At 69.0% G+C, this 49,625-nt stretch carries 49 protein-coding genes and 1 tRNA gene; 31 read left to right on the forward strand and 19 right to left on the reverse strand.

The features are described 5' to 3' along the window. Positions 1-242: 242 nt before the first annotated feature. Together ABGB01_RS42485 and ABGB01_RS42490 are read right to left on the reverse strand one after the other, a co-directional pair. Positions 243-800, reverse strand: coding sequence for a hypothetical protein (locus ABGB01_RS42485; protein ID WP_347779699.1), 558 nt, complete (start codon positions 798-800; stop codon positions 243-245). Positions 801-1,041: 241 nt separating this feature from the next. After that, entirely contained in the window at positions 1,042-3,273 is a 2,232-nt protein-coding gene (locus ABGB01_RS42490; RefSeq protein ID WP_347779700.1) for an excinuclease ABC subunit UvrA, read from the reverse strand. A gap of 62 nt (positions 3,274-3,335) precedes the next feature. Between ABGB01_RS42490 and ABGB01_RS42495 the strand changes: the two genes are divergently transcribed. From ABGB01_RS42495 to ABGB01_RS42530, 8 genes are all read left to right on the forward strand, one after another. Beyond that, positions 3,336-4,367, forward strand: a complete 1,032-nt coding sequence (locus tag ABGB01_RS42495) for a WYL domain-containing protein (RefSeq protein WP_347779701.1) — start codon at positions 3,336-3,338, stop codon at positions 4,365-4,367. Between the two features lie 119 nt (positions 4,368-4,486). Further along, a complete protein-coding gene (locus tag ABGB01_RS42500; RefSeq protein ID WP_347779702.1) occupies positions 4,487-5,893 on the forward strand; it encodes a glycoside hydrolase family 28 protein in 1,407 nt (468 codons plus the stop codon). A gap of 45 nt (positions 5,894-5,938) precedes the next feature. Further along, positions 5,939-7,396 carry a hypothetical protein gene (locus ABGB01_RS42505; protein WP_347779703.1) on the forward strand — a complete coding sequence of 486 codons (1,458 nt, stop codon included), beginning with the start codon at positions 5,939-5,941 and terminating at the stop codon, positions 7,394-7,396. Positions 7,397-7,476: 80 nt separating this feature from the next. Beyond that, on the forward strand, positions 7,477-7,815 hold the full coding sequence (locus ABGB01_RS42510; RefSeq protein ID WP_347779704.1) for a VOC family protein: 339 nt from the start codon (positions 7,477-7,479) through the stop codon (positions 7,813-7,815). A gap of 22 nt (positions 7,816-7,837) precedes the next feature. Continuing rightward, on the forward strand, positions 7,838-8,059 hold the full coding sequence (locus tag ABGB01_RS42515) for a hypothetical protein (RefSeq protein WP_347779705.1): 222 nt from the start codon (positions 7,838-7,840) through the stop codon (positions 8,057-8,059). Positions 8,060-8,255: 196 nt separating this feature from the next. After that, positions 8,256-8,783, forward strand: coding sequence for a GNAT family N-acetyltransferase (locus ABGB01_RS42520; protein WP_347779706.1), 528 nt, complete (start codon positions 8,256-8,258; stop codon positions 8,781-8,783). Positions 8,784-9,177: 394 nt separating this feature from the next. Then, positions 9,178-9,981, forward strand: coding sequence for an amidase domain-containing protein (locus ABGB01_RS42525; RefSeq protein ID WP_347779755.1), 804 nt, complete (start codon positions 9,178-9,180; stop codon positions 9,979-9,981). Between the two features lie 10 nt (positions 9,982-9,991). Then, positions 9,992-10,438, forward strand: coding sequence for a hypothetical protein (locus tag ABGB01_RS42530; RefSeq protein ID WP_347779708.1), 447 nt, complete (start codon positions 9,992-9,994; stop codon positions 10,436-10,438). A 410-nt stretch (positions 10,439-10,848) separates the two neighbouring features. Here ABGB01_RS42530 and ABGB01_RS42535 read toward each other — a convergent pair whose 3' ends face one another. Both ABGB01_RS42535 and ABGB01_RS42540 read right to left on the reverse strand, forming a co-directional pair. After that, entirely contained in the window at positions 10,849-11,325 is a 477-nt protein-coding gene (locus ABGB01_RS42535; RefSeq protein WP_347779710.1) for an NUDIX hydrolase, read from the reverse strand. 30 nt (positions 11,326-11,355) lie between these two features. Then, complete coding sequence (locus tag ABGB01_RS42540; RefSeq protein ID WP_347779712.1) at positions 11,356-12,570, reverse strand: helix-turn-helix transcriptional regulator; 1,215 nt, start codon at positions 12,568-12,570, stop codon at positions 11,356-11,358. Between the two features lie 125 nt (positions 12,571-12,695). On the opposite strand from ABGB01_RS42540, the gene ABGB01_RS42545 reads away from it, so the two are divergent. Together ABGB01_RS42545 and ABGB01_RS42550 are read left to right on the forward strand one after the other, a co-directional pair. Then, a complete protein-coding gene (locus ABGB01_RS42545; RefSeq protein WP_347779713.1) occupies positions 12,696-13,043 on the forward strand; it encodes a hypothetical protein in 348 nt (115 codons plus the stop codon). A gap of 83 nt (positions 13,044-13,126) precedes the next feature. Next, positions 13,127-13,549, forward strand: a complete 423-nt coding sequence (locus ABGB01_RS42550; RefSeq protein WP_347779714.1) for a hypothetical protein — start codon at positions 13,127-13,129, stop codon at positions 13,547-13,549. A 133-nt stretch (positions 13,550-13,682) separates the two neighbouring features. Here ABGB01_RS42550 and ABGB01_RS42555 read toward each other — a convergent pair whose 3' ends face one another. Further along, positions 13,683-14,576 carry a hypothetical protein gene (locus ABGB01_RS42555; protein WP_347779715.1) on the reverse strand — a complete coding sequence of 298 codons (894 nt, stop codon included), beginning with the start codon at positions 14,574-14,576 and terminating at the stop codon, positions 13,683-13,685. A 593-nt stretch (positions 14,577-15,169) separates the two neighbouring features. After that, complete coding sequence (locus ABGB01_RS42560) at positions 15,170-16,039, reverse strand: GntR family transcriptional regulator (protein WP_347779716.1); 870 nt, start codon at positions 16,037-16,039, stop codon at positions 15,170-15,172. A 112-nt stretch (positions 16,040-16,151) separates the two neighbouring features. Here ABGB01_RS42560 and ABGB01_RS42565 point away from each other — a divergent pair, with 112 nt between their 5' ends. The 3 genes from ABGB01_RS42565 to ABGB01_RS42575 are packed head-to-tail and all read left to right on the forward strand — an operon-like array spanning position 16,152 to position 19,011. Beyond that, positions 16,152-17,633, forward strand: a complete 1,482-nt coding sequence (locus ABGB01_RS42565) for a replication initiator (protein WP_347779717.1) — start codon at positions 16,152-16,154, stop codon at positions 17,631-17,633. Beyond that, positions 17,630-17,830, forward strand: a complete 201-nt coding sequence (locus tag ABGB01_RS42570; RefSeq protein ID WP_345387630.1) for a helix-turn-helix domain-containing protein — start codon at positions 17,630-17,632, stop codon at positions 17,828-17,830. Before ABGB01_RS42565 ends, ABGB01_RS42570 begins: the two co-directional genes overlap by 4 nt. Next, complete coding sequence (locus ABGB01_RS42575) at positions 17,827-19,011, forward strand: site-specific integrase (protein ID WP_347779720.1); 1,185 nt, start codon at positions 17,827-17,829, stop codon at positions 19,009-19,011. Before ABGB01_RS42570 ends, ABGB01_RS42575 begins: the two co-directional genes overlap by 4 nt. Before the next feature lie 59 nt (positions 19,012-19,070). Here the strand turns inward: ABGB01_RS42575 and ABGB01_RS42580 are convergent. From ABGB01_RS42580 to ABGB01_RS42610, 7 genes are all read right to left on the reverse strand, one after another. Next, a tRNA-Val gene (locus ABGB01_RS42580) sits at positions 19,071-19,142 on the reverse strand. 17 nt (positions 19,143-19,159) lie between these two features. Next, positions 19,160-20,110 (reverse strand): ROK family protein, encoded by a 951-nt coding sequence (locus tag ABGB01_RS42585; RefSeq protein WP_347617924.1) that lies wholly within the window; start codon positions 20,108-20,110, stop codon positions 19,160-19,162. Positions 20,111-20,361: 251 nt separating this feature from the next. Next, on the reverse strand, positions 20,362-20,673 hold the full coding sequence (locus tag ABGB01_RS42590) for a hypothetical protein (RefSeq protein ID WP_347779721.1): 312 nt from the start codon (positions 20,671-20,673) through the stop codon (positions 20,362-20,364). A gap of 14 nt (positions 20,674-20,687) precedes the next feature. Next, entirely contained in the window at positions 20,688-21,152 is a 465-nt protein-coding gene (locus ABGB01_RS42595; protein ID WP_347779723.1) for a peroxiredoxin, read from the reverse strand. Positions 21,153-21,179: 27 nt separating this feature from the next. Beyond that, the gene (locus ABGB01_RS42600) at positions 21,180-21,608 is read right to left on the reverse strand and encodes a DUF3052 domain-containing protein (protein WP_132506048.1); all 429 of its coding nucleotides are present in this window, start codon (positions 21,606-21,608) and stop codon (positions 21,180-21,182) included. Positions 21,609-21,725: 117 nt separating this feature from the next. Beyond that, the gene (locus ABGB01_RS42605; RefSeq protein WP_347779725.1) at positions 21,726-22,133 is read right to left on the reverse strand and encodes a secondary thiamine-phosphate synthase enzyme YjbQ; all 408 of its coding nucleotides are present in this window, start codon (positions 22,131-22,133) and stop codon (positions 21,726-21,728) included. Positions 22,134-22,142: 9 nt separating this feature from the next. After that, on the reverse strand, positions 22,143-22,325 hold the full coding sequence (locus ABGB01_RS42610) for a DUF1918 domain-containing protein (RefSeq protein WP_347779726.1): 183 nt from the start codon (positions 22,323-22,325) through the stop codon (positions 22,143-22,145). A gap of 628 nt (positions 22,326-22,953) precedes the next feature. Here ABGB01_RS42610 and aceE point away from each other — a divergent pair. The 3 genes from aceE to ABGB01_RS42625 all read left to right on the forward strand — a co-directional run bounded on the left by aceE (position 22,954) and on the right by ABGB01_RS42625 (position 28,114). Further along, on the forward strand, positions 22,954-25,701 hold the full coding sequence (gene aceE, locus ABGB01_RS42615; RefSeq protein ID WP_347779727.1) for a pyruvate dehydrogenase (acetyl-transferring), homodimeric type: 2,748 nt from the start codon (positions 22,954-22,956) through the stop codon (positions 25,699-25,701). Positions 25,702-25,818: 117 nt separating this feature from the next. Then, positions 25,819-27,315 carry an alpha/beta hydrolase gene (locus tag ABGB01_RS42620; RefSeq protein WP_347779728.1) on the forward strand — a complete coding sequence of 499 codons (1,497 nt, stop codon included), beginning with the start codon at positions 25,819-25,821 and terminating at the stop codon, positions 27,313-27,315. A gap of 10 nt (positions 27,316-27,325) precedes the next feature. Beyond that, positions 27,326-28,114, forward strand: a complete 789-nt coding sequence (locus tag ABGB01_RS42625; protein WP_347779729.1) for a maleylpyruvate isomerase family mycothiol-dependent enzyme — start codon at positions 27,326-27,328, stop codon at positions 28,112-28,114. Between the two features lie 136 nt (positions 28,115-28,250). On the opposite strand, the gene ABGB01_RS42630 is transcribed toward ABGB01_RS42625, so the two are convergent. From ABGB01_RS42630 to ABGB01_RS42640, 3 genes are all read right to left on the reverse strand, one after another. After that, positions 28,251-28,607 (reverse strand): VOC family protein, encoded by a 357-nt coding sequence (locus ABGB01_RS42630; protein ID WP_347779731.1) that lies wholly within the window; start codon positions 28,605-28,607, stop codon positions 28,251-28,253. 92 nt (positions 28,608-28,699) lie between these two features. Further along, a complete protein-coding gene (locus tag ABGB01_RS42635; protein ID WP_347779732.1) occupies positions 28,700-29,428 on the reverse strand; it encodes a YafY family protein in 729 nt (242 codons plus the stop codon). Between the two features lie 115 nt (positions 29,429-29,543). Continuing rightward, on the reverse strand, positions 29,544-30,566 hold the full coding sequence (locus ABGB01_RS42640; protein ID WP_347779734.1) for a PHP domain-containing protein: 1,023 nt from the start codon (positions 30,564-30,566) through the stop codon (positions 29,544-29,546). Between the two features lie 100 nt (positions 30,567-30,666). Here ABGB01_RS42640 and ABGB01_RS42645 point away from each other — a divergent pair, with 100 nt between their 5' ends. The 9 genes from ABGB01_RS42645 to ABGB01_RS42685 all read left to right on the forward strand — a co-directional run bounded on the left by ABGB01_RS42645 (position 30,667) and on the right by ABGB01_RS42685 (position 38,947). After that, positions 30,667-31,071, forward strand: a complete 405-nt coding sequence (locus tag ABGB01_RS42645; RefSeq protein WP_347779735.1) for a hypothetical protein — start codon at positions 30,667-30,669, stop codon at positions 31,069-31,071. A gap of 3 nt (positions 31,072-31,074) precedes the next feature. After that, positions 31,075-32,220 carry a glutathionylspermidine synthase family protein gene (locus ABGB01_RS42650; protein WP_347779737.1) on the forward strand — a complete coding sequence of 382 codons (1,146 nt, stop codon included), beginning with the start codon at positions 31,075-31,077 and terminating at the stop codon, positions 32,218-32,220. A gap of 73 nt (positions 32,221-32,293) precedes the next feature. Next, positions 32,294-32,725 carry a DUF350 domain-containing protein gene (locus tag ABGB01_RS42655; RefSeq protein ID WP_347646957.1) on the forward strand — a complete coding sequence of 144 codons (432 nt, stop codon included), beginning with the start codon at positions 32,294-32,296 and terminating at the stop codon, positions 32,723-32,725. Between the two features lie 104 nt (positions 32,726-32,829). Beyond that, the gene (locus ABGB01_RS42660) at positions 32,830-33,954 is read left to right on the forward strand and encodes a helix-turn-helix domain-containing protein (protein WP_347779757.1); all 1,125 of its coding nucleotides are present in this window, start codon (positions 32,830-32,832) and stop codon (positions 33,952-33,954) included. 103 nt (positions 33,955-34,057) lie between these two features. Then, positions 34,058-34,954, forward strand: a complete 897-nt coding sequence (locus ABGB01_RS42665) for an ACP S-malonyltransferase (RefSeq protein WP_347617909.1) — start codon at positions 34,058-34,060, stop codon at positions 34,952-34,954. Continuing rightward, complete coding sequence (locus tag ABGB01_RS42670) at positions 34,951-35,907, forward strand: beta-ketoacyl-ACP synthase III (RefSeq protein ID WP_347779740.1); 957 nt, start codon at positions 34,951-34,953, stop codon at positions 35,905-35,907. Before ABGB01_RS42665 ends, ABGB01_RS42670 begins: the two co-directional genes overlap by 4 nt. Positions 35,908-35,999: 92 nt before the next feature. After that, the gene (locus tag ABGB01_RS42675) at positions 36,000-36,239 is read left to right on the forward strand and encodes an acyl carrier protein (protein ID WP_043614464.1); all 240 of its coding nucleotides are present in this window, start codon (positions 36,000-36,002) and stop codon (positions 36,237-36,239) included. Between the two features lie 49 nt (positions 36,240-36,288). Next, positions 36,289-37,521: a beta-ketoacyl-ACP synthase II gene (gene fabF / locus ABGB01_RS42680; protein ID WP_347779742.1), complete on the forward strand. Its 1,233-nt coding sequence runs from the start codon at positions 36,289-36,291 to the stop codon at positions 37,519-37,521. Position 37,522: 1 nt separating this feature from the next. Beyond that, complete coding sequence (locus ABGB01_RS42685) at positions 37,523-38,947, forward strand: carboxyl transferase domain-containing protein (protein WP_347779743.1); 1,425 nt, start codon at positions 37,523-37,525, stop codon at positions 38,945-38,947. 183 nt (positions 38,948-39,130) lie between these two features. On the opposite strand, the gene ABGB01_RS42690 is transcribed toward ABGB01_RS42685, so the two are convergent. Further along, positions 39,131-39,625, reverse strand: a complete 495-nt coding sequence (locus ABGB01_RS42690) for a DUF3145 domain-containing protein (protein ID WP_347646961.1) — start codon at positions 39,623-39,625, stop codon at positions 39,131-39,133. 174 nt (positions 39,626-39,799) lie between these two features. On the opposite strand from ABGB01_RS42690, the gene ABGB01_RS42695 reads away from it, so the two are divergent. The 6 genes from ABGB01_RS42695 to ABGB01_RS42720 all read left to right on the forward strand — a co-directional run bounded on the left by ABGB01_RS42695 (position 39,800) and on the right by ABGB01_RS42720 (position 47,500). Beyond that, positions 39,800-40,813 carry a S8/S53 family peptidase gene (locus tag ABGB01_RS42695; RefSeq protein ID WP_347779745.1) on the forward strand — a complete coding sequence of 338 codons (1,014 nt, stop codon included), beginning with the start codon at positions 39,800-39,802 and terminating at the stop codon, positions 40,811-40,813. Positions 40,814-40,885: 72 nt separating this feature from the next. Beyond that, complete coding sequence (locus ABGB01_RS42700) at positions 40,886-41,440, forward strand: sigma-70 family RNA polymerase sigma factor (protein WP_347779747.1); 555 nt, start codon at positions 40,886-40,888, stop codon at positions 41,438-41,440. Then, positions 41,437-41,883 carry a hypothetical protein gene (locus ABGB01_RS42705; protein ID WP_347779748.1) on the forward strand — a complete coding sequence of 149 codons (447 nt, stop codon included), beginning with the start codon at positions 41,437-41,439 and terminating at the stop codon, positions 41,881-41,883. The genes ABGB01_RS42700 and ABGB01_RS42705 overlap by 4 nt, the downstream gene beginning before the upstream one ends. Before the next feature lie 61 nt (positions 41,884-41,944). Further along, positions 41,945-44,446, forward strand: a complete 2,502-nt coding sequence (locus tag ABGB01_RS42710) for a CHAT domain-containing tetratricopeptide repeat protein (RefSeq protein ID WP_347779750.1) — start codon at positions 41,945-41,947, stop codon at positions 44,444-44,446. Positions 44,447-45,275: 829 nt separating this feature from the next. Further along, the gene (locus ABGB01_RS42715; RefSeq protein WP_347617900.1) at positions 45,276-45,497 is read left to right on the forward strand and encodes a hypothetical protein; all 222 of its coding nucleotides are present in this window, start codon (positions 45,276-45,278) and stop codon (positions 45,495-45,497) included. Between the two features lie 167 nt (positions 45,498-45,664). Continuing rightward, the gene (locus ABGB01_RS42720; RefSeq protein WP_347779752.1) at positions 45,665-47,500 is read left to right on the forward strand and encodes a hypothetical protein; all 1,836 of its coding nucleotides are present in this window, start codon (positions 45,665-45,667) and stop codon (positions 47,498-47,500) included. Positions 47,501-47,583: 83 nt separating this feature from the next. On the opposite strand, the gene ABGB01_RS42725 is transcribed toward ABGB01_RS42720, so the two are convergent. Both ABGB01_RS42725 and ABGB01_RS42730 read right to left on the reverse strand, forming a co-directional pair. Continuing rightward, positions 47,584-48,399, reverse strand: a complete 816-nt coding sequence (locus tag ABGB01_RS42725; protein WP_347779753.1) for a sulfurtransferase — start codon at positions 48,397-48,399, stop codon at positions 47,584-47,586. Next, a complete protein-coding gene (locus ABGB01_RS42730) occupies positions 48,396-49,502 on the reverse strand; it encodes a nucleotide pyrophosphatase/phosphodiesterase family protein (RefSeq protein WP_347779754.1) in 1,107 nt (368 codons plus the stop codon). Before ABGB01_RS42730 ends, ABGB01_RS42725 begins: the two co-directional genes overlap by 4 nt. Between the last annotated feature and the right edge of the window lie 123 nt (positions 49,503-49,625).

Genomic DNA, 49,625 nt, shown 5'->3' on the forward strand with positions numbered 1-49,625 from the left:
TCAAACTCGAAGCCCGCTGCGCATACGGCTTCCGCAACCCGGCCAACCAACGCCTCCGGTCACGCTGCGCAACCACACGAGAGAGCCGAAACCGTGCCATTCCCGCTTAACTTCCGAGAGCCCCCATGACGTTGCGGACGATTCACACTTCCTGTTAACGAGCGCGACCGGTTGGACGTTTGCCCTTCATGCCCGGTAAGAGCGCTTTCCGGATCCACAGTAACCACCGACGGCCGGGTGCCCTAACTTTTGCTCCAGGGGTCCGGATTTTCCGGCGGTTCATCGTCCCGGGCTTCGTCGGGCTTGTCCGGCCTCCGCTCCGGCTGGGATCCGGAACGAGTGTCCGCATCGAATGCCGATCCGGCGTCCCGGGCACGGTCGGCTAATTCATGGAAGATCTGACTGCTTTCTTGTCCGAGCGCCTGCTGGGCAGCGGTCAGCCGCTTCGCCAGCTCCTCCTGGGCGATCGCCATCTGCTTCGCCACCTCTTGGTGCACGCTCGCCATGCGCTCGCCGGCATCGTCGAGATCAGCGGCGAACCGCCCGAACACGAAACCAGGGCTTCTCTCCCTGGCCTGCCGCTCTTCCTCTTCCCGCTGCTCCACTCTGCGCAGCAGCGATGACAGGCGGACCTGCCAGTCCGCGGCACCATCGTGATAGCCGTCGAGCACGCCGGTCACGCTCTCGTCCCAGTCACCTTCACCGAAGTGACCTTGCAGCTCTTTCGCCGCCTGCGCGCGAGCTTCCAGCTCTTGGATTTCCGAATCAATCCTGTTTTTGAGCTCCTCGTAATTGGGCATGGACTTCCTTCCCCCTGTGTCCAGGAATCAATGACCGTAGGCCGACCTCCCCACTATCGACGCAGACCCGCACTTTCGAAAGGCTTGCTCCCGATATTTTCCGGGAGTCAGCTTGGCTGGTTCATCAGGAGCCACACACCGCCCCAGGATCAACTTGCGCCGAAATAACGGGCGGCGCACATCCCGCCTTCCTGCGGCGAACCCCTAATTTGTGGATGCACTTTCCGGAGATAGGGAATGTTCAGCCGAGGGCGCGGCCGGTGGGGGTGGTCCGGTCGGCGTGGTCGGCGACGTGGCCTTCGAAGAGGATGGTCCCGCCGTGCCTGCCGGGTCCCGGGCCGAGATCGATGAGCCAGTCGGCCTGGCGGATGACGTCGAGGTTGTGCTCGATGACGACGACGGTGTGGCCGTGGTCGACGAGGTCGCCGAGGACTCGCAGGAGCGTGTCGATGTCGTCCATGTGCAATCCGGTGGTGGGCTCGTCGAGCACGTAGACGGTGGGCTGCCCGGCTTCGCGGAGCTCCTTCGCGATCTTGACGCGCTGGCACTCCCCTCCTGACAGCGTGCTCAGCGACTGTCCCAGGCGCAGGTATCCCAGTCCGACGACGGAGAGCTGCCGCAGGGCGCGGGCGATGCCCTGGTCGGGCAGCCGGGCGACGGCCTGGCCGACGGTGAGGTCGTCGACGTCGGCGATCGACAGTCCGTTCACGGTGTGGGCGAGGACCTCCGGAGTGAAGCGCCGGCCGTGACAGGTTGGGCAGCCGACCTCCTGGCCGTCCATGAAGGCGAGGTCGGTGTAGATGACGCCGAGCCCGCCGCAGTCGGGGCAGGCGCCCTCGGAGTTGGCGCTGAACAGGGCGGCGGGGACGCCGTTGTGCCTGGCGAACAGCTTGCGGATGGCGGGTGCGACGCCGGTGTAGGTGATCGGGGTGGAGCGGCGGTTGGTGCTGACCGGCTTCTGGTCGATCACGACCGCGTCGTGCTGGGCCACCAGTTCCCCGGCGAGGCTGGACTTGCCCGATCCCGCGACGCCGGTGAGCACGGTGAGCACCCCCGTGGGGAACCGCACGGTGAGGTTGCGCAGGTTGTTGCGGGTGGCGTCCGCGACAGTGAAGGACCCCGTGGCGGGCCGGGGGGTGCGCTTGATCGGCCGCTGCCTGGCCAGGGCGCGGCCGGTCGGCGAGCCGCCCTCCCGGAGCTCGGCGTAGGCGCCCTGGAACACGAGCCGCCCGCCCCCGTCGCCGGCGCCGGGTCCGAGCTCGATGACCTGGTCAGCGTGGGCCATGACGGCGGGGTCGTGCTCGACGACGAGGACGGTGTTGCCGCTGTCGCGGAGCCGTTCCAGGATCCTGATCACCGACTCCACGTCGGTGGGGTGCAGTCCCACGCTCGGTTCGTCGACGACGTAGGTCATCTCGGTGAGGCTGGACCCGAGGTGCCTGACCATCTTGATGCGCTGCGACTCCCCGCCGGAGAGGGTCGTGGTCGCCCGGGAGAGCGTGAGGTAGCCGAGCCCGATTCTGATCATCCCCTCCAGCCGGGCGGTCAGTGCCTCCACGACGGGCGCGACGCGGGCGGAATCGATCGTACGGACGAGTCCGGCCAGTTTCGTGATCTCCATGCGGGCCATCTCACCGATCGTGTGATCGAGCACCGTGGCCGTCCGCGCGGCCTTGCCGAGCCGGTCGCCGCCGCACTCCGGGCAGGTCTCGGCGCGGGTGAAGCGCCGGATGGTCTCCTGCTTGCGCTCCGACAGGTTGTCGGAGGTGTGCAGGTAGATCCGTTCGAACCGCTCGACGACGCCCTCGTAGCCTTTCGGGGGTTTACGCCCCAGTCGGGCCGCCGCCTGACCGCCGTACAGCAGCGCCTCGCGTTCGGACGGGGACCATCGGCGGAGCGGGGTGTCGGGGTCGAAGGAGCCGATGTCGGCGTACTGGGCGTGCCAGTAGCCGCCGTTGCCGAAGCCGGGCAGCAGGATCGCGCCCTCGGCGAGCGATCTGTCCAGGTCCAGGAAACGTTCGACGGCGGTGACCACCACCTCCCCGAGGCCGGAGCAGGCGGGGCACATGCCGGCGGGCTCGTTGAAGGAGAAGTGGCTCGACTCGCCCACGTAGGGGTGGCTGAGGCGGGAGAACAGCAGCCGCAGGTAGGTCCAGGCGTCGGTGATCGTGCCGACGGTCGAGCGCGCGTTGCCGCCGATCCGGCGCTGGTCGACGACGATCACCGGAGTCAGCCCTTCGATGTGCTCGACGTCGGGGCGGGTCCACTTCGGCAACCGGTTACGCGCGAACGGCGGGAACGTCTCGTTGATCTGGTAGCCGGCCTCGGCGGCGATCGTGTCGAACACCAGCGACGACTTGCCGGAACCTGACACCCCCGCGAAGACGACCAGCCGGTTACGCGGAACGTCGACGTCCACGTCGGCCAGGTTGTTGGTCCGGGCCCGGCGGATGATGATGCTGCGCTCACTCATGACGGAGAGGCTACGAGCAGATGTGGCCATATTCTGACCGCAACCGGTGGGAGAATCAGGGCATGGCGGACGTCACCCAACGCATGCTGGCCCTGCTGTCGACGTTGCAGACCGGCCGTTCGTTCACCGGCGAAGATCTGGCCAGGCGGCTGGGCGTCAGCCCGCGGACCCTGCGCCGGGACATCGACCGGCTCCGCGGATACGGCTATCCCGTCGACACCCAGCCCGGCCCCGGCGGCTACTACCGGCTCGCCTCCGGCCGTACGATGCCGCCGCTCGTCCTGGACGACGACGAGGCGGTGGCCACCCTGCTGGCACTGGCCTCCCTCGCCGCCGTCGAGCCGTCCACCGAGCCACCCACCGAGCCGTCCACCGAGCCATCCACCGGGCCGTCCGTCGGGGGAGGGATCGACGCCGCCGCGACCCGCGCGTACGGCAAGCTCGACCAGTTTCTCCCCACCCGGTTGCGCCCTCATGTCGCCTCCATCCGCTCCAGCCTGGAAGCGAGCCCTCAACGCGCGCCGAGCGTCGCCGCCCGGCAGCTGGGCCTCGTCGGCGATGCCATCGCGCACCGCGAGACGATGTCGTTCACCTACACCGACGCCCGCGGCGAACGCACGGAACGGCGCGTCGAGCCCTACCGGCAGGTTCACCACCTGCTGCGCTGGTATCTGCTGGCCTGGGACCTCGACCGTGCCGACTGGCGCGTGTTCCGCCTCGACCGGGTCACCGGCCCGTCCAGGACCGGCCGCCGCTACACGCCGCGCCCGCTGCCTGCCGAGTCAGCGTCGCAATATCTGCGTCGAGGGCTCAACAGGAGCAAGGAACGCGTCAGCGTCCTGGTCGAGGCGCCGGCGGCGGACGTCGTCGACGCCCTCAGGTTCCAGGACGCCGAGATCCACCCCGTGGACGACACGCGCACCCGGGTCAGCCTCGCGCTGGACTCCTGGCAGTGGCTGGTCCTCAATCTCGCGTTCCTGGAGGCCGGCTTCGAGATCGACGCGGCGCCGCACCTCCTGGAGGCCTGCCGCACCTTCGGCGAACGGCTCCTCGCCGCGGCGCCTGCCGGCCGTGGCCAGTCGCCGGCAGAGTGAAGCGTGGGTATGCAAGCGGTTGCCGCCCTGATCCTGGCCTGATGTGGCTCACACCCCTAGATCACTGCAACGGGTTGGCCTAGCATCCGGGGTGTCCCGAGCAGGCAGGGAGCCGCCCCATGTTGAGCCGCCGCAACGCCATGCGCGCCATGGCGATGTCCGCCCTCGCCGTCCCGATCCTCGACGCGCGTGCCGTACATGCCACGCCCGATCCGTGGGCGCGGGCGAACCACATCGTGGCCAGGGTGCGCGGGCCGAGATTCCCGCGACGCCGGTTCGACATCAGGGACTTCGGCGCGACCGGCGACGGGGTGACGGACTGCACGAAGGCCATCCGCTCCGCGATCAGGGCCTGCCACGCGGCGGGCGGCGGGCACGTGGACGTGCCGGAAGGACGGTTCCTGACCGGCGCGATCCACCTGCTGAGCAACGTCGACCTGCACGTCACCGCGGGCGCCAGGCTGCTGTTCAGCACCGACCCGAAGGCGTACCTCCCGCTGGTGCTGACCAGGTTCGAGGGCGTCGAGCTCTACAACTACTCCCCGCTGATCTACGCCCACGGCCAGCGGAACATCGCGGTGACCGGGTCAGGCGTGCTCGACGGGCAGGCCGACCACGATCACTGGTGGCCGTGGAAGGGGTCGGGCGACGACGGCTGGGAGCCGGGCGAGCCCCACCAGGCCGAGGCCAGGGCCGCGCTGTTCGCCCAGGCCGAGCAGGGCGTGCCGGTCATGCGGCGGAGATACGGCGAGGGCGGCTACCTGCGTCCGTCCTTCGTCCAGCCCTACCGGTGCGACAACGTACTCGTCGAGGGCGTCACCATCGTCAACTCACCGATGTGGGAGATCCACCCCACGCTGTCGCAGAACGTCCTCGTGCAGAACGTCACGGTCGAGTCGCACGGCCCGAACAACGACGGCTGCAACCCCGAGTCGAGCCGGATGGTGGTGATCCGCGGCTGCACGTTCGACACCGGCGACGACTGCATCGCGATCAAGTCGGGCCGCAACGCCGACGGCCGCCGCGTCAACGTGCCCAGCGAGCTCATCGTCGTCGAGAACTGCACCTTCCGCGACGGGCATGGCGGCATGACGATCGGCAGCGAGATGTCCGGCGGCGTACGCGAGGTCTTCATCAGGGACTGCGCGATGTCCAGCCCCAACCTCGACATCGCCCTGCGCTTCAAGACGAACTCCGTACGCGGCGGGTTCATCGAGGGCTTCCACGCCAGGGACCTCGAGATCGGTCAGGTGGGCGGCTCGGTCATCGACGTCAACTTCAACTACGAGGAGGGGCCCGGCCACGGTTTCAACCCCCGGGTGGGCGGGATCGACGTGCGGGACGTGACCGTACGGACCGCCAACCGGGCACTCAACCTGCGCGGTTACGCCGACGCCCCGATCCGCGGAGTCACGCTGACCGACGTGGACTTCGGCGCCACCGCGACGCCGATCGTCGTCGAGCACGTCGAGGACCTGGTGCTCAAGAACGTCACCGCCAACGGCGAGCCCCTGACCGTGCCCTGACCGCGGGACGGGACGGCTCCGGCCGGCTCCCACTACCCTTCCGCCATGATCTTCGAGACAACGCCCCTGGCGATCACCGGGATGGTGACCGTACTTGGGATGTTCGCGTCCCTGTCGGTGACGATCGCGCTGTTGTCCGCGCCGCGGTCCCGCCATGCGCGCATACACCGGGCCTGTGTCCTCGGGGGCCTGCTCGTGTCGTTCGCCGGTGTCTGGCTGATGGCGTTCGGCGCGTGGTCGGCGCGGGCAGATTCGCGCTACGGCTTCTACGCATGGGCCGAATTCACCGTGGCGGCTCTCATGGGCGCGGGTCTGGTTCTCATCGGGCTGGGCCCGTTCGCCTCGCGGCTGCTGGACATGCTCGGCCGGTACGCGGACCGGCTGCCGCTGCCCGCTCACCTGGCGGTCCGCGACCTGGCCGGTCGTCCTACGGCGACGGCTCCCGCGATCACGCTGACCGCGATGGCGACGGCGTCCGGAATCGCGTTGACGATCATCGCGGCGGGCGCGACGGCCCAGCTCAGGGCCGACTACCTCCCGCGGGCCCGGCCCGGCGCGCTCCTGGTGAGCCCTCTCCCGCCGGCGGACATGGACGCCGTACGCGCGGCGATCCAGCGGGAGTTACCCGGCGTGCCGTTGGCCGAGAGTCAGGTCCCCCGTCACTCCCCGCATGTCGGCGTGCATGTCGACGGCCTCGACCGGCCGGAAGGGACCGTCTACCCGAACGAGGTCATCGGTGACGAGGCGCTGCTGCGGTATCTCACAGGTGACCGGTCGACGCCGTACGACGAGGGCACGGCGGTGGTCGTCACCACCGCCGACGTGAAGGTCGACTCGGTCAAGATCATCACTGGAGAGGGCGGTCCACTGACGATCCACACCCTTCCGGCGATCGTCGCCCGGACCGTCGATCCGCGCATGGAGACGATCTTCGTCCCGGCGAAGGCGATCCGGGACCTCGGCCATCAGCCGGAACCCGGCGAACTGATCGTCGATCCCTCCGTCCACCGCGTCTCGGCGAGCGAGCAGGAGCGGCTCGACGCCCGGCTGGGTGACGTCGCGCACACCTATGTGGAGCGGGGATTCCAGCCCTGGACCGGCTGGCCGGCCGTCGTCGCCGTGGTCCTTCTCATCGCCCTCGGCAGCGCTCTGGCCACCGGCGGAGGCAGGGCCACGAGCCCGCGGGCAGGCCGTGTGCCGGCGCGGGCCGGTGACGGCTCGGCCGCGGCGCTCCGGTGGTTCGGCGCCTGTCGCGCGGGTCTGAGCGCGGCGTGCGGCACGGTGCTGGGCGCGGTCGCCGGGTGCCCCATCGGGATGTTGCTGATCTGGCCGTTGACGGCGTCGACCTCGTGGGATTCACCGCCACGAGTGCCCTTCCCCACCCCGTGGCCGGTGATCGCGGCGGTGGTCGCCGGCCTGCCGATCGTCGCCGCCGCTCTCGGCGCCCTCCTCGTACGCGAGCAACCCGCAGCGCCTGGCGATCCCTCCTCCAGAATTCGTTGACGACTCCGAGGACGTTTCCCCGATGAGTTCCGGTCACGGGAGTAGTCCGACGTCCGAGACAATCGAAAGGGGTGGTCCACGTGGACCTGTACAGCGTCATGCCGGTGAGCGACCGCACGAAGTCACTGGAATGGTTCGGGGTGTTCTTCGGCCGCCCTGCGGACGAGGTCATCGGCGAGGAGTACCTGTGGCAGGTCGGCGAGAACGCGTGGGTCGTCGTCGACGACCGGGGCGCCGGGGCCGAGCGGGTGGGAAGGGCCATGATCACGCTCGGGATGACCGGCCTCGACGACGTCCTGGCCCGCCTCGCCGCCCACGGCATCAGCCACGAACCGGTGGAAACCTACGGTAACGGCGTGCGTCACGTCGTCGTGCTGGACCCGGACGGGAACAGCCTGTCGCTCGCCGAGGCGCCCTGATCACGGTGGCAACCGCTATCTGGTGCTCGGCCTGGGCACCGGTCGGGCCGCCGACCCTGCCCCGCGGCCCGACCGGGACGACCTGATCGCGTACGGGCCGCTGCTGTCCGACGACGGCACGACCTGGCTGGGTACGGCGGCGCTGATGCGGGCAGCAGACCCGGACGCGGCACGCGCCGTCCTGACCCAGGACCGGTACGCGGACATCGAGGTCCACGACTGGGAGTTCGGCGGGCGGCGCTAACGAACACGTGAGCGTCGCCAGGCCGGGGCCCGGAATGCGGACGTGTGGCCTGACCAGCGACTGTGGCTCTGACTGAGTGCGGACTTCGGGCAAGGCTTGACCCAGCCGGAGCACGATCTCGCGCCCGTATGGCGGCGACGTCGTCGAGACCGATAACGGTTTGGCCCCGCCCACCCTCGCAGGCATCATGGTCGCCATGCCGGAGTTCATCGACCCGATCGGCACGTTGCTGACGTCGTTCCTGGCCGCGGTGGCCGAGTTCCGCGCCGACCCCGACTATCCGGTTCCCTGGTTCGTGGACGATGTCGACCCGCGGGCCCTCGTGGATCCGGCTGCCTTCGAGGCGTACACCGCGCGCGTGGTCGGCGAGCGAAACTCATCTGGCGTACGCCCCGGATTCGTGCCGATGACCACCCTGTGGTGGGTCGACCGCGAGCAGTTCCTCGGAAGATTGGCCATCCGTCACCGGCTCACCCCGGCACTGGAAAAGTTCGGCGGCCACATCGGCTATGACGTCCGCCCCAGCGCACGCCGCCAGGGTCACGCGACGGCTATGCTCGCGGCGGCGCTGCCGATCGCCCGGTCTCTGGGCATCTCTCGGGCTTTGGTCATGTGCGACAAGACCAATACCGCCTCGCAACGGGTCATCGAAGCCAACGGCGGACGGCTGATCGACGTCACCGAGCAGAAGCGTCGCTACTGGGTCCCGACCACGAGGCCTTGATCCGCGCCACCGCCCTGAACTGCGCCGGAAGAACGCCCCTTTGGCCCGTGGCCTTTGGTCCGCTTCGCTAACTCTGCTGGGCTTGCCTGGGATGAGGTGGGCGGGAAGATCGGCCCCACGCCGGCCACCGGCTACCTCAGGCTTGTCACGATCATCCGAAGCGGAGTCCCACGGAGCCATTGCCCCTCAGCTCAGGCTGAGGTCAGGGTCTTGGAATCAATCGGCGGCGTGGCGGTGGCCGGCTCCTTCGTCGGTTACGGCGCCGCGTGATTCCAATGAGCTTTCGGTAGGTCATCAGCTCCTCACCACCGCAGAGTCCGCGACCAGCCCTATAAAGCGCGCGAATTAGTACGGCCACGTCTTAACGCGGTAACAATAGGATCCTACCTTGACAGTGGCGTTCTACAGCACCGAAAGCCAGGCGTCGAGGCGATGCGACCCAGATACAGCACTGGACAACAAAGCTTCCACGCAAAGGTTCGCGAAGCGAAACGGTCGTTGGGAACTGACGGACGACGTCCCACAGTTGCCAGCCGGCGCTCTGCCACCGGACACGTACCCGCAACCCGTCAATCAGGCGCCTCGTCCCTCGGTGATGCCCAGCGATGCAAGCAGCACCAAGCGGCCCAAGACCGTCTCGCGGCCCGACGAACTCGCACCGGGACACCGTTCGCCAAATGCGGCGCGTTTATTCTATGACTATACGGCTATGGTCGACTACGCATACCGCCACGTCTACAACTACAACCCCAACTACCGTACTTACGGCGGAGAAGGCGGCGACTGCACTAACTTCCTGTCACAAATCGTCAAAGCCGGCGACTGGCAGGAGACCAGCGCATGGCCAGGAGAAGATCGCACAAGCCCCAAGGAATGGTTCTACGGAGATCTGGCGGCGACCACCACGTACACGTGGGCAGCCGCACATAACTGGTTCCAGTTCGCTAGGGTGTGGTCCGGACGCGTCACCGGATTGACGAACGTCTGGCAGATGGGCATAGCGGACGATCTTCAGATCGACAGTGACAGCAATGGCAATGTCAGCCACTCGATGATCGTTACCGACATCGGCATAGGCGGCGATGGCGTAGACGAGTTGTATATGACTTATCACAGCTCAGACACCAAGGACAAGCCGCTGAGCAGCATTATCGCTGCTTATGGAGACGGCACAACGTACTACGCCCATAGGACGTAGAGTCCAAGATATGGACGCGCATGACATAGGCATCCGGTTGAGGATCGCTTCGGTCGTCATCGGGTGCTCGGCCTTGATCGGCTGTACCCCTCAATCCGAGAATGGCGCTTCCAGCCCTCGAGTCGCGGTTGATCAATACATCCACGCGCTGAACCGCTCCGACGATCGGGCCATCGCGCGGCTTGCACCTCCAGGCAACGACTCATCCACTGATATACAGCAACGCCTCAATGCCTACGGCGACCGAAACATCCGGATCACGTCAATCGACGTTCGGAGTGAGGTCACACCGAAGGCGGCCAAGGCTCACGTAGTGGGAGTAGGTGCGAATGGCGCCTACAGCGAGACGTTGTACCTGTCCCGGGAAGGTGAACGCTGGTTCATCGTGTTGGGAAGAAATCCCACTCTGCCTTCAAGCCAGACAACAGCATCGACTGAACGTCCCGCCAACCCCTAGAGTGTCTGCCGTTCGTGAGACCTGCCCGGCTCAGAATGCGTACGGAGGAGCCGAGGGCGCTGCTCCGATCGCACCTCGTGGCCGATGACGAGGTCCTCGCCGCGTGGCTTTTACTTCAACACGGTGGTCACAAAGACGGCCTACCGACACCGGAACGGCCGTGATCACCTTGAGGAACTGCGGCGATAGACGAATTCGTCCCCCGTCAGCCCCGCAGGGGCCGATTCCACGATTGATCAATCAGGTGTTCATGCTGGTGGGCGGTACTGGGTTCGAACCAGTGACCCCTCGCTTGTAAGGCTCGCCGCGAGAGGGTGGGACCTCGGGTGATTCGGGGTCCCACCTCGGCGAACGTTCCGCCCGGGTCCTCGACCGTCCACGCTCGTCCTGGGCTGTTGTCACTCAGATAGTCACTCAGTGGGGGCGGCCTGGCCGTGCTCCAGATAGACGGTCCTGTCAAGCTCGCGTGCAGCGGCGGCGGCCTTGACACGACGGGCAAGCCGCTCGATCAACAGCCCGTCCAGTTCCTCTACGGGATGAAACTCGTAGCCGCTCAGCTCGTTGTCCACGAACCTGATCTGCTTGCGCAACTCGCCGTCCAAGGTGCCGCCGTCGAACACGAACAGGACCTTGTCGCCCTCCTTAGGAAGAGGCGCCCAATCGACCACGAGGAGGCGACCGATGGCCGGCCGAATACCCAGTTCCTCTTGCACCTCTCGAACGCACGCCTCGTACGGTGTCTCTCCCGGCTCGACGTACCCGCCCGGGATGTCCATGGAGGGCTTGTACGTAGGACGGACGAGAAGCACACGACCGCTGTCATCGAAGAACAGCGCACCGGCAGCGGCACGGGCCTGGGCGAACGGTGGAGCCTCCTGATCGTTCACAGCCCCGACCTTACGCCACAGGGACTGCCTTCACACGATGTGCAGTCGCCGGGCGAGAGCTGCGAGTTGGTAACTGGGTTTGCCCTTCTGCCTTCTGATCCACGACATCGTGAGCTGGCGGCTGAGGTAGTGATGGCGCACCTGCTCGGGAGCGATGGTCTCGGCCTCCAACAGCGCGGCCATCGCGTCGTCGGTACGGTTCCACAGGCTCAAGGCATGCGCCACGGCCAGGCCATGACGAGCGCGACGTTCGATCGGAAGCCCGCTGGTATCCAGCTTCGGCCCGAGTTCCACAGCCACCTGGATGTCTCCCAGCTCGATTGCCGTGGCCACCTGATGGATACGGACGTTCGTCGGCCCGAACGCGGTCCAGACATGGTTGGCGTCACCCCCGAGCCGCACCGCCGCTTCCTGTGCCTCGGCAAGGAACGCGCGTGTCGTGCTGCGGTCGTCGTCTCGCGCCGCCGCCATCGATCCGGCGAGGTACAGCGTCCCGTACACCGAAAGCAGCTCAGCCGTGGCGTGCGGAAGGTCGGGAGACAGCAGGTCGGCGGCGTCAATCGTGAGCTGCTTGGCTGCCTCGTAGCGGCCGTTGGACAGAAGGGCGTGGGTCACGGAGCGAAGCAATGAGGCCGTCACAAGCTGATCACCGGATTGCCGTGCGAAGGAGAGTCCCCGCTCAGCGGCAATCCATGCGAGATCAGCCTCACCCACCTTGGCCAGGATGCTGGCAGCGGCGTGGTAGACCTGCCCGAGCACTCCCAATGCGGCCATGTGGGCGTCACCGTTCGCTGCGCGCGCAGCATGATGCGCCTCTCCCAGAAGTCCGGGCAGAGTCCGGATCACGTAGCTGTACCGGGCTCCCTGGTACGCCCGCCACACCTCGGCAAGGGCACGTCGCAGGTCGGCCTGCCCGGAGGGTTCCGCGTTCTCCACGAGCCCGGCCATCGGCGAGAGCTGCCGATAGTCCGTGATCGCGGCGCGCAGTGCTGGGATGGTCTGATCGCCGCTTCCGTCCGTCCACTCGAACAGGTGCGGCTCGGCCAGTAGATCACCGAGGGACACGTCCAATACGCTCGCCAGGGACTTGATGACGGACAGACGATCCAAGGTGATGCGGTCGTTCTCCACCTTGCTCAGCCAATCGGTGGTCCGTCCCACCAGCCCGGCCAAGACGTCCTGAGACATCCCACGCCGTCGCCGGTACCAGGCCACGCGCTGGCCGATGGACAGATTGCTGGTCATTCCTCGCATGCACCTCATCCTCGTCGGATGCCTACGACGGACCCCTGAATTTCCTTCCGGCCTCACAGCTCGGCCGACACATACCGTCACGCTACGTCACTGCCGTACGTGATGGGAGGTCACTCATGCAACCGCCGAACCGACACCCCACGCCAGAGAAGCACGCCGCCGATGCCCTGGCCGACGCCCTCGCCGCTCACGGCGTATCCGCAGACGTCCATGACGGCTATGGCCTGAGCCTGGTGTCCGTGTGGGTCGGGCTCGTCGTCTGGTGCGACGGCGATTGGTACTGGTGGCGGGCAGGCTGGGACGACCGCCGCAAACGAGTGCTGTACGCCCGCCATCCGGCCATCGAACCGTCGAGAGCCGCGCGCCGGGTCGCCTTCCGCTACGCGGACCTTCAGCGACGACACCCACTCTCGGAGACGATCCGCAATCTGCGCCCGGAGACCACGGAAGCGAGCCCTCAGTGAAGGAAGCTCGCGAGAGGCTGGGATGTCGAGTCGAGATCGTGGCCATGCTCCACAGTCCCGCTCGCACTCGGGCCGTAGGCGACTTGCTGCTGGGGCAGCGCGGAACGGTGAAGGAGATTCTGCGCAGTGGCACGCTTGCGCTGGTGGAACTGGAAGCCGACTGGGCCGATCTGCCGGGCGGGGTGCGACGCTGGCCGGTCCAATGGGACGACTTGCTCATCTGCTCGACAGCCAGCGCAAACGCCACCTACGCCGACTATCGCCTCGGCCTGTCGGGCTCAGGCCGTGAGGCGATACAGCATGCGGTTCCAGCGGGCACCGAGCACAGTCTGTGCGGGCGGGAGGTATACCCGCTGCCCATCTGCGGCTGGTCCATCTCCTTTACCCCCACATCCAAGCGAACTTGTGTCGACTGCGCTCGGCTCGTACTGAAACAGGTCGGCTCCTGCAGCCCAGACCCGGACACCTGCACGCAGCGTGAGAGCCACACGGATCTGCTAACCTGAACAGGTAGAGAGATGGGTAGAGCCCTACCGGTTCACAGCCGGAGTCTCTCACAGAAAGGTGGCGACCCGGGTTCGAGTCCCGGCTCCAGCAATTTGCTGGATGTAGCTCAATAGGAAGAGCCCCCTTTTTTCCTTACCTTTCTCTTCTGCGGGATGGCACTGAGCCCATTGGTCGCGTCCATACTCCCATCGCGCTAGCTGCCTGTTCCAGTTCGCTCTCACTGAGGCTCAACCCTCCATACACCTTACGAGCGTAGCCCCAAAGCGCCCTCAACCATTGGTCGCTGTTACGCGTTCTGGTGATACTTGCAGGATCCTCTAAGAAATGCTCCACAGCCAGCTCTGCCCATACATTCGAGGGCAGGCCGATCTGCAGGGCAGAATTTATCTCTCGGCCCAACCTTTTCGTTATTGCGAACGATGCAAATATATCGCTCGCAGTGAAGGCGATGGTTTTAGGCAATATGATGTCCTGTGGGTGGCGTCCGGCAAGAAGCTCCCAGTCGACCGTCACATCTCCCGGCATACCGTTAACCGCATCGATCAATTGCCTCGAGACCGCTCCGCCCTCGTGGATCATGGCATTACGCATGTGTCGGAGCAGATGGAATTGCGAAAGTTGCGTTACCGGTAGAGGTGAGCCGAGCGAGCGAAATAGGGTTTCATGCATGTTCCACGCCTTGATATGCCTACCTTGGCTCAGTAAGGGAACACCTGCCCGCCTGACCAGATCCAGCGCAACAGAGACGAAATTTTCGTGTACAGCCAACGCATAAGGAACGGTTACGGCGCCAAGATGAGCGTCCGCGTTTAGAAGCAACTCTCTTGCTGTTTCGCTCTTCAAGCTGAATCTCGCTATATGGTCCACGGCAGGAAAAATTTCAGGTAAAAGCTTTTGGGACCCATTCGTCAGCTGAAGTGTGTGTGCTGCAAGTCGAGACCCCGCCAAGAGCGCCATGATGGCATTGTTAGCCTCAACTCTCATGCGAGTATATGTTTCGTAGGCCTTGAAATAGACTTCTGCCACTAAATGCCTCCTCGATGGATCGCTAGTATGCCAGTTATCGCATAGAACGCAGTATCCGCGACTAGTCACCTCGTACGCCGTCAACTCACCGCGTAGCGGCAGCGGGCCGGGGACGGAGCGTCAGGCCCGGCTTCGCGTGTACGTTCGCCGGTCGCCGTTCCTCGGCCATGTGTTGCCCTGCGGTCAGAGCCGGGCTTGATGCGGAGGAGCCGGGCTGCTGGGCTTGCCTGAGTCGATGGTGTGCGAGGTGATCCCCACCTCGGGGCCGGAGTGCTCCCGCCGGAGGCATGACGGTTGAAGAGCCGCGAGTCTCTACGAGTGGAGCGGCCGGCGCCCATGCGAAGCACCCGGAGGGCCGCGAAGCGGTGGGGGCCGGCGGCGGAACGGCGGCGACGGCGCGGAGGTCGGCGACGGAAGGTGTACGGCGGCGCGGCGGCCGTGCGGTGCTACGGCCCGAGCCGCTGCCGCCCGGGACCGGCCCCCAGGCCGCACGCCCGGGCGGCGGGCGGGCGCGGGGCCGTGCGCACGGCGCGGAGCGCCGTCGCCTTGAACCAGTAAGGAAACTATGAGCCAGATCGACGCTTGCGGACCGCCTAGATCACGAGGTCTATGCCGTTGTCGCCGAGTTCCTGCGGCGTGAAGTCAACGTCCGGGTCGGCGGCGAGCTCGCGGTGATAGCCGATCTCGTAGCGATTGGCGGGGGCCTTGACTTCGGTGACCTCGATGGGATGGCCATTGGGGTGGGCCATGGTCCGGCGGATGATGAGTACGGCTTCGGCGTAGTCCATGCCGAGCGCGGCGCGTTCGTCTTCGTAGGCGATGCGGGCAGTGGTGAGGGTCATCCAGCGGACGGGACCGTGTTCGCGGATGAGTGACTGGTAGAAGGAGCCGGAGCGCTTGCGGTACTGGGCGTTGCGCTTGGGGTCGTCCCAGTCGGGGAGCATATCGCCGTTGGTATAGGAGTTGATCTCCAGGCGGGCGGATGCGCCGTGGATGGCGGCAGTGTGGCCGCGGTGCCACATGCTGCGACGGTGGATGACCGGGTGGCCGGGGCGGACGCTGAGCATGACCGCGACGTCTCGGCTGGCGGAGGTCTTCTCGCCGGTGAAGAGCGGGGCCTCGTGGTCGCGTCCGGCGAGGTCCCAGCCGAAGGCTTGGACGTCGGGGTGATTGCCGGGTGCGGCGAGGTCGGGCCGGTCTCGGTCCGTGATGAGGATGGCGCGGCGTTCGGGCATGGGGCGGACGAAGGAGCCACGTCCGCGCATGACGTAGGCCAGCCCTTCGGAGACAAGCGTTTCGATGGCCTTGCGAACGGTGGGGCGGGAGACGTCGTACTTCCTGACGAGTTCCGGTTCGCTGGGCAGCGCGCCACCGGGCGGATAGCGGCCGTCCAGGATGGCGGCTCGTAGGTCGGTGGCGATGACGCGCCAGCGGGCGTCTTTGTCGTCGGTGCTGATCTCCATGATCGGCCTTCCTCGGTAAAGCTTTCAGGACCACTTGTACTACAGGTTGACCGCCATGCGCCATGTCTGTCAACCTGTAGTACAGGTAGTCCAGCAAGGGAGGTGGTGCCCTATGAGCAAGGAGGAAAAGCGCGACGATCGGCTATCCGGTGCCGAGTGGATGGTCGATCTGGTCCGCCTGGTCAACGCGCCGGGTTATAGGCGGTGGCGAGCCATGGTCACGGCAGTCGGCGGGTGCGCCAATCCGGTGCACCTGGCCGGACAGTCGATGATCGTGGAAGCGGGCACGGGCGAGATCCTGCACGCTTACACAACGGATGGTGAGCCTTCGGGACATCTCCTGGTGGCCTGCGGCAATCGGCGGGCTTCGGTGTGCCCGGCCTGCTCTCAGACCTACCAGGCCGACACGTTCCACCTGATCCGGGCAGGACTGTCGGGCGGCAAGGGCGTACCCGAGACGGTCAGCACGCACCCTCGGGCCTTCGTCACCCTGACCGCACCTTCCTTCGGTCCCGTCCACTCGCAACGCGACGGACGTCCTTGCCGTCCCCGCAACCGCGACAGGCTGTGCGAGCACGGGCGGCCGGTCGGCTGCCACGTCCGGCACGAACCCCAGGACGAACGGCTCGGCCAGCCGATCTGCCCCGACTGTTACGACTACACGGGGGCAGTGCTGTGGCAGGCACACGTGGGCGCGCTGTGGCACCGCTTTACCCTGGCCATTCGCCAGGAGCTGGCCAACCAGACCGGGATGACCCGTCGTGGCTTCGCCGAGCACGCCAAGGTGTCCTTCGCCAAGGTCGCCGAGTACCAGCGGCGCGGCCTGATCCACTACCACGCCGTCATCCGCCTCGACGGACCCACCGGGCCGACCGAGCCGCCACCCGACTGGGCAGACCACCGCCTGCTCACTCAGGCCATCCCGCCCGCCGTCCGCCAGGTCAGCATCACCACACCGCCGAGTGATCTCGGCAGGTGGATCCTCACCTGGGGTGACCAGCTCGACATCCGTCCCATCCTGCTCAATCCCGACGCCGACGGGCTCAGCGAACGAGCCGTCGCCTCTTATATCGCCAAGTACGCCACCAAGGGCGCTGAAGCCTCCGGCACCATCGACCACCGCCTGTCCTGCCGGTCCTGTGCCGGACGCGGGCGGCTAAGCCTGATGACCGCCTGCGGGCAGTGCCACGGCAGCGGTCTCAAACCCGGCTTGGTCCTCGATGCTCTCCCTGTCACCGACCACGCACGACGCATGATCCGTACCTGCTGGGACCTCGGCGCGCGCCCAGAGTTCAGGGCACTACGGCTCCGCCCCTGGGCACACATGCTGGGCTTTCGCGGCCACTTCTCCAGCAAGAGCCGCGCCTACTCGCTCAAGCTCACCGACCTGCGCAACGCCCGCGCAGCACACCGCGCCGCCGAGGCCCGCGAGCGCCACGGCCTGCCAGCCCTCGACGACGCCACCACACTCGTCCTCGGCCACTGGCGCTTCGCCGGAATCGGCTACACCCCAGGCGAAGCGATCATGGCCGAACACATCCGCCAGCGTGTCCAGACCGCCCGCCAGATCGCGGCAGAGCAGGCGGATGGATGACCCCACCCCTACCCGCCCATGATCGGCGGCTCTACCGCGTCTGCGAGGCCATGCACCTGCTCAGCCTCAGCCGCAGCGTGATCTACGAACTCATCCGCTCGGGACGGCTCCGCTCCGTCACCCAGGGGCGTACGCGCCTCATCCCCGCCTCAGCCATTGAGGACTACATCGCGCTACTAGAACAGGAGGCTTCATGACCGAACGACGCAGCCGGGGCGACGGTGGCCTGCACTGGGACGAGAAGCGGCAACGCTGGATCGCCTCGGTGACGGTCGGCTACACTCCGGCCGGCAAGCGCATCGTCAAGAAGGCCAGCGGCAAGACCAAGACCGAAGCCAAGGCCAAGCTCAAAGAGATCATCCGCGACTACGAGGACGGTCTGGCCATCGCGCCGACCAACTACACCGTGACTGACGCGGTGCGCTACTGGCTGGAACACGGCCTCGGCGCGAGGTCGGGGGCCACGGTGAAGATGTACAACACCTACGCCGACAAACATGTCATCCCTGCCCTGGGTGCTCGCAAGCTGCGCGATCTCTCAGTGGAGGATGTCGACAAGTGGCTCGCTGGCAAGACCGGCGAGTTGGGCACCCGGTCGTTGAAGTTGATCCACGGCATCCTCAACCGGTCGGTCAAGAGCGCCATGCGCCGTGACAAGGTGAAGAGGAACGTCGTGGATCTCTGCGACATCCCGGAGGGGCGCGCCGGTCGTCCGTCCAAGGCTCTGACGCTGGCCCAAGCTCTCGCCGTCCTCACGCAGGCGGAGAAGAGCGGCGAGCGCATGCGGGCCTACATCGTCTTGTCCCTGCTGATCGGCGCTCGCACGGAGGAGCTGCGGGCGCTGCTCTGGTCGCACGTCGTGGCGTACGACGAGAGTCATGCCGCCTGGCTGCCGGTGGCTCAGGCGGGCTGGGAGCACAGTGACTTCGCGGTCTACGTCTGGCGGTCCGTCCGGCAGAAGGGCGACACCAAGACCGTGAAGTCCCGCCGGTCACTCAAGCTGCCCCAGCGCTGCGTGGACGCGTTGCGCCTCCTCAAGGAAGCCCAGGACGTCGCACGGGGGAAGGCGGGAGAGCGATGGCAGGACACAGACCTTGTGTTCTGCACACGGACAGGAACGCCGGTCACGGCCCACAACGTACGACGCGACTTCCGGAAGGTCGTCGAGGCGGCAGGGCTCACCGGGCGGGAGTGGTCACCTCGTGAGCTACGGCACAGCTTCGTGTCCGTGCTGTCAGACTCCGGCGTCCCCATCGAGGACATCTCGCGCCTGGTCGGCCACTCCAACACGGTGGTCACCGAGACGGTCTACCGGCACCAGATCCGGCCCGTGATCATGCAGGGAGCTGCGGCGATGGACAAGATCTTTGGGAGTTAGTCACTCACTTAGTCACTCAGACGCCGTTTTCAAGATCAGAGACCCCATGTTTTCGCAGGTGGGCGGTACTGGGTTCGAACCAGTGACCCCTCGCTTGTAAGGCGAGTGCTCTACCGCTGAGCTAACCGCCCCTGATCGGCACTACACCTTACGACACCATCGGCGCCGATCGCACATCCACCGTCCACCCCGGGCCCAGCTCGGGACGGCCTGCCGCGCGCCAGCCGAGCAGGGCCGCCCCCAGCATCCCGGCGTCCACCCCGAGCGCCGCCGGCACCAGGGGTGGGGCGTCGCGGAAGGCCAGGCGCTTGACGAGGCGGGTGCGTACCGGGTCGAAGAGGGCGGGGCCCGCTTCCGCCAGGCCGCCGCCGAGGACGATCAGTGAGGGGTCGAGCAGCAGCGTGTACGTGGCCAGCGCCAGTGACAGGGCCTCCACGGCCTCGTCCCAGACCTCGATGGCGATCGGATCGTCGGAGGAGACGACCTGCTCGGCCTTGACGCCTTCCACGCCCGCCCGTTCGCTGTAGCGGCGCCCCACCGAGGCGGCCGAGGCGTACGTCTCCAGGCAGCCGAACTGGCCGCACGCGCACTCTTCGCCGTCCGGGAAGACCGGGGTGTGGCCGATCTCGCCGGCCCAGCCCGCGGAGCCGCCGTACGGTTCGCCGTGGATGATCGAGGCGCCGGCGATGCCCGTGCCGATGGGCAGGAAGAGGAAGTCGGCAACGCCCTGGCCCGCGCCGAGGATGCTCTCCGCGAGGCCGCCCGTGCGTACGTCGTGCCCGAGCATGACCGGGATGTCCAGAGCGGTGAAGTCCGTGGCGGGAACGTCGCGCCAGCCCAGGTTGGTGGCGTAGACGGCGGAGTTGTCGGACACCAGGCCGGGCACGGCCAGACCGACGCCTGCCGGGTCGCCGTCGCCCGAGCCGGCGAGGTGGCCGATGAAGCCGGAGATGGCGGCCACGACCGCCTCCGGGCCCTCCGCCCGCGGGGTCGGGCGCCGCTCGCTCAGCAGCACCGCGCCGGACTCGCTGACCAGGCCGCCCTTCATGGACGTGCCACCGACGTCGAGCGCTACGACGAACGAACTCTTTGCGGACACGGAAGGAGACGATAGCGCAGCTCATCACATGTCCGGAAAGGCGCTGTTGAAGCACTGCACGTAGCGGGCGCACGCTCGCGGTCGCTGCCGCCGGCCGGCGCTCCAGGCAGCGGCCCGTACGGAACCCTCCGACCGCGTACGCCAGACTCCCGCGACGCGCACCGGAAGGGCCCAGGCGCACGCCTGAGGACTTGTGCACCAGGAGGCGGGCAAAACCCGGCATCGAGCCGTCCGGCCGCCCCAGAGGCAGCTCAGGCGCGCCCGAGGACCCTGTTGAGCGCCGCCTCCACCTCCGCGGAGAGCCCCGGCGGCGGCGCCACCGAGACCGTCAGCGCATCGGAGCGGGCCATCCGCACGGCCCCGCACGACCGGCATTCCACCTCGCCCAGCCGGCAGATCAGCACCGTGGACCCGCAGGTGGAGCACGCGTCCAGGTCGTGGTCGTGCAGCCGTTGACAGTCCGGGCAGATCAGCACCTGGGACTCGTTGCGCACCCCGCGCTGCCACGGGCTGGCGCCGCGCACCGGGTCGGTCTGCCGGGCCCCGCAGCGGTAGCAGGGCATCGTTGCCTCCGAAGTCAAGAGATGTCGGCGAGTGCCTTCATGTAGTCGGCGACGTCACGTGCGGTGGAGGTCGGATTGACCACCTTCCACCGGATCACGCCCTCGCCGTCGATGATGAAGGTCCCCCGTAGCGCGAGCCCCTTCGCCTCATCGAAGACACCGTACGCCCGCGCGACCTGTCCGTGTGGCCAGAAATCGGAGAGGAGCGGGAACGTGTAACCCTCACGATCCGCCCATGCGCGGTGGGTGAACATGGAGTCGACCGAAACGGTCAGCAGGTGTGCCCCGTCGAGCGGGGCGTCGCGCAGCGCGGACAGCTCGCCGTGGCAGATCCCGCTGAAGGCGAGCGGGTAGAAGACCAGCACGACATTGGCGCCCCGGAACTGGGACAGGCGCACCGGCGTGCCGTGCTGGTCCTGCAGCTCGAAATCAGGAGCCTGGGCGCCGACCTCGGCAGGATGTGCGTTCACGGGAACCATCCTGCCGCACGGCGGGCGCTCGAGCTCCTACCGTCGGCCTTTGGGCGTCACGAGCCTCGTGCCTGACCAGTCGGGGGCTGCGGAGATGCTGCTGGTCTGCGAGAGACCCGCGGTCGTGGCGTCCTCCCCGATGTCGCTCGGCTCCACGTGGCCCTCACGCCCGGCCTTGGGAGTCAGCAGCCAGATCTGGCCGCCCTCGGCGAGTGATCGCATGGCGTTGGTCAGTGCGTCGAAGAGGTCTCCGTCGCCGTCGCGCCACCACAGCAGCGCCACGTCGACGACGTCGTCACTCTCCTCGTCCAGCAGTTCGTTGCCGGTCAGGTCTTCGATGGAGTCGCGAAGCTCGTCATCGACGTCCTCGTCCCAACCGATCTCCTGCACCACCTGACCCGGCTTGAGGCCGAGTCGTTCGGCCAGGCCGCGCTCGCCCTGCGCCTGACCCGCGGTCGCGCTCACGTTTATCCCTCCTGCTTGAGTGGCCCCGCTTATGCGGTTTATCGCTTCGGCACAGTCCACACGCTGTGACCCTCAGTCGTCAACGGTCGCCACGGGTACGGCCGTGGTCGGCCAGAATCAATCCGACAGAAACGACAGCCGAACCTGGCGTTGCGGGTTGTCGACGTTCAGGTCGACCAGCGCCACGGACTGCCATGTGCCCAGCGCCATTGTCCCGCCCAGCACGGGGATCGTGGCATAGGGCGGGATCAGCGCGGGCATGACGTGTGACCTTCCGTGCCCGGCCGAACCGTGGGCGTGACGCCACCGGCCGTCGGGCGGCAGCAGGTCGCGCAGCGCGGCGAGCAGGTCGTCGTCGCTGCCTGACCCCAGCTCGAGCAGGGCGACTCCGGCCGTGGCATGCGGCACGAAAATGTGCAGCAGCCCGTCGTCGCCCTGCGCGCGTACAAAGTCGGCGCATTCGGCCGTGATGTCGTGCACCGTCTCCCGTGAACCGGTGGTCACGGAGATGATTTGAGATTTCACAAGAAAATCTTACTTACGGACAACGACCGCATCAGGACCGGGAAACACCAGCCCCGTGTGCCCGTCGTCGAACCGCGCCATGTAGGGAGGCCCGCCGTCAGGGCCTTGGACCTCCACGATTACTCCGATCCGGTCCCTTTCGCCAACGATATTTCCGTGCACCAGGAGCCGGTCGCCTGCCGTCGCCTTCATACCTCCAGCCTGATACTCCGAAAGCCTCAAGAAAAGACCGGATCTGGAGACAAGGGATTTTTTGCGCCCGGAGCGACGACAAGCCGAAATATGACCAAAATGTTACGCGGCTCGGACCGTAGGCGCCCGGTCCGCCGACCCCACGGCGCCCTCCTCTCGACGATTCACCTGTGAGCGAACAGCGGCCCTCCTGAGGGCGCGACCCGAAGATCACCGGCGCGGGATACGTCTAGCGGGATACGTCTATACGCGCGCGCACCTCAATAGAGGAGGCCCGGCGCCCGCCCCCGTCCGGGGCGGCGCCAGAGAAGGGGGCTAGACTCGCGCGGCACGGCGCCAGGTGCGGCACCCCCGCCCCTCCAGGGCAGGTTCTCGTACGGCGAGCCTTCGGGACCGATCCAGGCCCTATGGGCGAAATTTCGTTCCTTTTCCGGTCTTGTTAAATTGCTCCCGGGATGTAACCTGTGGCGAGATTCGTCCTACCATCGGTGGTCTAGGCCATCGGCACCCCTCCTGCCAGCAGGGACACCCTGGTTACCGGCGAGTAGAGATGCGTTTTCTACGACTAGCGACCAGGATGGAAGGCGACCCAGACCAGTCATCAGTCCACCTCGGAAGGCGAGACCCAGTGGCTTCCGGACGCCAGCGATTCTCGATCATCAGCGACGGCCTACCCAGCCAGCTGCCTGATGTCGATCCCAGTGAGACCAACGAGTGGCTCGAGTCTCTCGACAACGTCGTCAAGACCGAAGGCCGCACCAGAGCCCGCTACCTGATGCTCCGCATGCTCGAACGGGCCCGTGAGCACCAGGTCGGCGTGCCGGGCCTGCGCAGCACCGACTACATCAACACGATCCCGCCGGAGCGCGAGCCCTGGTTCCCGGGTGACGAGCACGTCGAACGCCGCATCCGCGCCTACATCCGCTGGAACGCGGCCATCATGGTGTCGAGGGCCAACGCCCGCACCAACGTGGGCGGCCACATCGCCACCTACGCCTCGGCCGCGTCGCTCTACGAAGTGGGCTTCAACCACTTCTTCCGCGGCAAGGACCACGGCGAGTCGGGCGACCAGGTCTTCTTCCAGGGGCACGCCGCGCCGGGCATCTACGCCCGCGCCTTCCTCGAAGGCCGGCTCAACGAGAGCCAGCTCGACGCGTTCCGCCAGGAGCTGTCGCACGGCTTCCACGGTCTGCCCTCCTATCCCCACCCGCGGCTGATGCCCGACTTCTGGGAGTTCCCGACGGTCTCCATGGGCCTGGGCCCGATCGGCGCGATCTACCAGGCGCGATTCAACCGCTACCTGCTCAACCGGCAGATCAAGGACACCAGCCGCAGCCACGTGTGGGCGTTCCTGGGCGACGGCGAGATGGACGAGCCCGAGTCGCTCGGCGCCATCGGCGTGGCGGCGCGCGAGGAGCTCGACAACCTCACGTTCGTGATCAACTGCAACCTGCAGCGGCTCGACGGCCCGGTGCGCGGCAACGGCAAGATCATCCAGGAGCTGGAGTCCTACTTCCGTGGCGCCGGCTGGAACGTCATCAAGGTCGTGTGGGGCCGCGACTGGGACCCGCTGCTGGCGGCCGACGTCGACGGCGTGCTGGTCAACCAGATGAACACGACGCCCGACGGCCAGTTCCAGACCTACTCCGTCGAGTCGGGCGCCTACATCCGCGAGCACTTCTTCGGCTCCGACCCGCGCCTGCGCAAGATGGCCGAGCACCTGACCGACGACGACATCCGCAAGCTGTCGCGCGGCGGCCACGACTACCACAAGGTCTACGCCGCGTTCAAGGCGGCCCGCGAGCACGTCGGCCAGCCGACCGTGATCCTCGCCCAGACCATCAAGGGCTGGACGCTGGGCAAGGACTTCGAGGCCCGCAACGCCACCCACCAGATGAAGAAGCTCACCAAGGCCGAGCTCAAGGAGTTCCGTGACCGGCTCTACCTGCCGATCCCCGACTCCGCACTCGAGGGCGAGCTGCCCCCCTACTTCCACCCGGGCGAGAACGACCCCGAGATCCAGTACATGATGGAGCGCCGCGCCGCGCTCGGCGGCGTGCTGCCCAAACGGGTCGTCCGCGCCAAGCCGGTCAAGCTGCCCGGCGACGAGGTCTACTCCACCTTCCAGAAGGGCTCGGGCAAGCAGCAGGTCGCCACCACGATGGCGTTCGTACGGCTGCTGAAGGACCTCATGCGCGACAAGGAGATCGGCCACAGGTTCGTGCCGATCATCCCGGACGAGGCCCGCACGTTCGGCCTCGACGCCATGTTCCCGACGGCGAAGATCTACTCGCCGCACGGCCAGACCTACGAGGCCGTCGACAGGGAGCTGCTGCTGTCCTACAAGGAGGCGGTGCAGGGGCAGATCCTGCACGAGGGCATCAGCGAGTCGGGCTCGATGGCCTCGACCATCGCCGCCGGCACGTCGTACGCCACGCACGGCGAGCACATGATCCCGATCTACATCTTCTACTCGATGTTCGGGTTCCAGCGCACCGGCGACCAGATGTGGGCCCTGGGCGACCAGATGGGCCGCGGCTTCCTGCTCGGCGCCACCGCGGGCCGCACCACGCTCAACGGCGAGGGCCTGCAGCACGAGGACGGCCACACGCCGCTCATCGGCTCGACCAACCCGGCCGCGGTCATCTACGACCCGTCCTGGGCGTTCGAGGTGGCCCACATCGTCAAGGACGGCCTCAGGAGGATGTACGGCGACCAGCCGGAGGACATCTTCTACTACCTGACCGTCTACAACGAGCCCTACCTGCAGCCGGCGCAGCCCCCGCACATCGACGTGCAGGGCCTGCTCAAGGGCCTCTACAAGTTCGCCGAGGGGCCGCAGACGCAGGGGCCGAAGGCCAACATCCTGTCCTCGGGCGTCGCCGGCCCGTGGGCGATGGAGGCGCAGCGGCTGCTGGCCGAGGACTGGGGCGTGTCGGCCGACGTGTGGTCGGCGACGTCGTGGACCGAGCTGCGCCGCGAGGCCCTGGCCTGCGAGGAGCACAACCTGCTGCACCCCGACGCCGAGCGGCGCGTCCCCTACGTGACGCAGGTGCTGTCGCAGGCCCGCGGGCCGTTCGTGGGCGTCAGCGACTACATGAAGGCCGTCCAGGACCAGATCGCGCAGTGGGTGCCGGGTGACTGGTCCTCGCTGGGCACCGACGGGTTCGGCCTGTCCGACACCCGCTCGGCGCTGCGCCGCCACTTCCACGTGGACGCGGCGTCGATCACGCTGGCCGTGCTGTCCAGCCTGGTCAAGCAGGGTGAGCTCGGCGGCGAGGTGCTGCGCGAGGCCATCGCCCGCTACCACCTGAAGAACGGCGTCACCGAGGCGGGCGGCGCCGAGAGCAACGACACGCAGTCGATGGGCGTCTGACCCGTCCCGATGGCGGCGCGAACAGGGTGGATACGCGCCGCCTCACCCGGGTTTGGTGCACGGTCACGTATTGTGGGCACTACTTCCCCCTGAGAGACGAGGGGAAGTTCCATCGATATGCGACGTGTCCTAGCCGCCGCCCTGCTCGTGACCGCAGCCGGCTGCTCCACCGCACCCGCCGAGCCCGCCACGGACGCCCCCGGCGAGACGGCCACGATCGACTGGGGGCCGTGCACCGACATCGAGCGTCCCGACGGTGAGCCTCCCGCCCGCCAGGACAGCTCAGTGCGGTGCGGCACGCTCGCGGTGCCGCTCGACTACGACGAACCCGACGGCGAGCAGCTCGACCTGGCGCTCATCAAGCTGCCCGCCACCGGCAAGGACAAGCGGCTCGGATCCGTGGTGTTCAACTTCGGCGGCCCGGGCGCGTCCGGCGTCGACACGCTCGACCAGGCGGCCAAGGCGCTCACCACGCTGCGGACCCGCTACGACCTGATCAGCTTCGACCCGCGCGGCGTCGATCGCAGCTCGGGCGTGCGCTGCGGCGACGCCTCCGAGCTGGAGGCGTACACCTCGCTGAACACGCTGCCGCCCGGCGAGGAGACGCGCCGGCGCGCCACGGCGGCCAACAAGAGGTTCGCCGAGCTCTGCGAGCGCGACTCCGGCAAGATCCTGCCCCACGTCGGCACCGTGAACGCCAGCCGTGACATGGACCGCATCCGCGCCGCCGTGGGCGACTCCAAGCTCAACTACGTCGGCATGTCGTACGGCACGCAGCTCGGCGCCGTCTACGCCACCGAGTTCCCCCACAACGTGGGCCGGATGGTGCTCGACGCGCCGCTCGACCCGACGGTCTCGTTCGAGCAGCGCACGCTGGCCCAGACGCGCGGCTTCCAGCAGGCGTACCAGAGCTTCCTGCGCTCGTGCGTCAAGACCACGTGCGCGCTCGGCAAGGACGAGGCCACCGCCAACCGCAACGTCGAGAACCTGTTGATGCAGCTGACCACCAAGCCGCTCAACGTTCACGGGCGCACGCTGACGCAGGGGCTGGCCTCCACCGCCGTGGCCGCCGCCCTCTACTCCGAGCTGACCTGGCCGTTCCTGGAGCAGTCGCTCAGCGAAGGGCTCAAAGGCAACGGCGAGGCGCTGCTCTACCTCGCCGACAACTACACCGGACGCAGGGATGACGGCACCTACTCCACGCAGATGACCAGCTTCCCTGCCATCACCTGCGCCGACACCGCGGAGCGCCCCAGCAAGGCCGACCTGCGGCGCACCGAGGCGGCCGCGCTGAAGATCTCGCCGCTGTTCGGCAGCGAGGGCTCGGGCGGGTTGTGCCGGGTCTGGCCGGTCAAGGGCAGCAACCAGGCGCGGCACGTGGACGCCACCGGGTCCGCGCCGATCGTGGTGGTGGGCGGCAAGGGCGACCCGGCCACGCCGTACCAGTGGGCGCCCAAGCTGACGTCCCAGCTCAAGACGGCCACGCTGGTGACGTACGAGGGCGAGGGGCACGGGGCGTACCTGTCGGGCAGCAAGTGCGTGCGCGGGCTGGTGGACGCGTACCTGCTCGACGGCAAGGTGCCCGAGAAGGGCGCCAGCTGCCCGGCGGCCTAGGCTGGGCCAGGTGACGCAGAACAACGCTCAGAACGCGGGCCAGAAGACGGAGAACGAGTCGCGCGACGCGCGCATCGCGGGGATAGAGACCGAGGCCGCGCGCCTGGCCGCCCTGGCCGGCGACCTGTCGGTGGCGGTGCCGACGTGCCCGGGATGGACGCTCGCGGAGCTGGTCACGCATGTCGGCCAGACCCATCGCTGGGCGGTCCACGTGCTGCGCAACCAGGTGCGGGAGAAGATCTGGTCGCGGCAGGTGCCGAGCGGGCTGGCCGAGGGGCGCAGCGGCGACCCCGGCTGGCTGATGGCGGGGGCCGCCGAGCTGCTCGACACGCTGCGCACCACCGATCCGGAGCTGGAGGTGTGGACCTGGGGCCCGGACGGGCGGGCCGCGTGGTGGACACGCCGGATGCTCTTCGAGCTGGTGGTCCACCGGGTCGACGCCGAGCTCGCGCTCGGCCTCGACCCGGTCGTCCCGGCGGAGACCGCCATCGACGGCGTCGAGGAATTCCTGCACAACCTGCCGCACGCCGCCTGGGTCACCCGGTCGCTGGCCGGGCTCGGTGTGGAGGGGGCCACGATCCACCTCCACGCGAGCGACGGCGAGGGCGAGTGGACCATCACGCAGGGCCCCGCCGGGAAGATCACCTGGGTGCGCGGCCACGCCAAGGGCGACACCGCCGTCCAGGGACCGGTGTCGGATCTGCTGCTCATGCTCTATGGCAGGCGCTCACCGGGCGACCTGACCGTGCACGGCGACCGCGACCTCCTCGGCCGCTGGCTGGCCGCCGTCGACTTCTGACGATCGCCCTGGACGCGCCGCCGCTCGGCGATCGGCGGCGTGTCCAGGGCGTTTCGGTGAACCGCTCCTGGTGGAGCGGCCCGGGCGGGGGCCGGTGGTCGCGGGGAAGGCGCTCCCCCGGCCCCCGCCCGGATGATCACCTGCGGTGGAAGACCCCGAAGACGCTGCCGGACACGTCGCTCACGTAGGCGAAGTCGGTGCCGGCACCGTCGTCGATCACCTTCATCAGCACCTTGCCGCCGAGCGACTCACTCTTGGCGCAGGTCTCCTCGACGTCGGCGACCTGCACGTGGAAGAGCGCGTGGTTGGGGAACTCGCCCTTGGTGTTGAACAGCCCGCCCATCGGCTGGTCACCGCCCGGCCGGCTGATCGTGCGGTAGTCGATCGGGCCGCCCTCTCCGGTGAAGGCCCAGCCGAACAAGCCGCCGTAGAACCTCTCGGCGCCCTCGGGGTCGTCACTCGCGACCTCGAACCACGTCACCGTGTTGTCCATCATCGTCTCCTCAGTTGTCTAACAGGACAACGATCTAACGGCAGAGCGACAACCCTATGTCGGTGTTTCCTCTTGATTTTTCGAGCATGAGTTCAGTCGAGGGTGGTGCCGTGGACGACCATCTCAGGCACGTCGGTGGCGAACCCCTCGAGCGGGCGCTCGGGGCAGCGCTCGCCGGTGACGGTGGCGGAGGCGATGCGGTCGAGGCGGAACACGCGTACGTCGTCGCGGAGCCGGCACCACGCCACGAGATACCAGAAACCGCCACGCCCGCCCAGAAACACCCCCGGCTCGACGTCGCGCGAGGTCAGCGCGCCCTTGGCGTCGGCGTAGTCGAGCCTGAGCACGCGGCGGCGCAGCAGCGCCTCCTCAATGGCCCGGGAGATGCCCTCGGCGCCCAGGGGCTGGATGCCGGCGGCGGGCTGGTCGGGCGGCTGGACGAGCTGCACCCGCCGGGCCAGCTCTCTGGCGAGCTCGCCCTCGGGCCCCGGCATCGCGGCCACCACCTTGCGTAACGCGCTGCGGGCCTGACGGCCGAAGGGCTGGTCGCCGGCCTGGCTGAGCGCCACCGCGATCGCCACCGCCTCGGCCGGGCTGAAGTTGAGCGGGGGAAGGGACATCTTCCTGTCGATGGCGTAACCGCCCTTGCGGCCCGGCTGGGCGTAGATCGGGACGCCGGACTCCTGCAGCGCGGTGATGTCGCGCTCGATCGTGCGCACGCTCACCTCGAACCGCCCGGCGAGCTCGCGGGCGGAGCGGCAGCGCGGCGCGATGGCGCGCAGGTCTTCGACGAGCGCGTAGAGCCGGTCGGTACGGTTCACAGCCGCGACGCTACGCCGCGCCACCGACAACCGCGGGCCCCCGCGGCGCCCGGTAACCCCTGCCTCACCGCAAGACTACAAAGATCTGACGACCGGAGGGAGGGTGCTCGGAGCGTCAGGCCCGGGTCCAGTCGAGGAGCCTGTCCAGGGGCCAGGCGTTGACGAGGCGCTCCGCCTCGATGCCGCACATGGCCGCCCGCTCGCAGCCGTACCGCTGCCAGTCGAGCTGTCCCGGGGCGTGCGCGTCGGAGTCGATCGCGAAGACGCACCCCATCTCGTACGCCAGCCGCATCAGCCGCTTGGGCGGGTCGAGCCGGTCGGGCCGCGAGTTGATCTCGACCGCCACCCCGAACCGCCGGCACGCCTCGAACACCAGCTCCGCCTCGAACTCCGACTCCGCCCTGCGCTCCCCGCGCCGCCCGCCGGCCCGCACCACCCGGCCGGTGCAGTGCCCCAGCACGTCCACGAGAGGGTCGGCGATGGCGGTGACCATCCTGCGGGTCATGTCCGCGCCGTCCATGCGGAGCTTGGAGTGCACGCCGGCCACCACCACGTCGAGCCGTTGGAGCAGCTCCCGTTCCTGGTCGAGTGAGCCGTCCGGGTTGATGTCCACCTCGATGCCGGTCAGGATCCTGAACGGGGCCAGGCGCTCGTTCAGCTCGGCCACCACGCCCAGCTGGCGCTCCAGGCGCTCGGCCGAGAGTCCCTTGGCCACCGTCAGGCGGGGCGAGTGGTCGGTCAGCGCCAGATATTCGTGGCCGAGCCCGGCGGCGGTCTCGGCCATCTCCTCGATCGGCGACCCGCCGTCCGACCAGTCCGAGTGGCTGTGCAGGTCGCCTTTCAGCGCGGTGCGCAGCGCGGCGGTCTCGGCGTCGAGCTCGACGCCCTCCGTGGCGTGCAACCTTCGCAGGTAGGTCGGAACCTGGCCGTCGAGACTTTCGTTGACCACGAGAGCGGTGACCTTGCCGATGCCCGGCAGGTCGCCGAGCCCATCGGTGCGGGCCAGCCGCACGAGCTCGTCCTCGGGGAGGTCGGCGACGACCGCGGCGGCGCGGCGGAAGGCCCGTACACGGTAGGTGGGCTCGCCTGCGCGCTCCAGCAGGAAGGCGATCTCGCGCAGGGCCATGACCGGATCCATACATCCTCCATAGCCGAAATAAATCGAGATGCACTAATTACTCATTGAACACGGACGGACGCCGCCGCTAGAGTAATCGGCCCATGAAAGCAGGAGCTTGATGGCACCACCACCGCCGCCCACCCACCACTCGCCTCCGCAGCCTCCGCGCAAGGCGTCGAAAGCCGTCCCTCTCACGATCCTCGGCGTCCTGTCCGTGATGCTGGTCGGCTACTGCGCAGCCGTGCAGGACGACGAGGAGGTCACCGCGGACTGCGTCATGCGGCTCGACGACGGCAGCTACCAGATCGTCGACGACGACTACTGCGACGATGACGACGACGGCGGCACGCACTACTACGGCGGGTCGCGTGGGGCCTACCTCTGGTACTACGGCGGCACCCGGGTCGGCAACCGGGTGCGCGGTGGCACCACCTACCGGCCGTCCAACGTCGACATCAACACCCGCAACGGCAAGTCCATCCAGCGAGGCGGCTTCGGCAGCAAGTGGGGCGGCGGGGGCTGACAGGTGCGGCGCGAGCACGGCACTCCCAGGCCAGGCTGGGAAGAGACGATCGAGAGCCAGGGCCTGGCTTACCACAAGGCCGCGCACCCGTCGGGGCTGAGCCGCCCCTACTGGGACGAGTCCGTCCACTACGTCTTCTCGATGGACGAGGTCGAGGAGCTGGAGGAGCAGGTCGAAGAGCTGCACGCCATGTGCCTGAGCACTGTCGAGCACGTGGTCTCGGCGAGCCGCTTCGCCGACTTCGCCATCCCCGAATGGGCGTGGGAGGACGTCGCGCGCTCGTGGGAGCGCCGCGACCCCCACCTGTACGCCCGCTTCGACCTGCGCTACGACGGCACGGGCCCGGCCAGGCTGCTGGAGTACAACGCCGACACGCCCACCTCCCTGGTGGAGTCGTCGGTGATCCAGTGGTTCTGGTTGCAGGACACCCACCCCGGCGGTGACCAGTGGAACTCCGTGCACGAGCGGCTCATCGAGCGCTGGACGCAGCTGGGGCTGCCGCCCGGTCCCACGCACTTCGCGTTCACCAACATGGACGAGACGGGCGAGGAGGCCATGACCGTGGCCTACCTGCAGGAGACCGCCGAGCAGGCGGGCCTGCAGACCGTCTCCGTGGCCATGGAGGACATCGGCTGGGACTCCCTCAACCGCCGCTTCGTCGACGTCGAGGAGCGGATGATCCGCTCCGCGTTCAAGCTCTACCCCTGGGAGTGGATGCTGGCCGAGGACTTCGGGCGGCACGCCGTACGCCACGCCACCTGGATCGAGCCGCTGTGGAAGACCCTGCTGTCCAACAAGGCGCTGCTGGCCCTGCTGTGGGAGCTCCATCCCGGCCATCCCAACCTCATGCCCGCCTACCTCGACGGCCCTCGTGACCTCACCTCCTACATCGCCAAGCCGCTGCTCGGCAGGGAGGGAGCCTCCATGCGCATCGTCACCCCCGAGGGCACCCAGGAGACCCCCGGCGTCTACGGCCGCGAGGGGTACGTGTTCCAGGGCTTCGAGGCGCTGCCCGCCTTCGAGGGGCAGCGGCCGGTGCTCGGAGCCTGGGTGGTCGCCGACGAGGCCGCCGGGCTCGGCATCAGGGAGACCACCGGCCTCATCACCGACGACACCTCATCGTTCGTCCCGCACCGCATCGCTGACTGACGTGTTCCCCGACCGACATCTGCCCGCCCCAGCTCTGGGCGGGCACGCTCCCCGTGATTGGAACTGAACTGACGTGACTCTTCTCGAAATCCTCGCCCGCGGCTCAGGCGCCGTCGCCGCGTACGCCGCCGTCGGCGTGATCCTGATGATCGTCGGGTTCTACGTGATCGACTGGGCCACGCCCGGCAAGCTGAGCGAGGTCATCCGCAACGAGCGCAACCCCAACGCCACCCTGCTGGCCTGCTCGGCCATGGCCGCCATCGGGCTCATCGTGGCCGCCTCGATCTGGTCGTCGGGCGGCCGGCTCACGGAGGGCCTCGCGGGCACCGCGGTGTTCGGGCTGGTCGGCATCGTGGTGCAGACGGTGGCCATGCTGATCTTCGACCGGGTGGTCGGCATCTCCGTACGCGAGCTGGTCAAGGAGCCCGACCTGCAGCCGGGCGCGCGGCTGCTCGCGGTGACCCATGTCGCGATCGGGCTCATCACCGCCGTCGCCGTCATCTGACGGAGGGGACGAGCCGCCGTTCCGGTCAGCCGAGGAGACCTGGCACTCTAGGAGGCGTGACAGAGCGGACCCGGGAGGACACGACACGCAGGCTCGAGCGGGCCATGGGCTCGCTCGGCACGGCGGCGATGGCGCGCATGGACGAGCAACTGCCGTGGTTCCGGGCGCTCAGCGCCGAGGACCGGTCGTGGGTGGGGCTCGTGGCCCAGGCCGGCATCGCCGCGTTCGTCGAGTGGTTCTCGACCGCCGGTGAGGGGCGGCGCACGCCCAGCATCGAGTTCTTCGGCACGGCGCCGCGCGAGCTCAAACGGTCGATCTCGCTCCAGCAGACCGTCGACATCGTCAGGGTCGTGGTCGAGGTGGTCGAGGCGCAGACCCACGAGCTGGCCGCGCCCGGCGGCGAGGACGAGCTCCAGCAGGCCATGCTGCGCTACACCCGCGACGTCGCCTTCGCCGCCGCCCACGTCTACGCCCGCGAGGCCGAGGCCAGGGGGTCGTGGGACGCCAGGCTCGAGGCCCTGATCGTGGACGCCCTGGTGCGCGGCGAGGTGGACGACGGCCTGCACTCGTGGGCCGCCGCCCTGGGCTGGACCTCCTCCCCCGTCGTCGTCATCGCCGGGCACGCCCCCGAGGGCGACCCGCGCGCCGTCATCGACGGCCTGCGGGAGAAGGGCCGCCGCATCGGCATGGACCTGCTGGCGGGGGTCCAGGCCGACCGGCTGATCGTGATCGTGGGCGGCGCTGGCAGCGTCAACGACGCGGCCAAGCAGGTCGTGGCCCGTTTCGGCGTCGGCCCCATCGTCATCGGCCCCGAGGTGGCCGACCTGCACGCCGCCGCCAATTCGGCCAGGGCGGCGCTGGCCGGGCTGAAGGCGTCGTCAGGGTGGCCCGACGCGCCGAGGCCCGTACACGCCGAGGACCTGCTGGCCGAGCGGGCACTCGACGGCGACCTCGACGCCAGGCGGCAGCTCATCGAGAGCGTCTACCTGCCGCTCGCGGGCACCCCGCTGCTCGACACGCTGGCCACCTACCTGGAGCAGGGCACCTCGCTGGAGGCCACGGCCCGGCTGCTGTTCGTCCATCCCAACACCGTGCGCTACCGCCTCAAGAAGATCACCGAGCTGACGGGCTACCAGCCCACCGAGGGCAGGTCCGCCTTCACTCTCCAGGTGGGGCTCATCCTCGGCAGGCTCGCGGAGAGTGCAGCGAGCTGGCGCGCTCTAACGTAACCGCGCCGCAATCCCCACTGTAGGGTTCCTACAAATCACCCTGGACAAAGTTCGTACGGATCTCCATCCGCGTGTCGGACTTCTACAGGGCATGGTGGATTTTGTGCTTGTACTCGTCGCTCCGGGCCAAGGTGCCCAAACGCCAGGGTTCCTGGCTCCATGGCTTGAGTTGCCCGGTCTGGCCGACAGGCTCGGCTCGTGGTCCGAGGTCGCCGGGGTCGATCTGATCGCCCAGGGCACGACCGCCGGCGCCGACGAGATCCGCGACACCGCCGTCGCCCAGCCGCTGCTCGTGGCCGCCGCGCTGGCCTCCGCCGAGGCGCTCGGCGCGGCCCCCGACGTCGTGGCCGGGCACAGCGTCGGCGAGTTCGCCGCAGCCGCGCTGGCCGGGGTGCTCACCCCTGAGCAGGCGCTCTCCTTGATCCGCGACCGCGCCCAGGCCATGGCCAAGGCCGCCGCCATCACCGAGACCGGCATGACGGCCGTGCTCGGCGGCGTCGAGGAGGAGGTTCTCGCCGCGATCGACAGGCACGGGCTCACCGCCGCCAACATCAACGGCGCCGGGCAGATCGTGGCCGGCGGCACCATCGAGCAGCTGGCCGCGTTCAAGGCCGATCCGCCCGCCCGCGCCCGGCTCATCTCGCTCTCCGTGGCAGGCGCCTTCCACACCGCCCACATGGCCACGGCGGTCGAGAGCCTGCGCGAGGCGGCCAGGAACGTCACGCCCGCCGACCCGAGGGTCACGCTGCTGTCCAACTTCGACGGCCGGCCGGTCGCCACCGGCGCCGAGTTCGTCGAGCGGCTGGTCCAGCAGGTCAGCAGCCCCGTCCGATGGGGCGCCTGCATGGAGACCATGTCCGGTCTCGGCGTCACCGGGATCATCGAGCTGCTGCCCGGCGGCACGCTGACCGGCCTGGCCAAGCGTGCCCTGCGCGGCGTGCGGACCGTCGCGCTGAAGACCCCAGACGACCTCGACGCGGCCAGGGAGCTGATCCCGTGAAGATTCCCGACATCGCCCCTGGCGCCAAGGTGCTCGCCCTCGGCCACTACCAGCCCGCCAACGTGGTCACCAACGACGACCTGGCGAAGACCATGGAGACCAACGACGAGTGGATCCTGTCCCGGGTCGGCATCAAGGAGCGCAGGATCGCGCCCGACGGTGAGTCGCTGGAGGACATGGCCACCATCGCCGGAGGCAAGGCACTGGCCGCCGGCGGGCTGTCGCCGGAGGACATCGACCTCGTCATCGTCGCCACGTGCACGCTCGAGACACAGATCCCCAACGCCTCCGCCATCGTCGCCCACCGCCTGGGCATCCAGTCGCCCGGGGCGTTCGACGTCAACGCCGCCTGCGCCGGGTTCTGCTACGCCCTCGGCACCGCCAGCGCCGCGGTGCGCGGTGGCGCGGCCAGGAACGTGCTGGTCATCGGCGCGGAGAAGCTGTCGCAGTGGATCGACTGGACCGACAGGTCCACCGCCGTGATCTTCGCCGACGGCGCGGGGGCCGCGGTGGTGGCCCCGTCGGAGACGCCCGGCATCGGCCCCGTGGTGTGGGGCAGCGCCGGCGACAAGTCCGACGCGATCATCATCAAGGACCGGGCCGACTACCTCCGGCAGGAGGGCCAGACGGTCTTCCGCTGGGCCTCCACCGCGCTGCATCCGGTGGCGCTCGAGGCCTGCTCGCGGGCGGGTGTCGACCCGTCCGAGCTGGCCGCGTTCGTACCCCACCAGGCCAATCTGCGCATCATCGAGGCCATCGCCCGTAAGCTGGGCGCCGACCAGGCCGTCATCGCGCGCGACATCGTCACCGCGGGCAACACCTCGGCCGCCTCCATCCCTCTCGCGCTCTCGCGCATGGTGGAGCGTGGCGAGGTCCGCACGGGCGATCTCGCGCTGGTGCTCGGCTTCGGCGCCGGCCTGACCTACGCGGGCCAAGTGATCGAGATTCCGTAGGATCGGGCACGGTCTGCGCCGTGCCCGCCCAAATAAGGACTGGTGCGGCGCAACCGCACAGATTCCCAGGAAACCAAAGGAGAAATAGCGACATGGCTGCCACCGAGCAGGACATCCTCGAGGGCCTTGGCAAGATCATCAACGAGATCACCGGCATTCCGGCGTCCGAGGTGACCCCCGAGAAGAGCTTCGTGGACGACCTCGACATCGACTCCCTGTCCATGGTCGAGATCGCCGTGGCCGCCCAGGACGAGTTCGGCGTCGAGATCCCCGACGACCAGCTCAAGAACCTGAAGACGGTCAAGGACGTCCTCACCTTCATCCAGAACTGAGCCGCAACACCCGATCCGACCAGTACTGATCAGCAAGGGAGCGCGAAACGTGAGTGCGAACCGGGTACGTGTCGTCGTCACCGGGCTCGGCGCGACGACGCCCGTCGGTGGAGACGTCACCTCGACCTGGACGGCGCTCCTCGCCGGTCAGTCGGGTGTCGAGGCTCTCACCACGGACTGGATCGACACCGTCCCCGTGACGTTCGCGGGGACGGCCGCGGTCGACCCCACCGAGGTTCTGCCGCGGCCCGAGGCCCGCCGCCTCGACCGCAGCGAGCAGTTCGCGATGGTCGCCGCGAGGGAGGCCTGGCAGGACGCCGGCTCTCCCGAGGTGCCGCCGGAGCGGCTCGGCGTCGTGGTCTCCAGCGGCATCGGAGGCATCAACACCACGCTGAGCGCCTACGACACCTACCGCGAGCGCGGCTGGAACCGGCTGTCGCCTTTCACCGTGCCGATGCTCATGCCCAACGGCCCGGCCGCCTGGATCGGGCTCGACCTGGGCGCCCAGGCGGGTGTGCACGCCACGGTGTCGGCGTGCGCGTCCGGCGCCGAGGCCATCGGCCACGCGATGGACATGATCAGGGTGGGCCGAGCCGACGTGGTGGTCGCCGGCGGCACCGAGGCCGCCATCCACGGCCTCAACATCGCCGCCTTCGCGGCCGCGCGGGCCATGTCCACCCGCAACGACGACCCGGCGGGCGCATCCAGGCCGTGGGACCGCGGCCGCGACGGGTTCGTGCTCGGCGAGGGCGCCGGCATCGTGGTGCTGGAGTCGGAGGAACACGCCAGGGCGCGGGGCGCGCGCATCTACGCCTACTGCTCGGGCGTCGGCTACTCCGCCGACGCGCACCACATCACTCAGCCCGAGCCCGACGGCCGGGGCATCATCATGGCGATGACGCAGGCGCTCACCGACGCCGGCGTCACCGGCCACGACGTCAAGCACGTCAACGCGCACGCCACCTCGACGCCCGCGGGCGACGTCGGCGAGGTGCAGGCCGTGGCCAAGGCCATCGGCACCCACCCGCTGGTGACGTCGACCAAGTCCATGACCGGGCACCTGCTCGGCGGCGCGGGCGGCATCGAGTCGGTCTTCACGATCAAGGCGCTGCAGGAGCGGATCGTTCCCGCCACCATCAACATCGACGATCTCGACGACGGCATCGAGGTCGACGTCGTCCACGACAAGAACCGCACGCTGCCCGACGGCGACGTGGCCGCGGTCAACAACTCGTTCGGATTCGGCGGGCACAACGTGACCGTCGTGTTTAAGGGGGCATAAAGTGACCGTCCTCGACAACCGGGTGGTGACGCCCGGCTCCGATCAGGAGCCTGCCGATCCCCGCGATCCCATCGTCCGCCTGACCGCGCTGCTCGACGAGGGCTCGCTGCGGCTCATCACCCCGGAAGACAAGAGCGGCATGCTGGCCGCGATGGGGCGCGTCGAGGGTGTTCCCGTCGTCGCGTTCTGCAGTGACGCCCGCTTTCAGGGCGGCGCCATGGGCAGCGAGGGGTGCGAGCACATCGTGCACGCCTACGACGTGGCCGTCCGCGAGCGGGTGCCGGTCATCGGCATCTGGCACTGCGGCGGCGCGCGGATCCCCGACGGAGTCGAGTCACTGCACGCCGTCGGCAGGGTCTTCGCCGCCATGACCAAGGCGTCCGGCGTGGTGCCGCAGATCTCCGTGGTCGTCGGCCCCGCCGCCGGCGGCGCCGCCTACGGTCCCGCGCTCACCGACCTGGTCATCCTGGCCGACTCCGGCCGCATCTTCGTGACGGGCCCCGACGTGGTCCGCAGCGTCACCGGCGAAGACGTCGACAGCGCCGCCCTGGGCGGCACCGAGCCGCACAGCAAGCGCAGCGGCGTGGCGCACATCGTCACCAAGACCGAGACCGACGCCTACGTCAAGGCGCGCCAGCTCGCCACGCTCCTCGGCCACCAGGGCCGGATGCGGTCGGGAGAAATCGAGGAAGTGGACTTCTCCACGCTGCTGCCCGACTCCGCGCGCCGTGCCTACGACGTCAAGCCGCTGGTCAACGGCCTGCTCGACGAGCCCGGCCTGGAGCTGCACCCCAAGTGGGCACCGAACATCGTCACGTCGCTGGGCCGCCTCGGTGGCCGGACGGTCGGTGTGATCGCCAACAACCCGATGCGGCTCGGCGGCTGCCTCGACGCCACGTCCGCCGAGAAAGCCGCCCGCTTCGTACGTATGTGTGACGCTTTCGGAGTGCCGTTGGTTGTCCTCGTGGACGTTCCCGGTTACCTGCCGGGCGTCGGACAGGAGCACGACGGCGTCGTGCGCCGGGGGGCCAAACTGCTGCACGCGTTCGCCGAGGCGTCGGTGCCGCGGGTCACGCTGATCACGCGGAAGGCGTACGGCGGGGCGTACATCGCGATGAACTCCCGCGCCCTGGGCGCCACCAAGGTCTTCGCCTGGCCCACCACCGAGGTCGCCGTCATGGGGGCCGTCGCGGCGGTGCGCGTCATCAAGCGGCGCGAGCTGGCGGCCGTGCCCGAGGAGGACCGGGCCGAGCTGGAGGAGCGCCTGGCGGAGGAGCACTCGAAGCTCGCCGGCGGCCTGACCAGAGCGCAGGAGCTGGGCGTCATCGACGAGGTGATCAAGCCGGGGGAGACCCGCGGCGCGATCGCCAAACTGCTCGCCCAGGCGACCCCCGCCCGCGGCGCCCACGGCAACATCCCCCTGTAACAGCCGACGACGCCACGCCGGCACGCGGCGACATGCCGGGCCGTCTCGGCTCGCCCTCGGCGACGGCTCGCCGTCAGGCTCGACAGCAAGGCCCCGCACCGGTTCGGTGCGGGGCCTTGCTGTCGCCGGGCAGCGCGGCCCGGCCACGGGGCGCTGCCCGTGCCGAGCGGGTGTACGGCGAGGTCAGACGGCGGCGTGCAGCCAGCGGACCGGCGCGCCGTCCCCGGCATAGCGGAACGGCTCCAGCTCCTCGTCCCACGGCTTGCCGAGCATCCTGTCCAGTTCGTCCTCCAGCACGCACCGGCCCTGAGCGGCCATCATCATCGCGGTGCGCAACCGATCTTCGGGGATCATGATGTCGCCGGCCGCGCCGATGACCGCCGTGAAGGCGCCGAGCGTCGGCGTGTAGGCGTGCCGGGACCCGTCGACACCCGGGGAAGCGTCCTCGGTGATCTCGAATCTGAGCCGCTGCCAGCCCATGAGCGAAGAGGCGATGGCCGCGGCGACGCCCGGCCGGCCCTCCCATTCCGCCTGCGCGCGCACGACGTTGGGCGCGGCGGGTTGCGGAGTCCACGTCAGATCTACGGGCACGCCAAGGACACCCGCGACTGCCCATTCGATGTGTGGGCACAGCGCGGGCTGAGCCGAGTGGACGTAAAGGACGCCACGAGCAGACACCGGACCTCCCGTTCGGTACGAGGTGCGCCTTCCCCAACGGCCTCGTCCCGGGATGATCACAAGTGACTAGGGAGAGACTACCGTCGGTCGCCATCCGGCACCAGTGGGGGGCCATACCAACTTGGTGCGGGAGTCGTACGTGACAGCGGGGCAGCGGAGGAAAGATACCGGCTCATGGACATGCAATCTGTCGGCGAGTCGTTCATCCGGCCAGGTCAGGTTCTGACCGACCGGTCGGCGCTGTCCGCCGCGTCGCGCTGGACCTCGGCGGTCTCGGAGGCGGACGGGGTCTGCGTCATCCACCTGTCTCCCGGCGCGGACCCCTGCGAGGTCACCGCCGAGCTCCGCGACCAGGGCGTGCGGGCCTCGCCGAACCACGTGTTCCGCGGCCAGCCGCTGTTCTTCGGCGGCCCCGCGTCCCGGCCCTTCCCCGCCCCGCCCATCCGCTACAAGCCGGGCCGTACGCGTTCGGACGTGGTCATCGGCCTGCTCGACACCGGCGTCGCCGAGCACCCCTGGTGGTCCGGCAGCGACTGGTACGAGCGGCTCGGCCCCGACGACGCCGACGCGGCCGAGGGCGCGCAGGCGGGGCACGGCACGTTCATCGCGGGCCTGCTGGCACGCCGGGCGCCGGGCGCGGCGCTGCGGGTGCACCGGGTGCTGGACGGCGACGGCGTCGGCGACGAGGCGACCGTCGTACGCGCGCTGCACCGCATGCGCGATCGGCCTCCCCACGTGCTCAACCTGTCCTTCGGCGGCCACACCTTCGACGACCGGCCGCCGCCCCTGCTGTCCGACGCCCTCGCCGCGCTGAGCGACACGGTGACCGTGGCCTGCGCCGGCAACACCGCCTCCGACCGGCCGTTCTGGCCCGCCGCGCTGGGGTGCGCCGTGGGCGTGGCGGCCGTGGACGCCTCGCAGGAGCACCGCGCCGTCTACTCGAGCCATGGCACCTGGGTGGACGCCTGCGCCCGCGGCGACTGGCTGACCAGCAGCTTCCTGCTGGGCGGCGAGTTCGAGGGCTTCGCGTCGTGGAGCGGCACGTCGTTCGCCACCGCGCTGGTGGCGGGCGCCATCGCCGACGCGGCCAGGGACGAGCCGGCGAAGGAGGTGGTCAGGCGGCTCCTCGACGCCGGGGAGGCCCGGCAAATTCCGGATCTGGGAGTTCTCGTACCGTCGAGTCTGTAGAGTTTACGCTCAGTCCTCACGCAATTACGAAGAGGCATGACCGCCTCGGCGTGCCGCACGGAAGGAGGCCGCATGCCCGATCCACGTGAGCCGGCGGAGCTGGTCACGGCGGCGGCCGACGGCGACCGGACGGCGTGGGACGAGCTCGAGGCCAGATACGGGCCGCGGATGTGGGCGGTGGCCAGGGCGTCCGGGCTCAGCCCTTCCGACGCGGCGGACGCGGTCCAGGGATCTTGGCTGCGGCTGCTCCAGCACCTCCACACGCTCAGGGATCCGGCGAAGGTCGGCGGCTGGCTCATGACGACCGTGCGCCGCGAGGCTCACGCGTTCCTCCGCAAGCGTCATGACGTCGCCCCTTTCGACCACGACATCCTCGCCCTCGAGGCCGTCGACGATCCCGACCCCGCCTCCGCCGTGCTGGAGGCCGACGGCAGGCGCCTGCTCTGGAAGCAGGTCTCCGCCCTGCACGAGCCCTGCCGCACGCTCATCCAGCTGGTCGCCATCGATCTGGGCAACCGGCAGATGGCGGCGCGACTGGGCATGCCCGTGGGCAGTGTGGGCCCGACCAAGGCCCGCTGCCTCGAGAAACTGCGCACCCTGATCTCATCACAGGAGACGGCGCAATGATCAACGACGAATATTTCCTGGCGGCCCTCCGGCTGGCCGCGGGAAACGACCCCATCCCGAGCCAGGTGTCCGCCGCCGCACGCGACGTCTACGGGCTGCGGGTCCCCCGCGCGGTGACCGCCACGCCCACCGCACGCGCCGCGGGCCCCGACGTGCGCGACCCGGACGGCTGCCACCTGGTGCGCTTCGTCGCCGACGACCTCACCTTCGACCTGGAGGTGACGGTGGGCGACGGGCTCATCGACGTCGCGGGCCAGGTGTGCCCCCACCCGGGCGAAGACGCCGTCATCGACGTGAGGACCCCGCACCTCACGTTGACCAGACACCTCGCCCACAACGGCGACTTCGCCGCGACGGGCCTGCCTCCTGGCTGGCTCAGCGTGGTGTGCCACCGACCCGGACGTGCCCCCGTACAAACCAGATGGGTGCGCATCCGGCCCTGACCCCGACCACCAGCCGGCAGGGGGAGCCGCGCCCCCGCCCGGCGCCAGACCAAGGCCTGCCATGAGTGCATACCCGGACTCATCAGGCGACCTCGATCCGCTCGTCAGGGCGGCCGAGGCCGCGATGCTGCGTTCCCTGGTGGATCCCGGCCACGCCCTGCGCGCGGGCCGCCTCGTGCTGGCGGCTGCCCGCCGTGTCGGCTCCGCCGAGGCCGCGGTCATGTCGCTCAGGGCGATGGCGCTGGCCGCCCGCGAGCTCGGTGACCTGGAAGCGGCCGAGCAGCACCTCCGCGAGGCCCTCGGCACCTCCGGCGCGCCGCAGGAGCGGCTCGCGCAGGTGCGGCTCTCCCTCGTCACCGTGCGCACCGAACGCGGGCACCCCCTGCAGGCACTGCGTGTGGCCGCCCTGGCCTGGGCTTATCTGCGCCCGCTCGACCGCGCCAAACTCGACACGCAGCGCGCGGTCGCCCTGGCCCACCTCGGCCGCCACCAGGAGGCCATCGCCTCCTGCGACCGTGCGCTGCGAGCCCTGGTGACCGCGCCGGGCACCATCGACGACCGCAGGTTCCTGGCGGGCGGCCTGCTCAACCGCGGGCTCATCCACTCCTACCGCGGCGACTGGGACGCCGCCATGCGCGACCTGACCGCGTGCCTGAAGATCGCCCGGCACGCCGGGCTGCTGCACCTGTCCCGCCTGTCCGCCGCGAACCTGCCGTTCCTCGCGGTACGCCGGGGCGACATCGCCGGGGCGTTCAAGCACTACCGGGACGCCGAGGACACCCTGTTCGGCTTCCCCGAGCGGCTGGCCACGATGCGGGCGGACTTCGCCGGCGCCCTGCTGGCCGCCCACCTGCCCGGCGAAGCCAGGGCGATGCTGAGCCTCGCCGTACCCGACCTTGAAGCGTCGGGCGCCCAGGTGGCGCTGGCCGAGGCGCGGCTCAAACTGGCCCAGGTGGAGCTGCTCACCGGTGACCCGCACCAGGCCAGGCAGGTGGCCGAGCAGGCCGCCGCCGAGCTGGCCGCGCAGGAACGGACCCGCTGGCTGCCGCTGGCGCAGGAGGTCGTGCTGCGGTCACGGCTCGCGCTCGAACCCGTCACTCCCGCCCTCGTCGGCGAGCTGATCGCGTGCGCCGACGAGCTGGAGAACGGCTTCGCCCCGCAGGCAGGGGCGGCGCTGCGGCTCGTGGCGGCCGAGGCGGCACTCGCCATGGACGACCACCCGACAGCCTCCGCGCAGCTCGCCCGGCTCACCCGCTACGCCGAACGGGGCGAACGATGGGTCCCGGCGGGCACCCGGCTCACCCCGCTGGGCTCGGAGCCGCAGGCCAGGCAGCTCGCCGCGCAGATCCCGGGACCGGTGCGCCAGCACGCGCTCGCGCTCGAAGCCGCGCTGCAGGAGGACAACACCGGCGCCTTCCGCGCGGTCCAGGACGGGCTGTCGGAGGTCAGCGAGCATGTCGAGACGTTCGACGATCCGTCGCTGCGCGCCCACGCGGCCAGAGCCGGGGAGCGGCTGGCGGCCTTCGGGCTGGGGCTGGCGGTGCGCAACGGAGGCGTCGAGGAGGTGTTCGAGTGGAGCGAGCGGTGGCGGGCCGTCACCGCCCCCGCGCACGCCGGCTCGCCCGCCGATCCCGAACGGGTGCGGGCGGAGCTGGGAGCGGGAACCCTGGTGGAGTTCGTGCCCCACGAGGAGTCGCTGCTGGCCGTACTGATCTCCGAGCGACGGGTGCTGCTCCGGCGGCTGGCCGACGTGCGGCAGGTCAAGGAGGCGATCGTCCGGCTGCGCTACTCGCTGCGCCGCCACGCCGGCCCCGCCGACGTCGAAGCCGCTGCCGCCGACGTCGAACGGCTGGTGCTGCAACCGCTCCTCACCGAGCTGGGCAACGGGCCGCTCGTGGTGGTGCCCGTGGGCGCGCTGCACACGCTGCCGTGGGGCGCGCTGCCGTGCCTGCGGGAGCGCCCGGTGAGCGTGGCCGCCAGCGCGGCCGCCTGGGTGCACGCGCTCGGTCGGGTACGCCGCGACGGGCCCCCTGTGGTCGTGGCCGCGGCCGGGCCCGCGCTGGCGCACGCGCACGCCGAAGTGGCGCACGTCCTGTCCTGCCACCCAGGGGGACGCGAGTCGCCCGCGCGCACGGCCGACGTCCTGAAGGCGCTCGAAGTCGCGGACGTGCTGCACCTCGCGGCGCACGGGGTGTTCCACTCACGCAGCCCGCTGGTGTCCGGAATCACGCTGGAGGACGGGCCGCTCATGGCGTACGACCTGCTGGAGGCGCCCCGGTCGGCGGAGCTCGTGGTGCTTTCGGCGTGCAACTCGGGGATGTCGCGGGCACCCGTGGACGGGGCGCCGCTCGGTCTGCCGGGGGCGTTCCTGGCCAAGGGGTCGTCGTGCGTGGTGGCGGGGCTCGTACCCGTGCGGGACGAGGCGGCGCGGGCCGTCATGGGAGTGTTCCACGAGCTCGTGGCGGCGGGCCGGCCACCGGACGCGGCTCTGGCGTGCGCCGCGGCCAAGACGGGCGAGCACGCCTTCGTCTGCTTCGGCGCAGGCGACCGGGCGCTGTATTAGCCCGAAGGAAGGCGCCAACATCAGCGTATCCGGCGGACACGATTCTCTTGTTTCACATATACGACCGTTCTCTGAACGCGGCACTCGAATCATAGACATCAATACCCACAAAGCCCCAATAAAGCCAAAGACCTGCCTATATCGGTGAGAATCGGACTGACATCTCAGGCTCGATGAGGTTTTACTGAGAGGTGACAGGTCGACCGATTCGCGGCGACATAATCGGGTATGCCGAGCATGCCGCGCATACCTAGCGGTATGGACAACGGATTGATAATTACAATCCCTGCACGTATACGGAAGTCAAATGACACCAAAAGGCTTTAAGCGGAATAAGCGCCGCGGCGGCTTTGCCCTGGTGTGGCTCGCCGCAGCGTCACTGGCCTTCGCGTCTCCACTGCCGTCAGTGGGGAACGCGTATGCCGACGCAGACGATCCACCGCGGCCAATGAACTCTGACGTCTCCGGCGACATCTTGCGGGAAGCTTCCCCGCAGTCCCAGCGTCTCCAACCGTGTGGGCACGATGAGCGGCGGTGCCACAAGTGCTGCGCCCACGATCGCTGCCCCGAGTGCCCGATCGGTGCAACAGGGCCCACCGGTCCTGCCGGCCCGACCGGTCCGGCAGGAGAGCCCGGAGCCGCCGGAGAGACCGGCCCGACCGGACCACAAGGAGACCCCGGAATCGCCGGAGAGACCGGCCCGACCGGACCCGCCGGTGACACCGGACCTACCGGGCCCAGCCAGTCGATAGACAGCGCGCAGGCCAACAACAACTACTTCACGCTGCTTGTCCCGAGCTCCGGAGGACTCTTTGTCCGTGACGCGAACGTGTCGCCGACCTGGCAGGACCTGTCGTCGCTCGTGCCGGAGGGCGAGACGGTCGTCGCGGCCACGATAGTGGATCAGGGCCAGCCGCCGAGTAACGACGTCCACATCTCCATCCTCACCGCGGACGGAGACGTCTACCAGACGGCGTGCGTTGTCACGGGCGACTACACCTGGCCGACGAACTGCACCGCATTCGTCGACAACACACCGCCGGACAACTGATTTCCACGGGCGGATGCCGCACTCGCCACGTTCGGGCGCGGCGTCCGCACGTCAGGGCCCCTGACCGGATTCGAGGCCGGAGGGCGGGCCCGTCCTCCCGTCTCCGCGCTCGCCCTGGATACGCGGGGCACCTTACGCAGCACCGACTCGTCTCCTCAGAGGTCATCGTGGGCTCAGCCACCATCACCCGATCCGAACTCCTCGTGTCCGGCGGCGAAGCTCGGCGTCCACGTATCCGGTCGTGGGCCGTCGCGCTGCTGCTGGGCTGGCTGGGACAGGCCGTTCTGCGCGTTGTTCTGGGAGTGCAGCATGCCGCTCCTCTGTTGATCCCCGATGAGTCCGGATATCTCCTGGCGGCACGACTGCTGGCGGGGGGCTCGGCCGCTGACCTGTCCGGGCGAACCTTCTATCAGGGCGGCTATCCGCTGCTCATCGCACCCGCGTACTGGTTCAGCGACGATCCGCAGATCGTCTATCACCTGGCGATCTGCGTCAACGCGAGCATCGGGGCCGGGCTCCTCCTGCTCGCCTACGTCGCACTTCGCCGGATGGGCCTGCCCCGCGGCAAGGCCTATCTGCTGGCCCACGCGACCGCGCTCCTCCCATCAGCGGTCTACTACTCGCAGTTCGCGCTCACGGACGCCGTGCTGCCGGTGCTCGTGCTCGGCTGGCTCCTGCTGCTGCACACCTGGCTGAACGGCGGCGCCCGACTCCACGGCTACGCGGCCGCCGCAGTGGCGGCCCTCGCCTACAGCATGCACAGCCGGGGGATCATCATTCTCCTGGTGCACGTGTGCCTGCTCGCCGTCGTCGCCGTGCGGCGCCACCGGCCACGACGTCCCGATGTGCTGGTGATGGCGGCCATCACGGTGGTGGGCGTGGGGCTGGGATGGCTGCTCAACGCGTGGATACAACGCCGGATCTACCCGGGCGGCGTCGCTCCCCTCGGCGACTGGCTCGCACACCGGCTGACCAGCATGGACGGCATGGCATGGACTCTCGCGGTGGCGACCGGCCAAGTCTGGCACACACTTGTCGCCACCTTCGGCGTGGCGGGCATCGGACTGGTCGTGCTGGCCGTCATAGCGTTGCGCGCCGGTTTCCCGACGCCCGATCGCCTGCTCGCGGGCACCATCCTGAGCTCGATCGCCGGGGTGGCCCTGGCCACGTCGGCCGCCCTGCCGAGCGAAGGTACCGTCGCCAATCTCGCCTATGGGAGGTATCTCGCCTGTTTCACCCCTGTGCTCTTCATCGTGGGATTGATCGTGCTGACTCATTGCCCACGCGTGGTCGCGACGCGGGCCGTTCTCGCGACGGTCGGCCTGACCGTCGCGACAATGGCGGTGGTTCACCTGCATGCGGGTGAACGGCTCACCAGTGATTTCTTCGGCGTATTCGACTTTCCCGAAATATCATTTCTTACCGGGGATTGGGATTCGCTGAGCCTGGGACAGGCCACGCTGACCTCGATGGCCGCCATCATTGTCGCGGCTCTGTTGAACGGCCAGGTGGGCCGCAGGACCTGGCCGGCCGTGGTCGCCACGGCCTGCATTCTGACCGAGCTGGCGATCGCGGGCGTCGTGGTCGCCAAGGTCTCCGCGCCGTGGGGACGCACCCTGAAGTACGCCACCGATCTGAGCCCTGTCGGGCTGCGGCCCGATGATCGGGTGGGTATGTACTACCCGGGCGTGCACTGGCGGATCTGGGTGTCGCAGGCGTTCCAGGTGCCGACCGAGCTGATTCCGATCGACCTGCACCACACCGAGCGACTGGACCCGCGGGTGACTCTGGCCGTGGTCCCCTGGCCGACGGGGTCGGAGGTCGGGCACACCTGGCCCGCCGCGCCACCCGGATGGCGGCCAATGATCGCCAACCAGAACCACGCGGGTAACTGGGTGGCCTGGGGCCACATCTCGCGGGAAGTGCCGGATCCACCGGCGCCACGCTCCGAGGCCGCTCCAGCGGATACGGCCGCACCCATCCGAGCAGCTTCTACGGACTGACGGGCCCTGCCCCACACGGCGGGCCGTCGGACGAGCCGGCCCGCGATCGTACGAACGGAACCAGCTGATCGCCGGGCCGGCGCTCAGCCCGTGGCGACGGGTCTCGACGGGTCGGCGACCCAGTCGGACCAGGAGCCCACGTAGAGTGCGGCGGGCAGGCCCGCCACCTCCATGGCCAGCACCTCGTGGGCGGCCGTCACACCGGATCCGCAGTAGGCGCCCGCCTCCACCCCTTCGCGGATCCCGAAACCGGCGAAGCGGGACCGGAGGGCGCCGGGCGCGAGGAACCTGCCGTCGGGGCCGACGTTCTCGGTGGTGGGCGCGTTGACCGCCCCAGGGACGTGCCCCGCCACCGGATCGACCGGCTCCACCTCACCTCGGTAGCGCTCGGCCGCCCTGGCGTCGAGCAGCACACCCTTGGTGGCCAGCGCCGCCGCCTCGTCGGCCACCAGGACCGGCATCCCACCAGGCCGGGACGTGAACTCGCCCACCGCGACAGCGGGCGCCTCCTTCGCGACCGGCAACCCCGCCCCGGTCCAGGCGGCCAGCCCTCCGTCGAGCACACGGACGTCCCGGTGGCCGAAGTAGCGCAGCGCCCACCAGGCCCTGGCCGCCACCGTGGAACCCACGTCGTCATAGACCACGACCGGCCGGTGGTCGGACACGCCGAGGCGGCGCATCGCGTCCTGGAACGCGCCGGGCTCCGGCAACGGGTGCCGGCCGCCGGCGCCGGGAGGCCCGGCGAGGTCGGTGTCGAGGTCACAGTAGACGGCGCCCGGAATGTGCCCTTCGCGGTAGAGCTCCGCCCCCGGCGGGCCGCCGAGCCGCCAGCGGACGTCGAGCACCGTCACGCCGTCGAGCGCGGCGAGATCGGCGGGTGTGATGAGCGGGCTCGTCACGTGCGTACCTCCAGGAGCGGGACGTTCTGCTCGGCCGCCGTCAGCGAACCGTGGTAGCCGGTGAAGATCGCCTCGACCGGATGGTTCGCGGGAGCGGTGATGGCCAGGTCGGTGTAGGGGACGGCCACGACGTCGCCGATGCGCTCCAGCCACGCGTCACGCACGCGGGGCCCGAACCAGCCCGACTCGACCGCCTCCTCCCTGGAGGCTACCCAGGCCTTGCCCGCGAAGATCTCGCGCCACGCCTCCAGCACCTGATCACCCGCGCCCGGCTCGGCATAGACGTGCCTGGCCCTGGCCTCGCCGCCGAGCAGCGCCACTCCCTGCGTCAACTCGGGGACGCTCTCGGCATCGACCTTCTCGCCGACGTTGACCATGCCGTGGTCGGCGGTGACATAGAAGGCGGACCCGGGCGGCAGCCCTTCAGCGATCCGCTGGGCCATGCCGTCGACCACGCCGAGCTGCCGCAGCCACTCCTCGCTGCCCCAGCCCGTCATGTGGCCGGCCGCGTCGAGATCTCCGTAGTAGACGGTGACGTGAGCGGGGCGCCGCCGCATCGCCTCGTGCACGCGGGCGACGCGCTCGTCGGCGGTCTCGGCGGCCACGTAGCGCACGCCACGGTAGACGGCCCTGGTCAGCCCGGAGCCCTCGAACTGCGCGGGCGCGACATAGACGGAGTCGATGCCGGCCAGAGTGGCGCGCTCGTAGACGGTCTCGGCGGGCTGCCACTCGTCCGGGTCCATCGCGTGGCCGCCGGGCATCGTCCAGCGCAGGCAGTTGAACAGGTGCCCGGTGCCCGGCACGGCCAGCATCAGCCCGAGCATGCCGTGCTCGCCCGGCGTCAGGCCCGTGCCCAGCGAGCACAGGCTCGTCACGGTCGTGGCGGGAAAACCCGCGGTGAGCGTCCTGCTCCGCAGACCGGCCAGGAACGGGGCGGCGTCGGCGTGGGCGCGCAGCAACTCGGCTCCCAGACCGTCCACCAGGAACAGGCAGACGCGCTCGGCGGGCTCGATGGCGAGCGTGTTGGGCGCGCGCATTCCCAACGCGGCCAGCAACGAATCCGGCAGATCCGTCAGCGCCCCGCCGCCATACCCCGGCACCATTGGTAGTCAGGGGCGCGGTGCCGTGAAGGCCCGGTTCCCCATCCCCCTTTCAATTCCGTACGTGCGGTTTTCCCGCATACGGCTTACCGATGATCTTCTTGACATGGTTACGCTGCCTTCGGA

Origin of the sequence: Nonomuraea sp. B5E05, assembly GCF_039880665.1 — a bacterium.
Lineage (GTDB): Bacteria > Actinomycetota > Actinomycetes > Streptosporangiales > Streptosporangiaceae > Nonomuraea.

Excerpts from the sequence above, each read along its gene's own strand:
- ABGB01_RS42705 (WP_347779748.1), top strand. The coding sequence starts at position 41,437 with ATGATCAACGACGAATATTTCCTGGCGGCCCTCCGGCTGGCCGCGGGA.
- ABGB01_RS42730 (WP_347779754.1), bottom strand. The coding sequence starts at position 49,502 with ATGGTGCCGGGGTATGGCGGCGGGGCGCTGACGGATCTGCCGGATTCG.
- ABGB01_RS42610 (WP_347779726.1), bottom strand. The coding sequence starts at position 22,325 with ATGAAGGCGACGGCAGGCGACCGGCTCCTGGTGCACGGAAATATCGTT.
- ABGB01_RS42505 (WP_347779703.1), top strand. The coding sequence starts at position 5,939 with ATGATCTTCGAGACAACGCCCCTGGCGATCACCGGGATGGTGACCGTA.
- ABGB01_RS42570 (WP_345387630.1), top strand. The coding sequence starts at position 17,630 with ATGACCCCACCCCTACCCGCCCATGATCGGCGGCTCTACCGCGTCTGC.
- ABGB01_RS42565 (WP_347779717.1), top strand. The coding sequence starts at position 16,152 with ATGAGCAAGGAGGAAAAGCGCGACGATCGGCTATCCGGTGCCGAGTGG.
- ABGB01_RS42500 (WP_347779702.1), top strand. The coding sequence starts at position 4,487 with ATGTTGAGCCGCCGCAACGCCATGCGCGCCATGGCGATGTCCGCCCTC.
- ABGB01_RS42710 (WP_347779750.1), top strand. The coding sequence starts at position 41,945 with ATGAGTGCATACCCGGACTCATCAGGCGACCTCGATCCGCTCGTCAGG.
- ABGB01_RS42485 (WP_347779699.1), bottom strand. The coding sequence starts at position 800 with ATGCCCAATTACGAGGAGCTCAAAAACAGGATTGATTCGGAAATCCAA.
- ABGB01_RS42620 (WP_347779728.1), top strand. The coding sequence starts at position 25,819 with ATGCGACGTGTCCTAGCCGCCGCCCTGCTCGTGACCGCAGCCGGCTGC.
- ABGB01_RS42640 (WP_347779734.1), bottom strand. The coding sequence starts at position 30,566 with ATGGATCCGGTCATGGCCCTGCGCGAGATCGCCTTCCTGCTGGAGCGC.
- ABGB01_RS42540 (WP_347779712.1), bottom strand. The coding sequence starts at position 12,570 with ATGACCAGCAATCTGTCCATCGGCCAGCGCGTGGCCTGGTACCGGCGA.
- ABGB01_RS42645 (WP_347779735.1), top strand. The coding sequence starts at position 30,667 with ATGGCACCACCACCGCCGCCCACCCACCACTCGCCTCCGCAGCCTCCG.
- ABGB01_RS42590 (WP_347779721.1), bottom strand. The coding sequence starts at position 20,673 with ATGCCCTGCTACCGCTGCGGGGCCCGGCAGACCGACCCGGTGCGCGGC.
- ABGB01_RS42560 (WP_347779716.1), bottom strand. The coding sequence starts at position 16,039 with ATGGAGATCAGCACCGACGACAAAGACGCCCGCTGGCGCGTCATCGCC.
- ABGB01_RS42520 (WP_347779706.1), top strand. The coding sequence starts at position 8,256 with ATGCCGGAGTTCATCGACCCGATCGGCACGTTGCTGACGTCGTTCCTG.
- ABGB01_RS42495 (WP_347779701.1), top strand. The coding sequence starts at position 3,336 with ATGGCGGACGTCACCCAACGCATGCTGGCCCTGCTGTCGACGTTGCAG.
- ABGB01_RS42545 (WP_347779713.1), top strand. The coding sequence starts at position 12,696 with ATGCAACCGCCGAACCGACACCCCACGCCAGAGAAGCACGCCGCCGAT.
- ABGB01_RS42700 (WP_347779747.1), top strand. The coding sequence starts at position 40,886 with ATGCCCGATCCACGTGAGCCGGCGGAGCTGGTCACGGCGGCGGCCGAC.
- ABGB01_RS42630 (WP_347779731.1), bottom strand. The coding sequence starts at position 28,607 with ATGGACAACACGGTGACGTGGTTCGAGGTCGCGAGTGACGACCCCGAG.
- ABGB01_RS42675 (WP_043614464.1), top strand. The coding sequence starts at position 36,000 with ATGGCTGCCACCGAGCAGGACATCCTCGAGGGCCTTGGCAAGATCATC.
- ABGB01_RS42530 (WP_347779708.1), top strand. The coding sequence starts at position 9,992 with ATGGACGCGCATGACATAGGCATCCGGTTGAGGATCGCTTCGGTCGTC.
- ABGB01_RS42490 (WP_347779700.1), bottom strand. The coding sequence starts at position 3,273 with ATGAGTGAGCGCAGCATCATCATCCGCCGGGCCCGGACCAACAACCTG.
- ABGB01_RS42595 (WP_347779723.1), bottom strand. The coding sequence starts at position 21,152 with ATGGTTCCCGTGAACGCACATCCTGCCGAGGTCGGCGCCCAGGCTCCT.
- ABGB01_RS42660 (WP_347779757.1), top strand. The coding sequence starts at position 32,830 with ATGGGCTCGCTCGGCACGGCGGCGATGGCGCGCATGGACGAGCAACTG.
- ABGB01_RS42575 (WP_347779720.1), top strand. The coding sequence starts at position 17,827 with ATGACCGAACGACGCAGCCGGGGCGACGGTGGCCTGCACTGGGACGAG.
- ABGB01_RS42695 (WP_347779745.1), top strand. The coding sequence starts at position 39,800 with ATGGACATGCAATCTGTCGGCGAGTCGTTCATCCGGCCAGGTCAGGTT.